This is a genomic window from Posidoniimonas corsicana (assembly GCF_007859765.1).
GTDB lineage: Bacteria > Planctomycetota > Planctomycetia > Pirellulales > Lacipirellulaceae > Posidoniimonas > Posidoniimonas corsicana.
This window is the reverse complement of the sequence record NZ_SIHJ01000001.1, coordinates 3,828,329-3,885,999: the sequence shown is the minus strand read 5'-3', so window position 1 is coordinate 3,885,999 and position 57,671 is coordinate 3,828,329. Positions and strand designations below refer to the sequence as shown.

Genomic DNA, 57,671 nt, shown 5'->3' with positions numbered 1-57,671 from the left:
GGCGGCGTGCATCAGGCTGGCGTCCTTCATCATCACCTGGTTCGCCTGGCCGCGGCGGCCGATCCACAGCTCGTTCGGGCGTTCCTGGTCCCACGCCAATGCGCACTTGGCGCCGTCGATCTCGTAGAACAACCGGTTCTTCCGACCGGCGGCGCACTGGTTGACGGTCATCACCCCGTGCGCGCCGGAGTCGAACTCCACCAGGATCGAGCCGTAGTCCTCCGTGTCGATCGCCACGTCCTCCAGATCCTCGGGACGCAGCTCTTGGCCGCTGTAGGTAGCGACCTCCTTCTTCGGCTTCTTGCGCGTGGGGTGGATGGTCTGCAGGTCGGCCATGACGCGGACGATCTTCAGCCCCGTGACAAACTGCACGATGTCGCACAGGTGCGACCCGATGTCCGCCACCGCCCGCGACTTGCCCGACATCTCGGGCACCAGCCGCCAGTTCCAGTCGGTCTCTTCCAGGAGCCAGTCCTGCAGGTAGCTGCCCTGCACGGCGAGCACCCGCCCGACGTCGTCGCCCGCACACATCGCCCGGGCCTGCTGCACCAGCGGGTTGTAGCGGTAGTTGAAGTTGATCGCGTTGACCACGCCCGCCTCCTTGGCGAGCTTGACCAGCTCGCGGGACTCGGCCGAGTCCATCGCCAGGGGCTTCTCGCTGACGACGTGCTTGCCCGCCGCCATGATCTCCTTGTTCACCTGGAAGTGGAGGTGGTTGGGCGTGCAGTTGTGCACAACCTGCACATCGGGGTCGGCCAGCAGGTCGTGGTAGTCGCCGTACCCCTTCGGGATGCTGAGCTCCTTGGCCTTGGCGTTGGCGAGGTCGTCGCCCCGCTCGGCGACCGCGATCACCTCAACAAACCCGAGCCTCCGCAGCGCCTCGATGTGCGCGGGGCCGATGAATCCAGTGCCAATGACGCCTGCCTTGATCGTTTCCATAGCTCAGCCGCTGTCCTCCGGGGATGGTGCAATCCCCGCATTGTAGCGGCCGATCGGTTGCAAACGCCAGCAGGTTCTTCGACAGCGGCGGTGACGCGTACTACAGCCCGCTGGCGCGAGAGAGCGCCCACGTCTGGTTACCGGTGGGCAGCGTGACCGTCACCGCGCCGCTCGGCTGCGTGAGGTCGGCAAGGGTCGTCACGAACCGGACCGAGGGGTTGCCCTCCATCGACCACGAAGCCCGCTGGGTCTTATTGTCGATCCGCCCAACGAGGTTCTGAGTGGTGCCTGTGAGGTGGTCGAAGTAGACCCCGCGCAGCTCGCCGTCTCGCGCGGCCGACAGCTGCACCATCTGTGTCGGCGCGGCGGCCGCAGACGGGCTCAGGTGGTACACCCCCAGGCTCAACCACTCGGGGGCGGGCGAGGCCGCATCGCTGTCGGCGGGGGCAGGCTGGTTAGGGGCCGGCGCTGACTCGTAAACCACCGTCGTATTGGTGGTCGACGTTGCTGGGTACGCCCCGTAGGCGAGCCAACCGGTCACCGCCGCGGCCGACGCAATCACCGCCGCGTCGGCGTGGGGGTGGGTATGATGCCACGCGTGAGGGTGATCGGCGTACCACGCGGGCGTGAACGGTTGCGGGCCCGTGTGGTGGTGGTGCGCCGCCGATTGGACGCCATTCGCGACCGGGCGGTTGCGGTCCGTCGGCTGGCGGGACGAGAGAAACTGTTGCAGCTCGGCAGGCGAGCGCCCGCTCGGCTGCGCGGCATGGCCGCCCGCCGCCGCTGGTCGGGCGCTGCGGGGGGTGGGCGCCGCGGCGTTGGACCTGACGCCGGGTGGGGCCGGGCCGCCGCCACGCGAGAAGCCGGCGGCGGGGCGGGCGCCGGCGCCCCCTCTGGGGCCGCGGGCTTCGGCGATCTCCGAGACCGGCAGCAACCAAACGATAGCGAGCAACACACAGGCGCGGACTGGCGTCAGCATAGGGGCGTAGACCTTCTGTAGAGCCGAGAAGAGGCGGGCGGACGAGCGGCGGCCTGATCGGCGCCGCCACAAGGCGCCCGCACAAGCCTAGCTCACAAAACGCGTGTCCGCCGCGTCGGTCTACACCGGCCCCCGGCTGGGGGCCTACTGCACCATCATTTCTTCTTCTTCGCTGGAGTTGATCTCGATCTCGCCCGAGTCCTCCATGGTGCGGACCAGGTCGACGATCTCCTGCTGCTGGGCCTCGACCGCCGAGAGCTTCACGGCGCCCAGGTACTCCATCTCCTCCCGCAGCATGTCGGCCGCCCGCTGCGACATGTTTCCCAGCACCTTGTCCTTGAGCTCCGCGCTGGCGCCCTTGAGCGCCAGGGCCCACTGCGAGGCCTCGACCGACTTGAGGACCTTCTGAATGTCGCGATCGCTGAATTTGGCAATATCGTCAAAGACAAACATCAGCCGGCGGATTTCTTCGACCAGCTGCGGGTCGTCAGTCGCCAGGTTCTCGAGCAGCGTCCGTTCGGTCGAACGGTCGGACACGTTCAGCATCGCCGCCACCGACTCGACCCCGCCCGCCCGCTCAAAGCTCTGGCTCATCACGCTGCTCATCCGACGCTCCAGACCGCGCTCGACCTCCCGGATGATCTCCGGGTTGGTCTGGCCCATGCCGGCCACGCGACGCACCACCGCCAGCTGCTTCTCCTGAGGCAGCCCCGCCAGGATCTCGGCGCCGAAGGTTGCCGGCAAGTGCGACAAGATCAGCGCGATGGTCTGCGGGTGCTCGTCGACCACGTACGTCAGGATGTTCTGGCTGTCGACGTTCCGAAGGAAGCCGAAGGGCAGGGCCTCGATCGACTGGCGGATGTTGTCTAGCGTTTCGCTCGCGTCGGAGCCGAGCGCCTTGCGGACCAGGTTGCGCGCCAGGTCGAGCCCGCCGGCGCCGCTGCCCGTGTTGGGGTTCGCGTCGGCGAACGACCGGATCACCGCCAGCTGCTCGTCGGCGGGGATCCGCTTGGTGCGGGCGATTTCGATCGAGACCTGCTCCACCATCTGCGGCTCCAGACGGCTCAGCAGGTCGGCGGCCTCGTCTTCGGGGAGGCTCATCAGCAGCACCGCGGCGTTGTGGATGTCAGACACGGCGAAGCCCTTCGCGTACGGCAATGACAAGCATCACGCGGCGCGCAGAGCCCGCGCCGCGCTTCTAGGTATCGGCGCGAGAGGGGACCCGCTTTGAGAGGAAGTAGCGATTGGGCCGACTTTGAGGGGCGGCGGTGCTAGCGACGCTTGCTGGCGCCGCACCGCCTTCAATCGCACAAAGCGGACAAGCCGCGGGGCGATCGTCGATCGCCCCGCGGCTTGTTAGTAGCTGGTCCGATTCGGCAGACGCCGTTTAGGCGATCGCCTTGGAAGGCTCGAAGCCCACCTCGAGCAGCAGCGGCCCAAAGTCGGTCTCGAAGCTGACGCTTACCGGCGGGGACGACGACGGGAAACGCACCTCGTGGCCGACGCCGGTGACCACGTTCGGCAGGCTCACCGAGAGCTCGTACTGCTCGAGCTCGACCTTGGCCTGGCCCGCGATCATGTTGGCCAGTTCGCCAACGGCGTCGATCACGTCGTCGTTGACTTCCTTGATATCGTCCATCAGCAGCACCGAGGCGGCCTTCATCGCCACCTCCTCGGAGAGGTTGATCACCACGGTCCCAACGGCGTTGCCCGACAGGCCGATGATGCCGCTAATCGGGTACTTCCGCGTCTTCGGATCGCCCAGTCCCAGGTCGCCGCGGTGGGCGTCGGCGTTCAGCATGGTGCTGAACGTGTTCGAGACGGCTTTCAGGAACGGGTTGATGTGTTCGGCTTGCATGGTGCGTCTGCTGACTCAGGTAGGGGCCCGGAGGCCGGCTGGTCGCCAAGGCCCCATGTTGACGGTTTCGTGTACCGCAACCCTAGGTTGGCCGCCCGACGCGGCAATCCTCACCCGCCGGATTACGGGCGTCCGAGGATCAACCGGGTGGGGTTGTAGCAGATGCACTCGATGAGCAGGTTGGCCGGCGATGAATGCGGCTAATCCTTTGTCCACCGCCACACGCCCTGCTGCCCGTTGCATTCGTCGACCGCGATCACGCAGGACTCAATCGCGCCGGCGCCGCGTCGCTGCAACTCCTCGAGCAGGCGTTGGCCTAGGCCCCGCGCCAGCAGCTCGGCGGTCGTGTTCTCCACATCCAGCAGCACGCAATCGCCCGCGGGGAACACCCAGCGGCGTTCCTCGAACGTGGCGGTCACCTCCCGACCGTCTGATTCGACCTGGATTGTCGGGTGCCGTGTGGGGAGCAGCACGTGGTGGTCCAGCTCCTGCGTCAGGGCCGCCAGCGTGTCGCGCACCAGGATGAAGTCGACCACATACTGGTGATCGCCGAGCGGGCCACGCAGTTCGGCAGACACCGCGTAGTTGTGGCCGTGCAGCCGCTCGCAGATGTTGTCGCCGAACGTGATGAAGTGCGCCGCGGAGAACACAAAGTGCTCCTTGGCGACCTGAACCTGGAATTGTTCGGGCATATCGATGGGGGGCGGGGCTAAGTAGGGTCGCCGTAGAACCGGATGGGCCAGCATAACCGATCCTGGGTCAGCAGGCAGAACAACGCCGCGCCAATCAGGTCGGCCGTGGTCCCCGGGTTGCGCCGGTGGCCGTCCGCGCGGAGCCAGAAGTCCAGGTCCGCCAATGCCTGGCCGTAGGATTCGGACCCTGCGTCGCGCGCCGCGAGCACCCGCGCCGCACGGGCGGCAGACTCCTGCGCAACTTTGGAGCCGCACTTCCGTTCGATCAGGCTGTCCGGGCAAGCGGCCATCTGGTGGACGTGCGCGTCGACAATGGCGTTGGCCATTGGGCGGCCGGAAGCCGCCAGCCGTTCGATGTGAGCGGCGATGGCTCGCACCTCTTGGAACCCGTTGTCGTACTGCCGGGCTACCAGGTCCCGCTCGGCGGCCAGGGACATTGCGTGATGAAGCGTCACCTTTGGCTGCTGGCTGACGTCGGCCTCGGACGTTTCGCCCAGACCGGAGGGCGCCGCGAGCCGGATCGATTCAAACGCAAGCTGCGCGTCCTCGACGCTGGTGGCCGCGACGACGACGCTGGCGTTCTCGAACAGCTCGCCCGGACACGACGCCGCTTTGGCCAGCGGCGCCAGCAGCAGGATGGTCCCCAGGTGCGTGTTGATACCGGCCGCCGACCGCATCGCCTGCACGGCCTCAAGGGCCAACCGTCCTACGCTTTGGTCTGTTGCGCACTCAAATACCGGTCCGATCGCTGCCGCGCTGGTGACAAAGTCGGCATAGGTCATGTCGCCGAAATCGGCGCCGCGGTAGACGTTGCCCGGCTTTGCGGCGGTCGCCTCCCACAGGCACGCCAGCGTGACGTAGCCTGCGGCGCCCAGCGGCCGGCGATGACCCGAGTCGCTCACGTGGTCTCCGCCCTGGCGGCCGGGTGCGCGGCCAGGAAGCGGGTGAGAATCTGCCCGGCTTCGTGCGGTGCGTCCTCCACCACCCAGTGGCCCACGTCCTCCAGCCGGTGCGCCTCGGCCTGCGGCCAGGACTTGAGGAAGCGATCGAGGCACCACGGCACGAAGCACCAGTCCTGCATGCCCCAGATCAGACAGATCGGCATCTGAGCGAGCGCTGGCAGCCCCTGCTCAATGCTGGTTAGGGTCGACCAAGTGGGGTGAGAGGCGTCCTTCGGGATGTCTTTGACGAAGTCGTACACCGCGCGGCGGCGGGCCCAGGTGTCGTGCGGCGCGAGGTACGCGGCGCCGACGCCGGGCGGCAGGTTCCGGCTGCGGGAGAGCGTCATCCGCAACGCCGCCCGCGAGAACGCGTTGAGGCCCTGCAGCCCCAGCCGACCCAACAGCGGCGTGCGGCAGACATCGATCCGCAGCGGGATGCGGTCCGGCGGGAAGGCGCCGGTGTTGTACAGCACAATCCGGTCGAACCGCTCCCGTCGCTCCTGCAGTGCGCCCAGCCCGATCGACCCGCCCCAGTCCTGCGCTACGAGCGTGACGTCTCGCAGGTCGAGCTCGTCGATCAGCCGTACCACGTTGTCGATATGGTCAGCCAGCCGCAGCTGCGACTCGGGCAGATCGCTGCCGCCCATGCCGAGGTGGTCCATCGCGACGCACCTTCGCTGGCGCCGCTGGTCCTTGATCAGCCGCCGCCAGTGGTAGCTCCAGGTCGGGTTGCCGTGGACGAACAACAGGGTCTCGTCGGCGTCGCGCGGGCCCTCGTCAACGAAGTGCATCCGCCCGGCCGGCGTCTTCAGCCAGTGGCTGCCGAACTCGACATGCCTGGCGACCTCCGGCCGCAGGCAGGAGTCGCCCGCCGGCGCGTCGGGCGGTTGATTGGCGTCACCGAGGGGCATGGCTTACGCTTGAGGGATCCGAGGTCGTCACAGGCCGTGAGGGCGACCCGTGATTATCATCCAGGAGCACGCCGCGTGGCTAGCCTCACTGTCGAGAACTACCTGAAGACGATCCTCCAGCTCACGCTCGACGGGCCGGCCGCAGGTCCGATCGCGACCGGCCAGATCGCCGCGGCGCTGAACGTCGCGCCCGGCACGGTGACCAGCATGCTGAAGACCCTGGCCGACAGCGGGCTGGCGACCTACACGCCGTACGAGGGGGTACGGCTCACGGCGGCCGGCGAGACGCTCGCCATGCGGGTGATCCGCCGGCACCGGCTCATCGAGCTGTTCCTGGTGCAGACGCTCGGGCTCAGCTGGGACGAGGTGCACGACGAAGCCGAGAACATGGAGCACGCGGTCAGCGATTGGCTGGTCGACCGCATCGACGCGAAGCTCGGGTTCCCGTCGGTCGACCCGCACGGCGACCCGATCCCCACCTCCGACGGCGCGATCGCCTCGCCGGTCGACGGCCCGCTTACCGAGCACCCGCTGGGGCTGCCGTTCCGGGTGACCCGAGTGGTCGATCAGTCGCCCGAGTTCCTCCGCCGCCTCAGTGAGGCGGGCCTGGAGATCGGCGCCCGTGGCAGCCTGGCCGGCGCAACCACGGATGGCGGGTTCGCCATCCGCGTGGACTTGGAGCAGCACCGCCTGAGCGCCGAAGAGGCGTCCAAGGTTATGGTGCAGTAGGTGTTCCCGATCAGCGCAGCAAAAAGGCCGCGTGGGTCAGGCCCACGCGGCCTTTCGCTGTAACAAACTCCCGGTCGCTTGCGACGGAGTGGAGTCGCTCGAAGAAAGACGCAGGTCGGACAGCGCTGCGCGCTGCCATGGGATCGACCCGGGCCAATCGAATAAAGTGGTCCTCCCGACGGAATGGCGACCGGAAAGTTTGAGTTGTCTCCGCCGGGCGGGCCGGCGGCTGGCTATTCAACGGCTGCAAGTTGTAAGTATCGTCTGCCGGTAGGGGGCTGCATGAGCCCCGTTGGGCGTCCAAACCTACACAATAATCCTACTCCGCGAAACCTTGCTGGCGAGCAATTAATCCGCATTTCGGACCCCTGACTGTCGTTGCAAATAGCGCGCCCTCGGCGAGGCGGATCCGCCATTGCCGCCGCCTCGCGGACCTGCTAATTACTCGCGATCCAGACTTATCCGCGGGGGGAAATCCGCAACCCGAGTCGACGCGTTATGACCAGCCACCCGATCCGCCGCTGCATCCCACTGCTGATCGTTGCGCTCGCACTCTCGCTGGCCGCGGGCGTTCAAGCCGCTCGCCAGGGCGGCAAGGAGCCCACCTACCGCGAGCGATTAGTGCTGGGACTGCAGGCCCGCCGCCCGTCCGAGGTGGACTTTGTCGACGCCGTGGTGGACACGGTGGAGCGTGGCAAGCTGCCCCGCCGGCTCGTCGACCGCACGTTCTTTTGGGCCCGCGAGCGTTCACCAGAGCGGAACGGCAGGAAGCTCCACCGGCCGATCATCTACTTTCAGCCCGCACTGACGAAGCAGGCCGAAAAACTTGGGATCAAGATCGAGCGTGACAGCTGACCCGGCTGCCAATCAATCACCGCCGCGGCCGGACCTCTGCCAGATTGGCGGGGCCGCTCGCCGCCGAGTGCTCGTGTCGGGCGCCGATAGTCAGCCGGCGCAAATTCCGCTATATTCAGGACTTGGAATTGATGGTCGGTTTTCTTCCCCCTCTCCCACAGGCATCGGTTAGATGGCTCGTAAAGTAGTTAGTCGCAAGGAATTACGCGCCGAGGCCGAGGCCGCCGAGAAACTTGAGGCCCCGAAGAAGAAAAAGGCCGCCAAGAAGAAGACCACCCGCAAGACGAAGAAGGCCGCCGCCGAGGTCCGCCTCAAGGCTTTCTGGGGGGTGTTCAACCAGTCGCTCAAGCGGGTCGCGCTGTACGACTACAGCCAGAAGAAAGAGGCCGAAAAGAAGGCCGAAGAGCTAACCGCCAAGGGCAAATCGCCCCACTTCGTGCAGCCGGTTAAAGAGGTCATCGAGGAGGCGTAGCCGACTCGCAGAGGTCTTGAGGAGGCGTAGCCGACTCGAAGCAAGTTTCGAGCAGGCGTAGTCGATCCGAACGGCGTCCCGGATGATGCCTTGCCGCGGCCAACCGGTCTTGGGAGAGCTGACATGAGGTCCCTGCCCCGCGTGGCGGCGCTGCTGACGCTTGTCTGCCCGGTTGTCGCGACGGCCGAGTCCGCCCAGACCCTGACGAAGCGGGACCAGCAGGTCCTGACCAAGACGCTGTTGCACCTGGTCGAGAGCGGCGAGTCCAACCTGACGGACTTCGACCCCGCTGGCACGCAGGTCCTCCTCGCGCCGCGAAATCCACGGAAGACCGACTTCCTGCAGCCGCTGCAGCTCAAGACCGACCTCCGTGACCAGAAGGTCGACCCCGCGCTGATGGAGGACGTGCTGGCGCGCAACTCTTCGCGCCAGCTCAACCCCCGCTCTCTCGACGCGGTCGATGCGTCGTTCAAGCGATTCAAGCCGCCCGCAGGCGTGGTGGTCACCGAGGTCCCCAACGGCGCTCGCGGGATGCGGGGCATCGGCGAGTTGCAGGCCTTGTACCCCGCCGCGCGGTGCTGGGTGCAGTGTTACCTGCCAGGCTACTCTGGCGACGGCAACCAGGCGCTGGTGCGGGGGCTGATCGGCCCGACCCACCGGCGGGGCAGCGTGACCTGCCTGCTGAAACGCGAGCACGGCAAATGGTCGGTCGTGTGGCAGATGATCACGCGGTACCACTAGCGGGCGTCACTCTGACGCTGACCGCGAAGTGTGTCGCAGCCCACGCTCCCCAGCGGCTACGGGGCGTCAGCGGTTGCCGCGGTGACGCGGGCGTCTAGGATTACTCGCGCCGACGGCTCTACCCCGGCGCTCCCCGCCTACCCCCTCCCCACCGCGAGCGTCCCCGCCATGACCGATCTTGCACGCCCCGCTGCGCTGCTCTCCCCGCTAGACCTGCACGGACTGCCACTCGCCAACCGTGTCGTGATGGCGCCGCTGACACGGGGCCGCGCCGGCGCCGACCGCGTTCCGACCGAGGTCAACGCAACCTACTACGCCCAGCGGGCGGCGGCCGGGCTGGTCATCAGCGAGGCGACCACCATCTCGCCACAGGCCAACGGGTGGCTCGAGTCCGCCGGCATGTACACCGACGCCCAGCAGCAGGGCTGGGCGAAGGTGGCCGACGCGGTGCACCAGGCGGGCGGCAAGATCTTCATGCAGCTGTGGCACACGGGCCGCGCGTCGCACAGCTCGTTCCACGACGGCGAGCCGGCCGTGGCGCCGTCGGCCATCGCTATCTCCGGCGACCACGCGCACACGCCCGAGGGGAAGCAGCCCTACGAAACGCCCCGCGCGCTGGAGACCGACGAGCTGCCCGGCGTCGTGGCCGACTACAAGCAGGCGGCCCAGCGGGCCAAGGACGCGGGGCTGGACGGCGTGGAGGTGCACTCGGCCAACGGCTACCTGCTGGACGAGTTCCTGCAGTCCAAGACCAACCACCGGACTGACCGGTACGGCGGCAGCGTCGAGAACCGCTACCGGCTGCTGGGCGAGGTGCTGTCGGCCGTGACCGAGGTGTGGGAGTCGAACCGAGTCGGCGTGCGGCTGTCGCCCAACGGCGCGTTCAACGACATGGGCTCGCCAGACTACCGGGAGCAGTTCACCTACGCGTTCGAGCAGCTCGACAAGCTGAACCTGGCCTACCTGCACGTGATGGACGGCCTCGGCTTCGGGTTCCACGACCTGGGTGCCCCCGTCACGCTGGCCGAGGTCCGCCAGCACTACCACGGCGTCGTGATGGGAAACTGCGGCTACGACCGCGACTCGGCCGACCAGGCGATCGTCGGCGGCGACGCCGACCTGATCTCCTTCGGCCGCCCCTACATCAGCAACCCCGACCTGGTCGAGCGGTTCGCGAACGGCTGGCCACTCGCCCCCGAGGCGGAGATGTCGGCCTGGTACTCGCCGACCGGGGCGAAGGGCTACACGGACTTTCCGGCGTACCAAGAGCAAGTCTGAGCGGCGGCCATGTGGCCTGAGCGACCCGCGTTGTGGCCTTTTCACAACGCCTGGGCGCCTGTAGTGGCCTGAAACTCGGGCATCGCCTACTGGCGCCCAGGTTGCATATCTGCGGGCGGAACCCTCTGCCCCGCTCCCTGGCCGCCTGCATGACAACGCCTAACGCCCCTGCCGCTGGTCGCATCTTAGAACTCGACGCCCTCCGCGGCCTGGCCGCGGTGGCGGTGGTGCTGTTCCACTTCACCACGCGGTTTGACGAGCTGTTCGGGCGTTCGACCACGCTCGGCTGGTCGGCGCCGCTGGGCGAATATGGCGTGGACCTGTTCTTCATGCTGAGTGGGTTCGTGATCCTGCTGACCCTCGAGCGGACCAGCGGCTGGTTCTCGTTCGCGTGGGGACGTTTCAGCCGGTTGTACCCGGCGTACTGGGCCGCGCTAGCCTTGACCTTCGCCGTGGTTACGTGGTTTGGCCTGCCGGGGCAAGAAGTCTCGCTGCGCGACGCGGCGCTCAACCTGTCGATGGTGCAGTCGATCCTGGGCGCCGAGCACGTCGACGGCGCGTACTGGTCGCTGCAGGCGGAGGTGATCTTCTACGCCAACATGCTGCTGCTGTTCTCGCTCGGCGTGTTCCGCCGGCCGCTGGCCGCGGTGCTCGGTTGGGTAGCGGCGTCGGCTGTGGCGTTGCTGGTGCTTCACGGCGCCGACCACGGCTGGCTGCCAAGCGCCGCGGCGCACGTCACCAAGCTGATGACCCTCGGCAGCCTGCACTACATCCCGCTGTTCGGCGTCGGGATCCTGCTGTACGCGTGGCGGGAACGACGCCTTGACGATCTTGAGACCCTGCTCGGCGTGACGGTCTGCCTGATCGCCGACGTGGCGCACCACGGCGCCGTGGCCGGCGCGATCGGCGTGGTCCTGGCCGCGGTGCTAGCCGCCGCGGTGACCGGCCGGCTGCCGTGGCTCAACCGGCGGGGGCTGGTCTACCTCGGCGCGCTCTCCTACCCGCTCTACCTCACGCATCAGAACATCGGCTACGTGGTGATGCGGGCGGCGGAGTCCGCCGGGCTGCCGCCGGCGGCGGGGCTCGCTCTCGCGTTGGCCGTGGCCGTGCTGCTGGCGGTCGTGCTGCACCACGCGGTCGAAAGGCCTTCGCTGGCGTGGCTCCGGGACCATCGGCCGAACTTCCGCCGGCTGACGTTGGGGAACCGCCAAGGCAGTAAACCGCCAAGCCTGGCGGCTAGCTGACGATCCACCGACATCGTGTTGGCGGTCAACGTCCGGCCGGCTGCCCCGCTACGCCGCCCGGGTTTTCTGTGCTAATTTATGGATCGCTCAGGCAGTCCAAACCAAGCCAGAAAACCGCAGTACACGCATGACGATCGACGAATCCCTGGCCGCCGCCAAGCAGGCGGTCGCTGACGGCAAGCTAACCGAGTCCGCGCTGGGGAACCTCACCGCCTGGCTCACCGAGGACCGCTACGCGGAGTACGCCGACCAGATTGTGGAGCACGTCGAGCGGGGCGATTGGCAGACGCTGGACGACGTCTTCTGGACGATCATCCCCTTCGGCACCGGCGGCCGCCGCGGCAAGATGTACCCGTTCGGGTCCAACGCGATCAACGACCGTACCATCGGCGAGAGCGCCCAAGGCCTGGCCAACTACGTGAAGGACACGCTGGGCGAAGGGGCCGAGCTCTCCTGCGCCCTCTGCCGCGACACCCGCCACAACGGCGAGCGGTTCGCCAAGCTGTGCGCCGAGATCATGGTCGCGGCCGGCTTCAAGGTCTACCTGCTGCAGGGGTATCGCAGCACGCCGGAGCTGTCGTTCGCGGTCCGCTACAAGAACTGCTCGACCGGCATTATGGTCACCGCCAGCCACAACCCTCCCAGCGACAACGCCGTGAAGGTGTACTGGAGCACCGGCGGCCAGGTGCTGCCGCCGCACGACAAGGGGATCATCGAGCGGGTGATGAACTGCCAGGAGATCGTCCGCGTCGATTTTGACAAGGCGGTGGCCGACGGCGACATCGTGTTCTGCGAGGAGGAAGTCGACAAGGCCTTTATCGACAACGTGGTGGCCCAGGGCCGGTCCGGCCCGCGGGACCTGAACGTGCTGTACTCGCCGCTGCACGGCGTGGGCGCCACGGCGGTCGTGCCGGCGCTCGAGCGGGACGGCTTCCAGAGCGTCGAGGTGTTCGGCCCGCACGCCGAGCCCTCCGGCGACTTCCCCAACGTGCCGGGCCACGTGTCGAACCCGGAGCGGCCGGAGGTGTTCGACGCGATGATCGAGCACGCCAAGTCCAGCGGCGCCGACCTCTGCGTCGCCACCGACCCGGACTGCGACCGCATCGGCCTGGCGGCGCCGGTGATCTCCGGTGGGAACGACTGGAAGACGCTCACCGGAAACCAGATCTGCGCGCTGCTGTGCGACTACGTGGTCGAGACCTACCCCGGCACGCTCACGCAGGAGCACTTCGTGGTGCAGACGCTGGTCACCACGCAGATGGTCCGCCGCATCGCCGACAGCTACGGCGCCAAGGTCATAGGCGACCTGCTGGTCGGCTTCAAGTGGATCGCCGGCGCGATCGACGAGAACGGCCCCGACAAGTTCCTGTACGGCTGCGAGGAGTCGCACGGCTACATGACCGGCACGTACGCCCGGGACAAGGACGGCGCGGTCGCGTCGATGCTGGCGTGCGAGCTGGCCGCCAAGCTCAAGTCCCAGGGCAAGAGCCTCCACGAGAAGCTCGACTCGCTGTTCTGGCAGCACGGCTGCCACGCCGAGCGGCTGATCAACGTGCAGATGCCCGGCAGCGAGGGCATGGCCGAGATGAAGAAGGTGATGGCCGCCTTCCGCAACGACCCGCCGGCCGTGGTGGGGGGGATGCCGGTGAAGCACGTCCGCGACTACCTGAACAACGTCAAGATCGCGGTCGGCGGGCCCTCACCTTCGGCGCCGTTGGCCGGGCCCACGGGCGACTTGGTGATCCTCGACCTCGACCAGGAGGGCACGTACGTCGCCTGCCGCCCGAGCGGCACCGAGCCGAAGATCAAGTTCTACATGTTCGCCTACACGCCGGCCGAGATGCTGCACGACCTCGACGAGACCAAGGCCGAATTGGAGGCCCGCCTCGACGCGATGGCGACCGACCTGCGGAAGTTCGCCGGCGTGTGACGCCTCTTGGCGTACCGGCCGACATTCCTATGATGCCGTGTGAGCCAACTCAAGCAGGAAACGCCCGTCCGACACCTGGTGATCGTCCTCGGCGATCAGCTCAACGCAGACTCCGCGTCGTTCGACGGGTTCGACAATGATCGGGATCTGGTCCTGATGATCGAGGCGGACGAGGAGTCGACGCACGTCTGGTCGACCAAGCCCCGGATCGCCGTCTTCCTAGCCGCGATGCGGCACTTCCGTGACGCCCTAAGAGACAACGGGCGCCGGGTGTCGTACCGGGCTCTCGAGGAATCGCCCGAGGGCGGCTCGCTCAGCCAGGGGCTCGCGGAGGCGATTGCCGAGCACTCCCCTGAGCGGCTGATCGTGGTTCACCCGGGCGAGTACCGGGTGCTGCACGCGCTGCGGACCCAGGCCGGCAAGCTCGGCGTGCCGCTCGACGTGCGTGCCGACCGGCATTTCCTGTCCACGCCCGAGGAGTTCGCCGAGCACGCCAGCGGGCGTAAGCAGCTGCGGATGGAGTACTTCTACCGCGAGATGCGGAAGCGGCACGGCGTGCTGATGGAGGACGGCGAGCCCGCCGGTGGCGACTGGAACTACGATAAGGAGAATCGCGGGTCGTTCAGCAAACGCGGACCGCGCGACCTGCCCGCCCCGCACCGCTTCCGCGCCGACAAGGTGACCAAGCAGGTGCTCGAGCTCGTCAACGACCGCTTCGGTCAGCACCCGGGCGAGCTGGACACGTTCGACTGGCCGGTGACCGCCAAGGAGGCCAAGGTCGCCCTGCGGGATTTCATCAAGCACCGGCTGTCGGACTTCGGCGAGTACCAGGACGCGATGTGGACCGACGAGCCGTGGCTCTACCACTCGCGGATATCGGCGGCCATGAACCTCAAGCTGCTGGACCCGCGCGACGCGATCGGCGCCGCGGTCCAGGCTTATGAGTCGGGCGACGCGCCGCTGAACAGCGTGGAGGGGTTCGTGCGACAGATCCTCGGCTGGCGTGAGTACGTGCGGGGCGTGTATTGGATGCACATGCCGGAGTACCTCAACCGCAACGCGTTGCACGCCAGGGCGCCCTTGCCGGATTTCTACTGGACCGGCGAGACCGACATGCAGTGCCTGCGGCAGGCCATCGGCCAGACGCTCCGCCACGGCTACGCCCACCACATTCAGCGGCTGATGGTCACCGGCCTGTACGCGTTGCTGCTGGGCGTGGACCCGAAGCAGGTGCACGAGTGGTACCTGGCGGTCTACGTCGACGCGGTCGAGTGGGTAGAGCTGCCAAACTCGCTCGGCATGTCCCAGTACGCCGACGGCGGCGTCATGGCCAGCAAGCCGTACATCGCCAGCGGCAAGTACATCAAGCGGATGAGCAACTACTGCCAGGGCTGCCGCTTCAACCCGGATGTGGCGGTTGGCGAGGACGCCTGCCCCTTCACCACGCTCTACTGGGACTTCTTAGACCGCCACCAAGAGAAGCTGTCGGGCAACAACCGGATGCGGATGCAGCTGAAGAACCTGGAGCGGAAGTCGAGCGATGAGCTGAAAGAAATTCGCCGACAAGCCGAGCAGTTGAAAGGCGCCGTGGAGTCCTAGCTGCATCAGCCACAACACCGACGGATTGCCTTTCGCGTCTTACCTTCCACCCTGCTCGATGAACTCAGCGTAGTCCTCCCCCCGCAGTGGTGGCGGGCGACTCTTCCCCGATCGCACGCTCGGTTTCCAGCTCCTCGATCCGCTCCTGCAGCCCAGCCGCGATCTGTTTGAGCTGCTCGATCTCCTCGCCGCGGCGCTGCAGATCGGGGTTCTCCTCCGCCCGGGTGAGCACCCGCTCGGTGAGCTCGGCGATCTCGGTCCGGAGCTCGTCCATGTACTCGCCGATCGGCGCGCCGTGCTGGGTGGTGGCGTCCTTGCGGCGCATCTCGAGCAGCTCGCCCCGCAGGCGGGTCAGCAGCTCGATGTCGAGCTGGTTCTCGGCCGCGTTGCGGGCGTCGAGGATCGACCCGGAGTCCTTAGCCAACGCGTTGTAGGCCTCCTGCTTGCGCTGGATCTGCTCAAGGAGGTCGCTGTAGCGGGACTTGAGGGCTCGCAGAGTTTGCACAGCAGCCGCCGGCGCCGCGGCGGAGGTCGGGGCGTCCGGCCCCACCGTGGTATTGATTACCTCGGCGACCCTTTCGACCTCGTCCTTCGCGCCCCGCAGCGTTAGCACCGGCCCCGACTCGGCGGTGGAGATCCGTTCCACCTGGACTCCGGCCCGCGGCGCCGCGTCAGCTTGTCGGTCGCCGCTGGCAGGCGACCCTGCCTGACTGGCGGCCAGCTGCTTGAGCACCTGGCTCAGCTCTTTGTGGCCGGCGTAGGTCTGCCTGACGAGCACGTCGCCGGACGGCAGCGGCTCAAATTCGGCTTCGCCGCCGTTGCCGTCTGACCACGTCTCCGGAGCCACGGTCTTCAGAATCGTTTCGCGTAGCGATTCCGCGTCAATTCCTAACCCCCTTGTGTGGTAAAGCTTCGTGTCGAGCAATGTGTGAGCATGTTCCTGGGTGGTGATGAGCAGCACCTCGTTGGCGACCACATGGGTTAGCTCGAGCTTATCAAGTATCAGGTTCAATGCCGCATCAAGGCTGACCCGGCGAAGGTTACAGGTGATCGGCTCGTCGCGCCCGATCGCGATATCGTCGAGCGATCTTTCATCGAGTTGGATCTCGATGTCGTACTCTGTCCTCAAGAAGTCGATGACCTCCTCAAGCGGAGCGTCGACAAAGTCGAGACCTGTTGTCGTCAACTGGGAGGCGAGGCTGTTCTCAATCCGGGCGACGCCGGGCGGGACAGCGGCCACGAAGGAGTTCGCCGCCGCGGGCGTCTGGGGAGGGGACGCCACAAACGCGTCCCGCGGACTGGCGTTGAACGGGTTGGCGTCTGCTGCAGTGGCGGCGATGGCGCCGAACGGATTGTCTTCGGCCGCAGGCGCCGTGGCGATCGCCCCCGCGGCGAACAAAGCTTCCGAGTCTCCGGGGGCGTCCGCGGCTTCGCTCTGCAACTGCAGCGGCGATGTGCCCGTGTCGGCACCGGCGCCTTGGGAGTAGGCCAGGTGGACGCCCATCGCCAGCAGGGCGACGCCGGCCGCGCCGAACGGCAGTAGCAGCTTCGGGAGGGCGAGCGCGTGCATGATCTTTAGCTCCTCGAGGGCGATGTTGGTGATCGTTGGGTTGCTGAGGGGGGACGACGTGGCAAGCGGGCCCGCCGCGCCCTGGCATCCGAGGGCGGCTGTCGCTTCCACCAGCGGCGCCGGCAGGGCGCCGGCGTGGACCTGCGTCGATTTGAGCGTCGCGACCACGGCGGCCAGCGTGACACCCCGCCGCAGCAGCCGGGCCCGCAGCCGGCTCTTGCCGCGCTTCAGGCGGCCCTCGAGTGCGGCGACCGTGATGCCCAGTTCGGCGGCGGTCTGCTGGTTGCTCTTGCCCGCCAGGTACCGCAGCACCAGTGGCTGACGCAGGTTCTCCGGCAGCGCGGAGAGCTCCTCGTCGGCGATCATGCCGTCGTGCCGGGCGAGCAGTTCGTCGAGCGGGTCGCGGGTTTCGGGCACGTCCTCCTCCAAGGATTGCGGGCGGTCGGCGGGGCGGCCCCGCCGCACCCGCGCGCTCACCCGGAGCGCCACTCCGTACAGCCACGCCGACAGCGACGAGCCGCGGCGTATCGAGCCGGCCGACTGCGACAGCACCAAAAAGGTCGCCTGGAAGGCGTCCTCGGCGTCTTCGTTGGCGAACGTGTTCCGCCGGCACACGCCGAGCACCAGCGGGCCGTGCCGCTCGACCAGCAGCCGGAACACCTCCTCGTCCCGCTGGGCGCTGAAGCGACGCAGCAGGTCGGAATCGCAGGCGTCCGTGGTCGGCGGTTCGGGCTTGGTCGGCATGGGGCCGTTGGGGCTGGTTCGCAAGTGGGGCGTCATGAGGTAGTGCCTCCAAGTGGCGATGCCGGGCGCAAAAAACGAGAAGATGCCCGCGCCGCTAAGCCGGTTGTGCGCAACCCCGATGATAGCAGGAGTTTACGCCGAGGGGGCCACTTCTCGCCCGGCCCCCCGCCTCCTAAGCTTAGGTATCCGCCATGAGTGACGAAGCCGCCCAGGAAGATCCGCCCGTCATCGAGTCGACCCCCGACGGGGACACCGGCGCCGCTGCGCCCGAACTGCCCAAGACGCAGTCCGAGTTCTTCGCCCGCGCGGCGGAGAAGGTGAAGAGCAAATTCCCCACTACGCCCGGCGTGTACCTGTTCCACGACTCGGCCGGGCGGGTGATCTACATCGGCAAGGCGAAGAACCTCCGCGCCCGCGCCGGCAGCTACTTCCTGGCCGCGGCCGCCGCCGACGCCCGCACCCGAGACCTCGTCCGCGAGGCGCACGACATCGAGTGCGTCGAGTGCGATAGCGAGGTGGACGCGATGCTGATGGAGGCCCGGCTGATCAAGGACATCCAGCCGCGGTTCAACAAGGAGCTCCGCGACGACAAGTCGTTCCCCTACCTGCAGATCACCACCCACGAGGACTTCCCCCGCGTCGAGATCACCCGCACGCCCAAGGGCTCGGCGGCCAAGCTGTACGGGCCGTTCACCAGCGTGTACGCGCTGCGCGGCGCTCTGCAGGTGCTGCAGCGGATCTTCAAGTTCCGCACGTGCAGCCTCGACATCGACGAGGGCGATGAACGCTGGCGGTGGTTCCGCCCCTGCCTGCTGGCGTCAATCGACCAGTGCACCGCGCCGTGCAACCTGCGGGTCAGCAAGGAGGACTACCGCCGCGATATCGCCCGGCTGCGCACGTTCCTCGACGGCGGCAAGGTGAAGCTGCTCCGCGAGCTTAAGGGCGAGATGCAGCAGGCGTCCGCCGAGCTTCGGTTCGAGAAGGCCGCCCGGCTGCGCGACGAGATCAACCTGCTGGAGCGGCTCGATGAGCGGGGCGACCTCGAGAAGGACGCCCAGCCCGAGGTGTTCTACGTCGACCCGAAGAAGGGCCTGGCCGGGCTGCAGAAGGTGCTCAAGCTGCCCGACCCGATCCGCGTGATCGAGGGCGTGGACATCGCGCACCTGGCCGGGCAGGAGACGGTCGCCAGCCTGGTGCAGTTTATCGACGGTCTGCCGTTCAAGCCGGGCTACCGCCGGTACCGCATCCGCGAGGTGCAGGGCATCGACGACTTCGCCAGCATCCGCGAGGTGGTCGCCCGCCGGTTCAAGCGGCTGGAGGAGACCGACCAGACCTTTCCCGACCTGCTGCTGGTCGACGGTGGCAAGGGGCAGTTGTCGCGGGCCATGCAGGCGTTCGAGTCGCTCGGCATCGAGCCCCCCACGGTTATCTCGCTGGCCAAGAAGGAGGAGCTGGTCTACCGCCCCGGCGAGAGCGAGCCGCTGAGGCTCAGCCGCAACGCTTTCGCCCTGCGACTGCTGCAGTACGTCCGGGACGAGTCCCACCGCTTCGCCCAGCACTACCACCACCTGCTGCGGCGGAAGCGGACGCTGGGGGAATAGCGCAATTCCCTCGCTATCGAGGGGAGGGGGACAATGGCCACGACGTGGCCCCGCCGTTCCTTTCTCGGGCGCCAGGGGCGCTCCCGTCAGGGAAGCCCCTGCGACGTACCTGCCCTTGCATGTTACCCGTCGGGGGCTCCCGCTAGGGAAGCCCCTGCAACGTACCTGTCCAGGCATGCAGCCTGTCGGCGGCACTCCGCTCGCGAGCCGGCCCTTGCCATTTCGCCCCGTTCCGCCGAAGGTAGATGGCTTCCCCACAGCGGCGAGGCGTAGCTCGCCGGCTGCTTTCCCTGCGTGAAACGCTCGATGCTCGCCCTCGTCACCGGCCCCGGCGGATTCCTCGGCCGGTACATCGTCGAACAGCTCCTCGCCCGCGGCGACAGCGTGCGCGGGCTGGCGCGGGGCGACTACCCTGAGCTGGCCGCCGCCGGCGTCGAGATGATCTCCGGCGACCTGGCCGACCGCGACGCCGTGGACCGTGCGGTGACCGGCGTCGACTGTGTGTTCCACGTGGCCGGCAAGGTGGGCGTGTGGGGCCGGTGGTTCGACTACTTCCGCTCCAACGTGCACGGCACGCTCAACCTGCTGGGCGCCTGCCAGGACCGGGGCGTGGACCGGCTGGTGTTCACCAGCAGCCCCAGCGTCACGTTCGACGGCCGGCACCAGAAGAACGTCGACGAGTCCGCCCCCTACCCCACCAAGTGGCTGGCCCACTACCCGCACTCCAAGGCGATCGCGGAGAACTTCGTCCTCTCGGTGAACGGCCAGCCGCTGGCCGATGGTCGCGAGCTGCGGACCTGCGCGCTCCGGCCGCACCTGGTGTGGGGGCCGCGGGACCACCACCTGACCGCCCGGCTGATCGAGCGGGCCCGGTCGGGGCAGCTCCGTCGCGTGGGCGACGGCCACAACCTGGTTGACACCATCTACGTCGAGAACGCCGCCGAGGCCCACCTGCTGGCCGCCGACGCCCTGGCCGAGCCTGACAGCCCCGTGGCCGGAAACGCGTACTTCCTCAGCCAGGGCGACCCGGTCAACTGCTGGCAGTGGATCGACGACATCCTCGCGCTGGTCGACCTGCCGCCGGTCGACCGGGCGATTTCCGCCCGCAAGGCGGTCGCCGCCGGGCTGACGCTCGAACGCTGGCACTGGCTGACCCGCAACTGGAACGAGCCCCGCATGACCCGGTTCGTCGCCCGCAGCCTGTCGACGCACCACTACTTCAACATCGAGGCCGCCAAGCGGGACTTCGGCTATTTGCCCCGGGTTTCGACCGAAGCCGGCATGCAGCGGCTGGGGGAGTGGCTGGATTCGGATCGCGGATTGCGGGTTGCGGATTGATCTCGCCGACGTCGGCTTTCCGCGCAGTACGGCCGCAAGTACAATCGCGGGTTCGCCTTGCGTCGACGATCGCCGCCGGGCCAATCCCCAATCCGCAATCTGCAATCCGAAATGCTACGCACGCACACCTGTGGCCAGCTCCGTGAATCCGACGCCGGTTCTGTCGCAACCCTCTGCGGCTGGGTCGACAGCTACCGCGACCACGGCGGCGGCCTATTCGTCGACCTCCGCGACCGGTACGGCCTGACGCAGATCGCGTTCAACCCGCCCGACACGCCCGAGGAGTTCATTGAGGCCTCCAAGGACCTCCGTGCGGAGTACGTGATCGAGGTCACCGGCAACGTAGCGGCCCGGCCCGAGGGGCAGCACAACCCGAAGCTGGCCACCGGCGACATCGAGCTCCGCGCCACCGGCTTCCGGCTGCTCAACAAGGCCAAGACCCCGCCCGTGTCGCCGTCGGCCAAGGCGACCGACCTGCCGGGCGAGGAGCTGCGGCTGGAGAACCGTTTCCTGGACCTCCGCCGCCCGTCGATGCAGCGGGCCATGATGCTCCGCGACAAGATCACCAAGCGGATGCGGGACTACTTCGAGGAGCACGACTTCGTCGACATCGAGACCCCCATCCTCGGCCGCAGCACCCCCGAGGGCGCCCGCGACTACCTGGTGCCCTCGCGTGTGCACCACGGGCACTTCTACGCGCTGCCGCAGTCGCCGCAGCTGTACAAACAAGTCCTCATGATGGCCGGCTACGACCGCTATGTGCAGGTCGCCCGCTGCTTCCGCGACGAGGACCTCCGCGCCGACCGGCAGCCGGAGTTCACGCAGCTCGACCTGGAGATGGCGTTCGTCGAGCAGGACGACATCATGGGCATCATCGACGGCCTGGTCGAGAAGCTCGCCAAAGAGATCCTCGACATCGACGTCAAGCTGCCGCTCCCCCGCATGACGTACGACGAGGCCATGACCCGCTTCGGGCACGACGCGCCCGACCTGCGGTTCGGACTGGAGATTGTCGACCTGACCGACCTGGCGCCGCAGAGCGACTTCGGCGTGTTCAAGTCGGTGGTCGACGCCGGCGGCCACGTGCGTGCGATCTGCGTGAAGAAGGGCGCCGAGCACTACAGCCGCCGCGGCATCGACGCGCTGACCGAATTCGTGAAGGGCTACGGCGCGAAGGGCCTGGCCTGGTTCCGCGTCGAGGCCGAAGGAAAACTCAACAGCAACATCGCCAAGTTCTTCTCCGACGACCTGCTGGCCCAGATGGGCGAGCGGCTCGGCGCCGAGGAGGGCGACCTCATCCTCTTCTCCGCCGACAAGTGGCTGGGCACCTGCAAGGTGCTGCACGCGCTGCGCACCAAGATCGGCGAGGAGATGAAGCTGTACGACGAAAAGGACATGCACTTCAGCTGGGTGGTCGAGTTTCCGATGTTTGAACGCACCGAGGACGCCGACAACCCGCAGGCCGAGGGCAAGTGGTCCGCCATGCACCACCCCTTCACCGCGCCGCTGCCGGAGCACCTGGAGTACCTGGAGTCCGACCCCGAGAAGTGCCGCGCCCAGGCGTACGACCTGGTGATCAACGGCTCGGAGGCGGGCGGCGGCACCATCCGGATCCACGACGCGGGGACCCAGAGCAAGGTGTTCTCACTCTTGGGCATTGACAAGGAGACCGCCCAGGACCGCTTCGGCTTCCTGCTGGAGGCGCTGCAGTACGGCGCCCCCCCGCACGGCGGCATCGCGCTGGGGCTAGACCGCTTCGTGATGCTGTTCGGCGGCATCGACAACATCCGCGACGTCATCGCGTTCCCGAAGACCCAAAAGGCCTCGGACCTGATGACCGGCGCCCCCGGCAAGGTCGACGCCCGCCAGCTGAAGGAGCTGGCGGTGAAGGTGGATATGTAGCTGTAGCCAAACGGTTGGCTCAACGGTGAACCCCAACTGGCGTGACTACCGACTCCGTCGGCGCCGCTCGCGGATCTCGATATACGTGCCCCCAACGGTCGCTGTTGTTGGCTCGGCGGTGGCGATGCTCGCCGGTGACTGTTTCCTCGTGGCGGTGGTCATGCCACTATTTGCCGCCACGGTGGGGTGGTACATGTGGTGCTACTTGCGCCTAGTCGAATTCCGTTGCCCTAAGTGCAATGGGCGTTTTGCGGTCAACTATAGGAAGTTCGCCGCCGGGGGAAGCGACGTCGAAAGCTGCAAGCACTGCGGTTGCCCAGTCGGATGGCGTCTGGGCGACTGACCGCCTACCACCGCCGGGCGCCACTAGCGCCGCCAATCTCTTTCGCTGGCAATAATTGTTGCAGGGCGGCACTAGCAGCGCCAGTGGCACACCCTTAGGCTTCATGTCCACTCGTCCCTCGGGTCTTTTCAGACGCCGCCTTTGTTCGCGGCTCGCACGCCTGTGGGCGTGAAACGGTGTGACGCATGAAGCAGCATTAAAGGCGACGGCGCCGAATGACCTCGAACACCCAGGCCTGGCCCCGCCCGTTCAGCCTCGACGGCTCTGTCGATCGCAGAACCTACTTGGTCACCGGCGTTGCGCTCACGCTGCTGAAGTACCTAGTCGAGCTGCTTGCCATCAGCGCGGCGGGCGGGCCGTTCTACACGCCGCTCGACTTCCTCTCGCCGCTGCTCTCCACGAGGCAGGAGTTCAGCGACGCGGTAGGGCCTTGGTTTGGCGTCGCGTGGGTGGTGTGGACCATCCCCTTCGTATGGATCGCGGTGGCGATGACCCTCCGCCGCGCACGGGACGCCGGTTGGACTCCCTGGCTCTGCCTGCTGATCCTTGTGCCGGTCGTCAACCTAGTCGTTATGCTGGCGCTGGCCGCCGCGCCAGCCAGCGACGCACCGCAAGCTGCGCAGCCCCCAGCGGACGAGGCCGCCTTAGAAGCCGCGCGGCTGGCCCGCGAGGCCTGGTCGTCGCCCCAGGTGGATTGCGCTCCTGACGGCCGTGGTCAGACGTCACCGCTTGTCGCCACCCTGTTCGGGCTGCTGGTCGGCGTTGCCTACACCATCGGCGTCGCGGCGCTCAGCATACTGGTGCTGGGCAGCTACGGCGCCGCCCTCTTCTTCGGCGCGCCGGTCGTCACCGGCGCGGCGGGCGGCTACCTCTTCAACCGGCCTAGTCGCCGGACGATGTACGATACAATGCAACACGCCATTACGCTCGCGTTCTGCTGCTGCTCGGCGTTCTTGTTGCTTGGTCTGGAGGGGCTGCTCTGCGTCGTGATGGCGGTCCCAATCTTTGGCCCGATGACCCTGGTTGGTGCGGCGATCGGCCGCGCCATCGCGAGCGGCGCCGAGTCGCGGCAGGCCCGCGAGGACCGCGGGCTGATGGGGTGCCTGCTGCTGCTGCCAGTCGTGGCGGGCATCGAGCCCGTGTTCAGCCAGCCAGCCGACCTGATGGTGGAGTCGAGCGTCGTGATCGCCGCGCCCGCGGACGACGTGTGGCGGTGCGTGGTTGCGTTCCCCGAGATCGACGCCGAGCCGCAATGGTTCTTCCGCTGGGGGATCGCGGCCCCGCTGCGGGCCCGAATCGATGGCGAGGGCGTCGGCGCGGTGCGGCACTGCGAGTTCACCACCGGCGCCTTCGTGGAGCCGATTACCGTGTGGGACCGGCCCCACAGACTGGCGTTCGATGTAACGGACCAGCCGGAGCCACTATTCGAGCTGACGCCCTACAGGGACCTTCATCCGCCGCACCTAAAGGGGTCGTTCAGCAGCACGCGGGGCGAGTTCGAGCTTATCCCGCTCGCCGACGGTGGCACGCGGCTCGTCGGGCGGACCTGGTACACGCTCGACATCGCCCCGCACGTCTACTGGCGGGTGTGGACCGACCAGATCGTGCACCAGATCCACCTGCGGGTGCTCGACCACATCAAGGCGACTGTTGAGCGCGGTGAGGTTGAAGTAACAGAAATCGCGATGCCGCAAAGTGTCGGCTGATTGTTAGGGTCGCCAAGAGTACGAGCTAGAGTGAGCTTGTCGGTTTAAGGGTGCACATCCCAGGGCCACGGACGCGGCCTCTCGCGCGGGCGGTGAACAGCCAGAGAGCCCCGGCGGCGATCAGCCAACCGGCCGGCTCCGGCGCGGCGGTCAGTAGCGTCACCTCGCCGGTTGTGTACAGGCGGTCGAGGTCCCACACGGCGCCGTGGTCGGACACGACCCGGTCGAACCCGCCGGTCGGCGCGACGCCGCTCCAATCGAACAGCCGGTACGTGCTCCCAACCAGAGACCGTGGGGCAGAGGCGGCGGTCAGGCTCAGGTTGAGCGTTCCCGCCAAGGTGACCGGTATGCCCGGCTCGAACGTGATCGTCGACTCCCAGACCGGGTCGGCGAACTCGAGCCGCAACTCGCCCTGTGGCGCGGCCGCCAGCTCCTCGCCGACAAGGATGGCGGTGGGACCGGGGCGCCAGACCTCATGTTCCCCGCGCAAGAAGAGGTGGTCATCGCGGTAGGGGTTGAAATCGCTCACCCGCATCGAACCGCCATTCTGTACGTGCAAACCATCCACTCGCCCATCAGGTGAGATGGCGTTATCGGTAATGGTCGCCGCACGGACTTCGTCGTAAGTAACCCTGTCGAGGAAACGAGCCGATCGCAGGTCGGCGCCGGTTAAGTCCAGCCCGTTCAAGTTATCGCCATAGATTGTCGACCAGGTGAGGTTCTGGGAAGACAGATCCCAGCCGCTAAGGTCTCCTTGCAAATACACGGCTTTAAGGTTTCCTTGCTTGTAGCTGGCCGTCGACGCGAGCTGCTGCTCGGTGAGCCTGAGCCCGCTCCAGTAGCCAAAGCGCGCCCCTTCGATAATGGCGTTGGTCAGATCGGCGCCCTGAATCTAGTCCCGGCAATGATCGAGAAGCTGAGATCCTGCCCTGAGAAGTCCCAGCCACGCATGTCTTGGCCAATCAACTCGACCAGCGAGAGGTCCCGGTCCTGATAGCTTCGGGTTGAGTAGAGCTGCTCAACCCTTAAGTCGGTTGAGCGAAAGGACGTTAGCCGAAAGACTCCTGTGGGGGCCCTGTCCGAAAAGTACAGGCTTCCCGAGATAATGGCGCCGCTGAAGTCGGCGCCGATGAGAGGCGTCTCGTCAAAGGACGAGCCCGACAAGACGGCATCCCGTAGACTCACTTTGGTCAGGTCTGCGCGGTAGAAGACGGAGAAATCTAGGTTGGCCCCTGCCAGGTCGGCGCCGGTCAGATCGACGTCAACGAAACTTGACTCGCCCAGCCGGGCGCCGCGCAGATAGGCGTCGACCAGCGTTGTGCCGCGGAAGTTAGAGCCCGGCGCGTCGGCGGCCGCCAGGTACGCCTGGGTAAGATCGGCGGACCCCGGCCGCATCCCTAATCCGGCGCGCGGCCACCAGATTGGATAGACCCCTGTGTCCGACGCCTGCTTGCCCTGTGATGGGTCCGTCGGGTCGACGTACTCCCATAGGTAGATCGTGGTGTACGGTGTCTGGGCGACGGCGGCGTCCGCCAATATCCACAGCGCCGCGGCGACGAAGCATGCGTGCCGCTGTACTCGAAGACGCCATCGGGCCACCCCCGACGAAGCAATGAATGCGGAATCCGTCCGTCGAGTCATGGACAAACCACTCGTTGCGGATACAAGACCGTGCGCGTTCAGAACGCAGGCCACCGGCTCGGTTGAACAGCCGCCGGATTTTGACATTGTGCCCAATGGATGGAATGGCGGAAAGCACTGACAGCGGAGAATCCGCAAACTAACGGGCCACCCTGGGGGCGTTCGTTCTGCCGTAGCACTGTGTGCTGAATTACCTCAAACCACTTGGGCGCCGGTCCTTGGGTTGGCGGACGGGGGTACACGGCTTTACAGTCGGTCTCTGTGTTCAGCCCCCTAGGAAGCTCCAGGCCGTGCCCGCCATCACTCGCGTCCTCCCCCGTAATCCCATTCCGCGAAGCACGCCTCCGTGCTGGATCGTTGTAGCCGCGTTGGTAACGGCCATCCCTCCTGGGGCCGTGGGCGAAGAGGCGACGCTCGCCGGCCGGCCGCTCCCGCCCGGGCCACTCGGCGAAACGGTCAAGCTCGGCGCAATGCTGGTGGAGCAGACCGCCACGCACCTGCTCACCAAGGCGTACGTCGGCAACCGGCTCAACTGCACCTCGTGCCACCTCGACAATGGGATGCACGGCGCCGCCGCGACGTTCCTCGGCGTGGCAACGGCGTACCCCGCCTGGGCGCCACGGGAGGGGAGGGTGATCACGCTGGAGGACCGCATCCTCAATTGCTTCATGCGGAGCGAGAACGGCGTGCGGCCTCCGCTCGGCAGCCGGCCCAGCGTCGCGATCGCCGCCTACATCACCTGGCTCTCCGAGGGGCAGCCGCTGAGAATGAACGCGGAACGCTCGCTGGGGCCCAACGCGGTGGCGCCGCTCAAGGCGGGCGCGGCGCAGGCCGACGCGCGGTCCGGCGCCGTGCTGTACGCCGATCGCTGCGCCTACTGCCACGGCGAGGACGGCCAGGGCGACGACGACAGCCCTCCCGTGTGGGGCGCCGAGTCCTACAACGATGGCGCCGGGCTGGCGCGGGTCCCGAAGCTCGCCGCGTGGCTCAAGGTCGCGATGCCGCCGGACGAGGCCGACCTCACCGAACAGGAGTCGCTCGACTTGGCGGCGTTTGTCAACTCACACCAGCGGCCGAGGTTCCGGCTGGAGGATCACCTCCCCAAGCCGGACCGGATGGGCGAGTACAACTCTCGGCGCGACCCGTGACCGACGCCCTCACTCGCCGGCGGTCAAAACGATCCGGTACCGCGGCTGCCCCGACGCCAGGTGGTCCATGGCGTCGTTGAGTCTGCTCATCGGGAACTGCTCGACCATCGGTTTGATCTCGTGGCGGGCGCAGAATTCCAGCATCTCGGTCGCGCGGACGATGCTGCCGGTCGGCGAGGCGCTGATCGACTTCTGGCCCATGATCATCGGGAACACGGTCGCCTCGATCTTCTCGGCGGCGCCGACCAGGTGCAGCGTGCCGCCGGGGCGGAGCGTGTTGACGTAGGCGTCCCAGTCGAGCGCCGCGTTGACGGTCACCAGCACCATGTCGAAGCGGCCCGCGGCCGACTGCAGGGCCGACGCGTCGCGCGAGTTCAGGAAGCGGTGGGCGCCCATCTGCCGGGCCTCGTCCTCTTTCTCTGGCGAGGTGCTGAAGGCGGTCACCTCGCATCCCCACGCGCGGGCGAACTGCAGGGCCATGTGGCCCAGCCCGCCGATGCCGACCACGCCCACCCGCCCGGTCGGCGGGACCGCGTTCTCGGCCAGCGGGTTGAACACGGTCAGCCCGCCGCAGAACAACGGGCCGCAGTCGACCGAGGCGACGCCATCGGGGATCGGCAGGCACCACTCGGCCTGCGCGCGGACGCGATCGGCGAAGCCGCCGTGCCGCCCCACGATAGTGCCCTGCGCATCGGGGCAGCGGTTCTGGTAGCCGGACAGGCACTCATTGCACCGCAGGCAGGACTGCGACGTCCAGCCGACGCCCACCCGCTGCCCCACCTCCAGGCCAGCGACACGCTCGCCGATGGCCGCAACGCGGCCGGCAACCTCGTGGCCGCCAACGAACGGGAAGCTCGTGATGCCCCAGTCGTTCTGCTTCATGCTGAGGTCGCTGTGGCAGATGCCGCAGTACTCGACCTGCACGTCCACCTCGTCGGGGCCCAGCTCTCCCGGGTCGTACTCGAAGGGCTCGAATAGCGAATCGGCGGAACTCGCGGCGTAGGCGTGGAACACGATCAGCTCCTCGTGACTTAGGGCCCGGGCGCCGGCATTTCCGTGCCGACGCGCCGGCCAGCGGCGGCGCCCGCCGAATGGCGGAGGAGTGCGGGCGTAGCCTGGATTCTGGGGGCGTGGCCGACCGGTCGTCAAGCACGCGGGCCGGCGCGGCCGGCCTCGGATATCCGGTCGGCGGCACACCCTTCACCGGACGCGGACGCCGCCGGACAATACAGGGTATCCTCCCGCCCACCAGGAGCCCCGCAATGCAAACCGCCTTCCTCTTCGACCTCGACGGCACGCTGATCGACAGCGTGTACCAGCACGTGCTCGCCTGGCAGCGAGCGCTCAAGGAGGCCGGCATCCCGCTGTCGGTCTGGCGGATCCACCGCAAGATCGGCATGAGCGGCGGGCTGTTCACGCAGATGCTGCTCCGCGAGACCGGCGCCGACATCACGCCCGAGCTGATCGAGCGGCTCAGCCGCCTGCACGCCGCGGCCTTCAATGAGATCTCCGGCGGCATCGGCCCGCTGCCCGGCGCCCGCGAGTTGCTGGCGTACCTTGACGAGGTGCAGATGCCGTGGACCATCGCGACTAGCGGCCGCATGGAGACCGCCGGCCCCACGCTCAAGGGGCTGGGCGTCGACCCCGACGCCAAGCCGGTTGTGACCCGCGACCAGGTGCGTTACGCCAAGCCCGATCCCGATCTATTCGTGACCGCCGCCGAGCGGCTGGAGATCCCGATCGAGAACTGCATTGTCGTGGGCGACAGCGTGTGGGACCTGCTGGCCGCCCGCCGCGCACGGGCGTTATCGATCGGCCTGCTGTCCGGCGGCTACGGGCGTGAGGAGCTGGAGCGGGCCGGCGCGTTCCGCGTGTTCGAAGATCCCGCCGACCTGCTGCACCACATCGACGAAGTGGGCGTGCGCCGGCCAAGCGAGGATTAGTTCGTTGCGCAACCGCTCGGCCGGCGCTCGAGGTGCAGCCGGTCATCGAGCACTAGCGGAAGCCTCGGACCCGCCTGACTGCGACACGCGCCTAATGCCCGGCCACACCGATCCGGATCGATCGCTCATCGAAGCCAATCTCCGCCTGCACGTCGACCGACTGGCGGGGCTGATCGGCCCACGGACCCTTGCGCGGCCCAAGACCATTCAAGCCACCATCGGCTACCTGCAAGGGCAGTGGGGGGAGATGGGCTACCACGTCGAACAAGAGCACTACGACGCCTACGGCGATGAGGCCACAAACCTCATCGTCGAGCAACCCGGCCGGCGTCGCGTGGACGAGGTTGTCCTGCTCGGCGCCCACTACGACACCTTCTACGCGACCCCGGGCGCCGACGACAACGCGTCGGCCGTGGCCGTGATGCTCGAGGTGAGCCGGATGCTGCGCGGGCATGTCGGCAAACGGACCGCACGGTACGTGGCGTTCGCCTGCGAGGAGCCCCCCTACTTCAACCTCGACCCGACCGGCCCCATGGGCAGCCAGCAGCACGCCGCCAACGCCCGGCGAAGGGGCGACAAGATCCGCGCGATGCTCTGCTTGGAGATGGTCGGCTACTTCACCGACGAACCTGGCTCGCAGCAGGTCCCCGAGGTGATCCCGCCCTTGGTGCGGAGGCTCGTGCCATCGCGGGGCGACTTCCTGGCGGCGGTCGGCAACCTGCCGTCCTGGCGGCTGCTGTGGCCGTTCCGCCGGGGCTTCAAGCGGGCGAGCGGGCTGCCGCTGTTTACGATTGCCCTGCCGGAGAAGGTCGACGCCATCCGCCTGAGCGACAACCACGCGTTCTGGGACCACGGCTACCCAGCGCTGATGCTGACCGACACCAGCTTCCTGCGGAACCCCAACTACCACCTGGAGAGCGACACGCCCGACACCCTCAACTACCCGCGCATGACCGAGGTCGCGCTCGGCGTGGCCGGGGCGATGCGGCGGCTGCTGGGGTAGCGACGCCGCTGGGGGGACGCGTCGCCACAGGGGAGTAAACGTTGCGATTCTGGCGCCTAGCCGAACAGCCCCGCCCGGGGCGAGCGGTCTGGGATCGCCACCGGTGGAAGTCCCGCCGCCCGGCGCCAGATGCTCAGCTGGCCGATGTGCAGGCTCTCGTGGTGCAGCAGCAGGTCGGGCAGCATGACGGCGACCGTTGGGTAGGCGTCGGCCCATCGTTTCAGCGACGGGAGTTGCTGCAGCTGGTCGGCGGTAGCGGAGAGCAGGGCCTCGGCCACCCGTTCATGGCCCGCGACGAACCGGTCGACCTGCTCCGCCTTCGAGCCGTACTCGCTGGCATCCGGCAGCGGTCCCCGCCCGCGGAAGCCAAACAGGTCGTGGTCGGCGGGGTCGTCGCACGGCTCGCCCGAGAGCAGCGAGCAGACCACGGGGTGGTAGATCGAAATATGCCCCACGATCCACGCCGGATGGTTCATGTTGCCGCCGGGGCGGAGGACCATCTGCTCGTCGGTCAGGTCGTCCAGCAGCGCCACCGCGTAGCGGCGGCCGTTGTCCCAGGGGTACACAATCGATTCGACAGGGAACATGCGGCGGCTCCTTAGGAATGAGGCGTCTGGTTGGGATTCGACGAGTCCTGCCCGCATGACGCCGTCGTTGGGTTGCGGGTTCACTGCTGACTTATGAACGCGGTTAAGGGAGCATGCGGCCCCCGCCCTGGTCGCATCGGCGATCGTGGTAGGATAGAATCGCCGGCGGTGGCGGTTTTCCACGTTTCGTTTCTTCTCATCAGGCGAGCGATCGGCGGATCGCAGTGGGGGCTGATCATGGAGTCGGTCGGGTTGCGCGGTGCTGGAGTGGTAGTGTTGGGCGCCGCGGCCTTGGTGGCGAGCTGCTGCACACTGTGCAGCGGCGACACGTTGATCCCGGTGGTCACCGGGGGGCTGAAGGACACTTCGCCAAGGGACGGCCTGGCCGATGCGATCGAGTCGGGCGCCTTCATCGCCTCAGTGACGGGCGGCGAGTACCGGGCGATCGCGGAATTCGACGTGACCGACGTGCCGTCCGGGCTGGTGCTGTCGGCGAACGTGACCGGCACGATCGGCCCCAACAACTCGGTGGACGTTGGCCTCCGGGAGCACCTGATCGAGTTCTACACGGCCGACGGCGTGCTCGGCCTGGACGACTTCAGCGTGCCGGGCATCTACGTCGGCGATGTGGCCCACGCGTCGGGCGACCGAACCGACTTCGACTTCGACATCACCGGCATCCTGCACAACCTGCTCGCTGCGGGCGCCACTCATGTGGGGATGCGGGTCTCGCCGCAGACGGAACTGTTGCCGTTCGACGTGCTCTACACGAACGAGCTCTTCTCCGACGCGCCGCGGATCAACTTCGAGCTGCTGCCGGAGGGCGCGGGAACGCTGCAGGTCTTGCCCAGCCTCGACGCGGAGTTCGAACTGGTCGAAGGAGTATGGGAGGTCGACGAGACGAGCAACACAATCAACCCCCGCTGGATCGACTTCGCCGACATCGACAGGAGGGGCGCACTCGAGTTTTCGCTGGCCGACCTGCCGGACAACGTCACCATCACCGACGCCAAGATTGAGTTTGACATCTGGTCGCTAGGGGGCGGCGCCGGCGACACCACGGACGCCCCCATCTACGGCTACGCCGGCGACGGGGCGATGACGGTCGCGGACGTGCTCGACACCTCCACCCAGATTGGCGTGCTGGGCCCGGTCGAGGAACTGGACCCGATCCGCGTGGAGCTGGACCACGAGTTCATCAATACTCTGCTGCAGAACGGTGAGGAGTTTCTCGGGCTCGCGATCCTCGGCGACCCGGACTACAACTCGGTCGGGTTTGCCACGACCGACTTCGCGGCGAGCAGCAGCTCGGCGGTCGCGCCGCAGTTGTTCCTCACGTACGTCCCCAACGAAGCGCCCGCCGGCCTGCCGGGCGACTTCAACGACGACGGCGTCGTCGACGCGGCCGACTACACCGTGTGGCGCGACCACCAAGGAGCAGCCGACGAGGCCGCGCTCAGCGGCAACGGCGACGGGCTCTCGGGGGTAGGGCAGGGCGACTACGCGGTGTGGCGAGATAACTACGGGGCAACCAGCGACGCCGGTCCCGCCACGACCGCGCCGGCGCCGGCTGCTGCTACCCTGCTTGTAGCGGCGATGGTCGCTGCCGGCGCCCGACAGCTCTCGCGGTCCAGCAGTTCTTTGTAGAAACCGGCCACCCGGCGCGGTCTAATGTGGGGTGCGAGCGGGCTGGGACGCGATGAGGCCCAAGTGTGACGGTCGGCGGCCCGTGTTTCTGACCACTTTTGTCCCTATCAGCGCGCAGGTGGGGACAAAAGTCGGCCCGCAGGATCGATGGCGAAACCGTCTAGCACTGCTATACAAGTGTGAAACGATCCTCAGGGCTCCAAGTGGGGTCCGACTTTTGTCCCTAAGAATCGATGCGCCAAAACGGGACAAAAGTCTGGCGGGGCGGAGCCGCGGCGGCCGTTACGACTCGCCGACATTTACGAATGGAAGCGGATATGAGATATCGAACTCTTGCTGTCGTACTGATGTCGCTGGTGGCCGGCGGTTGCGGCGCGCCGGTTGATACGACGGGCCGCGGGGCGGCTTCTGCACCGTCGTCAGCAAAGCCGATGCTGGTCGACGTGCGGCGTGGGTTCGAGACCAGGCTGGTGTCGCGGGGCGAGGAGTACGGGCCGCCGGACCGCCCCGACGGCGATGAGTTCCTGCTGGTCAGCTACCCGTCTGCGGTCGGCGATCTGGCCGCGTACGTCACGCCCGACCCGGGGGACGGCGGCAGGCATCCGGCGATCGTTTGGATCACCGGCGGTGACAACAACACCATCGGCGATGTCTGGACGCCGCGTCCGCGCGGCAACGACCAGTCGGCCAGCGCGTTCCGCAAGGCGGGCGTGGTGATGATGTTCCCCTCGCAGCGGGGCGGCAACGACAACCCGGGCCGGCGGGAGGGGTTCCTGGGGGAGGTGGACGACATCCTCGCCGCAACCGACTACCTGGTCGGGCTGCCGTACGTCGACCCGGAGCAGGTGTACCTGGGCGGCCACAGCACGGGCGGCACGATGGCGATGCTGGTCGGCGAGTCGACCGACCGCTACCGCGCCGTGTTCTCGCTGGGCCCGGTCGCCACACCGTACCACTACGGCGGCGACTACTTGTACTGCGACCCCGAGGACGACGAGGAGCTGACCGTGCGGGCGCCGATCGTTTGGCTGCACTGCGTGAAGCGGCCGATGTACGTATTTGAGGGTGGCGAGCGCGGCAACTGGGAGTCGATTCAACTGATGGCGGCCGACAACACCAACCCCAACGTCAGATTCCTGCGGGTGCCCGGGCACGACCACTTCAGTGTGATTGCACCGCTGGCGGAGGTGCTGGCCGAGCAGATCGTGCAGGGGCAGATTGAGGTCGACGAGCAGCTGGTCAGCGACCTGCAGTAGTTGAGAGCCGCCGGAGCGAGTGCCGCAGACCGACTACGCCGCACTTCTTGCCAGCGCCAAACCGGGTAGAATCAATCGCATGAACGTCACCGAATTCCGTCAAGCACTCGCCGATCACCCCGGCCGCGGCCTCCGTTTCCTAATCGACGATCAGGCCGCTATTGCCGACCACTTCCACGTGACCGAGGTGGGCCGCGTGGAGAAGCGGTTCGTCGACTGTGGCGGCAAGCCCAGGCAGACCGTCGCGTGTGTGCTGCAGACGCTGGTTGCGTACGACACGGACCACCGCCTGACCACCGACAAGTTGGCGGGCATCATGTCGCTTGTCGCGAAGCTCGACCTGCCCGCTGACGCGCCGGTCGAGGTGGAGCACCAGGAGCGGTCGGTGAGCATCGACGCGGTCGACCGGTTTGCAGAACGCGACGGGGTGCTGGAGTTCCGCCTCGCAGCGAAGCAGACCGCCTGCCTGGCGGAGGACGCGTGCGGGCTGGGGCCGGCCGACTCGACCCCGGCTAGCGACGGGCTGCCGGTGCTGGGCGAGGGCTGCTGCGGCGGCACGACCGGCTGCTGCTAGGCCGCCCTGCGAACGAAGCGAGCACCGCATGTCAGACGATCAAGAGCCGACGATCCACCTGGACCAGTTCCTCAAGGCGCACGGGCTGGTCGCGACCGGCGGACAAGCCAAGGTGGTCATCCAGGGGGGCGAGGTGCTGCTGAACGGCCAGGTCGAGACCCGCCGGCGCAAGCAGCTCCGCCAGGGCGACGTGGTCGGCTTCGACGGCGAGGAGTACACCGTCGAGTTCGCGTGAGAAACCGCCGCCGCTTGGAGGTTTTCCGCGGCAATCTCTCCCCAACGCGCACCCTTATCACCAGGGAGCGCACCAGTTCGCTCGGGCGGCCAAAGATTCGTTGACACCCGCTGGTTGGCCCGGCAATATCGGCACTGTGGCCCTCTTTTCGGGCTTGGACCAACCGCGGGCGGAGCGAACAACAGGGAGTGACCTCATGATGCGGAAGACTTTTGTGTTTCTTAGCGCCGCGGCTCTCGCGGCAACGGCCGCGCTCGACGCGCGGGCCGGAGTTCTCTTCAGCGAAGACTTTAACGACGGCGCCGCTGGGACGCGCTGGTCGGAAGTCAGCCAGCAGGAGGGCGTTGTCGGGCCGGATGGCAGCGTCGACTATGCGTTTGACTATTCCACGCTGGGGATCGCCAACCCCAGCGGCGGCGGCGACACCATCGGCGCGTTCCTGCAGTTCAACAAGAACGACGACGGCCCGGTCGACGAGGGCGAGTCTTACAGCATCTACCCGAACGGCCAATCGTTCTCCGGCGACTTCCACCTGTCGCTCGACATGTTCGTCTACAACGACGGCGGCGGCGGATCGACCGAGCACGGCATGGCCGGCCTGTTCCTGGACAACAGCGCGCCCGTTTCTCCGTACGAGTTCGGCGCCGTCGGCGGCCCGCTCGCCTGGGCCTACTCCGGCGAAGGCGGCGACGGTACGGGCGACCTTGGCGTCTACGCCGAGGGTGATGGATCGAGCACTGGCTACACGGGATTGGGTGACTACAACAGCGGCAATTACCCGTTGCCGCCAGGCTTTGAGACTGGGCTAGGCCCGGCCGGTCCGCCCAACGATCGCGGCGCTTGGGTCGAGGTTGAGATCTTCGCCGTGGGCGACACCATCTCGTTCGCCCTGAACGGCGTCGTGGTCGACACCTACGACAACAGCGGCGGCTTCTACACCGCCGGCAACATCCTGGTCGGCGGCATGGACGTGTTCAACTCGTCCAACGGCGCCAATGGGGTGATCGTCGACAACGTCAGCGTCGGCACGATCCCCGAGCCGGCCAGCCTTGCCCTGGCGGCGCTCGGCTGTGTGGCGGCGCTCGGCCGCTCGCGTCGCTCCTAACGCGCACGCCAACCGACTTTCTTGCAGGCCCGTCTGGGTCGCCCGTGCGGCGGCCCGGGCGGGTTTTATCATTGCAGGCGGTGGGTAGTTCACCGGCGTCGCCGGCTGGGTGACAATGGGGAGGTCCTCCCCATGCTCTCCAGCCGCCATGCCCGAACTCCCAGACGTGATTGTCTACCGCGAGGCGCTCGAGCGGCTCTGCGTCGGCCAACGGCTGGCGCGGGTCGACCTGAAGAGCCCGTTCTTGGTCCGCACGTTTGAGCCGGACCTGCAAGGGCTCGCAGGCCAGCAGTTGACAGGCGTGGAGCGACTCGGCAAGCGGCTGGTGTTGCGGATGGAGCAGGGGCAGCTGATCGTGCTGCACCTGATGATCGCGGGCCGCTTGCACGTCAGGAAGCCGGGCGCCCGGCCCAAGTCGAAAACCGACCTGGCGGCGTTTCACTTTGGTGGAGCCGGCGACCAGATCGAGCAGACCCTCTTCTTCACCGAGGCCAGCCCCAAGAAGCGGGCTTCGATTCACGTGCTGGCGGACGACAGCGGCTTGCGTGCGTTCGATCGGGGGGGCCTGGATGTGCTCTCCGCCACGCCCGCCGAGTTCCGCGAACGCCTGCTGTGCGAGAACCACACGCTGAAGCGGTCGCTGACCGACCCGCGGCTGTTCGATGGCATCGGCAACGCGTACAGCGATGAGATCCTGCACCGCGCCCGCTTGTCGCCACTGAAGTGGACCACCCGCCTATCAGCAGACGAGGCCGACACGCTCGGCGCAGCCTGCCGAGAGGTGATGCTCGAATGGATCGAGCGGCTCCGCGCTGAGGCAGCGGAGGGCTTCCCGGAGAAGGTGACCGCCTTCCGGAAGGAGATGGCCGTTCACGGCCGGTTTGGCGAGCCGTGCCCTGTCTGCGGCGCACCGGTGCAACGGATCCGCTACGCCGACAACGAGACTAACTACTGCGCCGGCTGCCAGACCGGCGGCCGCCTGCTGGCCGACCGGTCGCTCTCTCGCCTGCTGAAGGACGACTGGCCAAAGTCGCTGGACGAGCTCGAGGGCCCGTGACCGGCTCGGCTGGCGACTGCTGTTTGGCATGCGAGATGCCTGTTTCTCCCTTGGTGCTTGCAGCCGCCGTCAGTGGTCAATCTGGCCGGGCGCCCCTATGAACTCCTGGGCGGCGTCACGCGTGCGGCTGCCGACGCCGATTGGATAAGGTCACCCCACAGTGAGGCTCTGCCATGCAACCTGAACTAGAAGAAGCCACTCGTCGCGACGGCATGATCGCCGTTTTCGAAGAGCCGCATAACGCTGAGGAGGCGTACCGCCGCGTGCACGATGACCCGGCGGGGATTGATGTGCGGCTCATCAGCAACGAGGACGAAGTGCGGCCAATCCTGCTGACGCCCCGCGAACCCCAGGTGACGCGAGCTCACGCCATTGCCATCGGCGTGGCAATAGGCGCCACCGTCGGCTTAGCCGCGGGTCTGTTGGTGGGGATGGCCGGCGTGCTGAGCCAACTCCCTTCGTTCGCTGCGCCGGCAATCGGCGCGATCCTCGGCGTGCTGGTCGGCTCGACCACCGCTGGGCTCGGCTTCCCACCCTACCGCGACGACAGCGAGGCGGAACTCTCCCACTACATAGAGAACGGGAACACGCTGCTGCTTGCGTTGGGAAATCGCTCGCAGCTCAAACGCGTAAAGCGACTGATCCGCCGGGCTCGCCCGGCGACGCTTATCGAGCCTTCGGCCTAGTTGGGATGCGTGCGTCAGCCCAATTGGAATGAAATGAATAAGGTAGCCGCCGGCGATGATCGCCGGCGGCTTTCGCGTTCAGTTTCACAGAATCTACCGATCAAGCTCCCAGTACGGGCGTGTCTGGTAGAAGTCGTGAACGGATTTGCCGTAGGTTGGGTCTGCCATGTCGGGCCAGTCGTCCTGATCGAAGCCGGGCGCGTTTTCCAGCTTCTCTTTCGACACGTCCAGCACCAGTGCGTGGTGCTCGGTGTCAATCTCCATGGCGTTCCAAGGCACCGCGAACAGCTTGTCGCCAATGCCAAGGAACCCGCCGACCGACACGACCACGTAGGCGATGCGTCCGCTATCGACGTCCAGCATTATCTCCTTGACGGAGCCGACGTTCTCGCCCGCTCGGTTGTTGACGTTGTCGCCGATCAGCGTCCCGGCGGAGAGTGTTCGGCGATTGGTAAGCGTAGCCATCGTGCTCCTCCTGATAGTATTCGCGTGCTGGCGTCGCACGCGGGTTGTAAACCTCGCCAACTCCTCTAAGGCAAATACCGGACCGGATCGTCCAGATGGCGGCTGCAAGCGCGGAGTGGAACGCGAACGGACTGGTTAACGACGTGCAACGGCCTCGGATGAGCTGCGAGGCGTCAGGCTGGCACTCGGCCAAGCTGAATGTCCAGTTCTCACAGACCGGCGCCCGCGCTATGATGGTCGGGTAGCAACCATTGAATCGCATACGGAGTAACAGATGGGCGTCTCTCCTTCTCTGGCCGAGATGCGTCGGCACTACCAGCAGGACGGCCTGCACAAGCGGGACTGCGCCGCCTGCCCCACCGAGCAGCTCAAACGTTGGCTGCACGAGGCCCAGGAGTGCTCGCCCGGAGATTGGTTTGAGGTGAACGCGATGTCGCTGGCGACCAGCACTCCCGATGGCGACGTCACCTCGCGGGTCGTGCTGCTCAAGGGGCTCGACACGGACGGCCTTCGCTTCTTCACCAACTACTCTTCAGAGAAGGGTCGGCAACTAGCCGAGAACCCGCGGGCGGCGCTGAACTTCTTCTGGCCGCACCTTGAGCGCCAGGTCCGCGTGGCTGGATCGGTCACCAAGGTAGCGCGCGAGGTCTCGTTGGAGTACTTCCGGTCGCGGCCGCGCGGCAGCCAGCTGGGCGCCGTCGCGTCGGCGCAGTCGCAAGTGGTGGCCAGCCGCGAGGTGCTCGAGGCCCGGCTCCACGAGTTGGAAGCCGAGTGCTCTGCGCAGGACGTGCCGTTGCCGGACGACTGGGGGGGCTACTGCCTGGCGCCCGCGGTGTTCGAGTTCTGGCAGGGCCGCCCGGACCGGTTGCACGACAGGTTGCGGTATACCCTGGCAGACGACGTCTGGCGTCTGGAACGCGTATCGCCCTAGATTCTCCGGAAGAGTGGCCGAATCGTGCACGTGCGGCGTGCAAAGATTCGTGCTTCTCGGTGATTTTTACGTTAAGATCCAGGCTCCAGACCGCCATATAACGCAAGACCAGCGTTTGTCCTGCCCTGTTTCGTAGCGATCCCCTCGCTCCTCCCCAGCGTGCGATTTACCCCGCTACGCCCGCGGCTTAGGGGGCGCTCGCAGCCTTACCCGCGGAGAGATTGCCGATGACCGGTTGTCGGAGAGCCGCCGCGACGCTTCCCTCGATGATCCTGGCCCTGTTGTTGGCCCTCGCTCCGGCGTCGGCGGTGCGGGCGCAGGTTGATTCTGAGGTGAGCTTCGCGAACGACATCCAGCCGATCCTGGCGCGGCGTTGCTACGCCTGCCACGGCCCCGACGACCAGTCCAGCGGCCTCGCCCTGCACGAACGCGAGCTGGCCATCGCCGAGGCCGACTCGGGCGAGCACGCCATTGTGCCCGGCGATGCTGACGCGAGCACGCTAATCGCGCGGGTCGCCTCGCACGACGAATTCGAACGGATGCCCCCCGAGGGCGAGCCGCTCGACGACTCCGAGATCGACCTGCTGCGGCGGTGGATCAATGGCGGCGCCGAGTGGTCCAAGCACTGGGCGTTCGAGCCGATGAAGAGCCCCGCGGTCCCCGAGGTCGGTCAGAAAGCGTGGTCCCAGAACCCGATCGACGCGTTCATCGCTGCGCGGCTCGACAAGAACGGCCTCTCGCCCTCGCCGCCAGCCGACAAACACACGCTGGCCCGCCGCGTCTACTACGGCGTAACCGGCATGCCGCCCACCGCCGAGCAGCTCGCCGCGTTCACGGCTGACGATTCGCCGGGAGCTTGGGGCAACCTAGTCGGCAAGCTGCTCGCCTCCCAGCATTACGGCGAACACTGGGCCCGGCACTGGCTCGACCTGGTCCGATACGCAGAAACCAACAGCTTCGAGCGTGACGCGCAGAAACCCAACGCCTGGAAGTACCGTGACTATGTCATCCGCTCCCTCAACGACGACAAGCCCTACGACCAGTTCCTCCGTGAGCAGCTAGCCGGGGACGAGCTGGACGAGGTCACCGAGGAGACGATTACCGCCACCGGCTATTACCGCCTGGGCATCTGGGACGACGAGCCCGCCGACCCGCTGCAGGCCCGGTTCGACGGCTGGGACGACATCATCTCCACCACCGGCCAGGTGATGCTGGGCCTCACGGTTGGCTGCGCCCGCTGCCACGACCACAAGATCGACCCGATCCCGCAGGCGGACTACTACGGCATGCTCGCCTTCTTCGCGGATGTCACTCCGTACGGCGACCGCGGCGATCAGCAGACCAACAGCCAATGGGTGATGGAGTCGCCCGACCTGTCGGCCAAGCGGAAGAAGCTGCAGCGCGCGATGGGCCGCACCCAGCGCGAGCGGGTGTCGATGGAGGAAGTTGGCATCAAGCGGATGGACGCGCCCGACCAACGCCGCAGCGAGGGGCCCGAGCGCAAAGCCCTGCTGGACGAGAAGCTGGAGCAGTTCCTCAACGAGTCCGAGTGGGAGCAGTACCAGGCGACCCGCCGCAAGCAGCGCGACCTCCGCCGCCAGCTCCGCGAGCTGCCCGCCTCCGAGGCGATCATGGCGCTGGCCACCTGCATCCCCCAGCCGGAGCCGACCCACATCATGCTGCGGGGCAACCCGCACTCGCCGGGCGACGAGGTGCAGCCGCACTTCCCCGAGCTGTTCGGTCAGCCCGCACCGCAGATCCCCGCCGCCACAGCCGACGCCCGATCCGCCGGACGCCGGCGGGTGCTGGCCGACTGGATCGCCTCGCCGGACAACATGCTCACCGCCCGCGTGATGGTGAACCGCATCTGGCAGCACCACTTCGGGCGTGGCATTGTGCGGTCTACCAACAACTTCGGCCAGCTCGGCACGCCGCCCACCCACCCGGACCTGCTGGACTGGCTCGCGCAGTATCTGATCGACAACGACTGGCGGCTCAAGCCGCTGCACGAGCTGATCCTCACGTCGCGGGCGTACCAGATGTCCTCGGCTGCCCAGCCCGAGGCGCTCGCCGCCGACCCCACCAACGACCTGCTGTGGCGGTTCGACATGCGGCGGCTGCACTCCGAGGAGATCCGCGACTCGCTGTTGGTGGTGACCGACAAGTTCAACCCGCAGATGTACGGCCCCAGCTTCTACCCGCGGCTGTCGGCGGAGGTGTTCGCCACGCAGTCGCGGCCCGGGGAAGGGTGGGGCGAGTCGTCGGACGAGGACGTCGCCCGCCGCAGCGTGTACATGTATATCAAGCGTTCGCTGCTGCCGCCGTTCCACACCGCGTTCGACTTCCCGGACGTCGACATCAGCTGCGAGGCCCGCTTTGTCACCATTCAGCCCGGGCAGGCGCTGACGATGCTCAACGGCGACTACGCCAACTTGGCGGCCGGCCGGCTGGCCGACCGGGTCGAAGAGCGGGCCGGCGGCGACCCGCGCCGGCAGGTGGAGTCCGCCATCCAGATCACCCTCAACCGCCCTGCGGAAGAAGACGAGGTGATCGAGGGGCTGGCCCTGCTGGACCGCCTCCGTGGCGAGCACGGGCTGAACGACCGCCAGGCCCTGCACCAGTGGTGCCTGACGGTGATAAACCTGTCGGAGTTCATCTTCCTCGACTGACCGAGGCTCAGCACGAGAGCACGCATGACAGCGCACAAGAAACAACGCGACTTCTGCGGCCGCACCCGCCGCGAGTTTGTCTGGGAGACCGGCTGCGGCTTCGGCGCCGCGGCCCTGACCGGCATGCTCGCCAAGGACGGGCTGGCCCGCACCGCCGGCGAGAACCCGCTGGCGCCCGAGCCGCCGAAGGTCGCCGGCACGGCCAAGAGCGTGATCTTCCTGTTCATGTACGGCGGGCCGAGCCACATCGACACGTTCGACTACAAGCCGTCGATGGTCGGCATGGACGGCAAGACCATCGCCGTGAAGACCTTCGGCCGTGGCGGGCACAAAAACGAGGGCCGCATTGTCGAGCCGCGGTGGAAGTTCCAGCAGCGCGGCGAGTGTGGCAAGTGGGTCAGCGACCTCTACCCCCACCTGGGCGGCTGCGTCGACGACATCGCGTTCCTGCACTCCATGACCGCCGAGTCGCCGATCCACGGCTCGGCCATGCTGATGATGAACTCGGGCAAGCTGCAGAGCGGCAGCCCGGCGATGGGGTCGTGGGTCAACTATGGGCTGGGCAGCGTCAACGAGAACCTGCCCGGGTTCGTTGTGATGCTGGACGAGACCGGCGGCCCGATCAGCGGCGCCAAGAATTGGGCCAGCGGCTACATGCCGGCCAGCTACGCCGGCACGGTGTTCCGCGCCGAGGGCTCGCCGATCAACGACCTGCACCTGCCGGGCGGCGTGACCCGCCCCATGCAGCGGGACGTGCTCGACTCGCTCCGCCGGCTTAACGAACGGCACCTGGCGATGCGGCCCGACAACACGGACCTATCGTCGCGGATCTCGTCCTACGAGCTGGCCTTCAAGATGCAGCAGGAGGCGCCCGAAACGGTTGACCTCAGCCAAGAGACCGAGGCCACCCGCGAGATGTACGGCCTCAACGACAAGGAGACCAACCCGTTCGGCACGCGGTGCCTGCTCGCCCGGCGGATGGTGGAGCGGGGCGTGCGTTTCATCCAGGTCTACTCCGGCGGCGCCCACAACGACGACAACTGGGACGCGCACGGCGACCTGATCAAGAACCACGGCCGGCTGGCCAAGGCGACCGACCAGCCGATCGCCGCGCTGCTCAAGGACCTCAAGCAGCGCGGCCTGCTGGACGAGACCCTCGTCGTGTGGGGCGGGGAGTTCGGCCGCCAGCCCACCGCCGAGTACGCGGTGGGCACCGGCCGCGACCACAACTCCTACGGCTTCACCATGTGGATGGCCGGCGGCGGGATCAAGGGCGGCATCAGCGTCGGCTCGACCGACGAGATCGGCGCCCGCGCCGTGGAGGACCCGTACCACGTCAAGCGGCTGCACGCCACGGTGCTGCAGCAGCTGGGCCTGGACCCCAACGGGCTGACCTACTTCTTCCGTGGCCTGGATCAGAAGCTGGTGGGTGTTGAACACACCGAGCCGATCCACGAGATTATCGCGTAGCCGCCGCCGGTCGGCCCTCCGCCCCTCCCACGCACGCGCGGATGATCCGCGGCGTCCTTCCACACGACTCTACCCAGGCGACTTCATGGCATCTGACGATACATTCCGACTCGATGGCCGCGTGGCCCTGGTCACCGGCAGCACCCGTGGCCTGGGCAAGCAGATCGCGGTCGACCTGGCCAAGGGCGGCGCGGGGGTGGCGATGAACTACGCCAACAGCCGCGAGACCGCCGAGGCCGCCTTCGCCGACCTGCAGGCCGTGACCGACCAGTGCTGCCTGGTGCAGGGCGACGTCACCGACGCGGCCGAGGTCGAGCGGATGTGCCGCGAGGTCGCCGACCAGCTCGGGCCGATCGACGTGCTGGTCATCAACGCCACGTGCGCCCAGCCGGAGCTGCCCATCGAGGAGTACGACTGGGACTTCTACCAGCGGATGCTCGACTTCTTCGTGAAGAGCCCCGTGCTGTTCACCAAGGCGTGCCTGCCGCACATGAAGGAGCAGGGCTGGGGCCGCATCATCCACATCACCAGCGAGGTGCTCGCGATGGCCAACGCGCCGTTCAGCGCGTACGTCGCGGCCAAGGGGGGCCAGACCGGTTTGGCGCTGAGCTGCGCCCGCGAGCTGGCCGACACCGGCGTGACGGTCAACATGATCGCCCCCGGCTGGATCCCGGTCGAACGGCACGCCGACGCCCCCAACGAGGCCAAGGAAGGCTACAAGGCGAATGTCCCGGCGGGGCGGATGGGCGTGCCGTCGGATGTCTCGCCGGCGGTGCGGTACCTGGCGAGCAACGGGTCGCAGTTTGTCACCGGTCAGACGATCTCCGTGAACGGCGGCAACAGCGTGCTGCGGAGCGTCGTCGGCGAGACCGCCCACGCGTTCAGCGTGGACGGCCCCGCTTGATACATCAAGCAGGCCACCCCCGCGGCCCTACTTGGCGACCGTCCCGCCCTCTCCGATCCGCAGCGCCTTGGCGGCCACCTGCAGCTGCTGCGCGTCGAGGTAGCGGAGGGTCGCGAGCTCCCGGATCGGCGTCAGCGTCGCCACGGCCCGGTCAACGGCGGGACGCATCAGCGCGACCTCCAGCAGCACCTTCCTCAGGTTCTCGAATTCGCCCTCGGCGTTGATCACCTCGCCCCGCAGGTCGGTCAGCACGTCGAGCGCCTCGACCGCGCGGCTGGACCGGTCCGGCGCGTCGAGCAGCCGCGACTGCAGCGACTCGTACCGGGCGAGGCCCTGCTCGGCCTCGTCGACCCGCTGGGCGACCAGCCGGCTGGCGATGGCGTCGAACCGCGCGACCGCGTCGGCGGCGTTGGGCGTCTCGCGGGACGCGACCAGCAGCCGCTGCTGCAGCGCGGTCAGGTCCTCGCTGGCGGCGTGGGCGTCCTCGATCATGCCCCGCGACTCCACCATGTTGGCGCACAGCGCCCGCATCCGCTCGGCGGCGCTGGCGGCGGCGGTGATCTGCCGCTCGGCCGCGACGAGGCGGGTCTCGAGCTTGGCGGCGTCGTCCAGGGCCGCCTCGGCGGCGCCCAGCAGCTCGCGGTGCTCGGCGATCCGCTGCAGGGTCCGCTGGGCCAGGTCCTCGGACGTGGCCAGCAGCGAGATCTGGCGGGTCTGGCCGGCGAGCCGGCGGTTGAGGGCCTCGATCTCTTCCAGCGCGGCGGCCGCCTGAGCCGCGGCGTCGCGCTGCTGGGCAAGGTTGGCGAGCAGCCCCGCGCCCTGTCCGGCGGCGTCGGCTTCTTTGACAAGCCGCGCCACGCGGTTCTGCATGCAGGACATCGACCGGCGCATCGACTGCACTTGGTCGGCCATCGGCTTCACACACGCGAAGTAGCCGACCGCCATCGCGACCAGCAGGATGGCGAGCACCCCGTTGTTCGTGAGGCCCGGTTCGGGCAGCGGGGCGGGCTCGTGTGCGTCGAGGTGGGCTTGCACGGTCAGATCTCCTATCTGCTCTGCGACTGGCGCCGCCTGGCTGGCGACTCAACTCCATTTGCCTAGACAACGCTATCGACAGACTCTTTGTACCCGCCCAGGATTCGCTAGCAGGCTGGCGCTGCCGGACCAACCGGACGAACCCCGACGTCCGGATGTAGCGGCCGCGCCGGCCGCCGCGCAACCACCGCCGCCAGCCGGGTGGGCGCCGGGGGGCCAACTTCTTCCCAAACCGATATTGACCCCCCCTTCCGCTTCGGGGCATCATTCGGCATCGACGCTGAATTCCCCGTGCCGGGCGGACGCCCGGTCTGACCCGAAGTAGTGCGTACGGAGACGCCACCCATGAAACGCGACCTCGACCTGGCCCGCCAGCTGCTGTTCGATATCGAAGCCCACGGCCCCAACTGCGCGCTCAGCACGCTCCGCGCCGGCGCCACCGAGGCGGCCGACGAGAGCGTCCGCTACCAGCTCCGCCTGCTGATCGACGCGCAGCTAGTCAAGGAGATTGATCGCAACGGCGCCGGCGTGCCGTGCGTCCGCCTGACCAACGCCGGTCACGAGCTCCTGGAACTCGCCCGCAGCGACGCCCGCTGGCACGACGCGCGGCGGTGCGTGGCCGAGGCGTCTGGCGGCGAGTCGTTGACCGTGATCCGCGCGATCCTGACTAAGTGGGCGGTGGACGCCGCCGCGCGTGGCGACCGCTACGCCCACCGCTGGCGTCGGCCGGTCTACCACCGCATCGACCGCCCGCGCCGCTACGCCGGCTACCTGGCCGACCGCGCGGTAGTGGACGAGGACCGCGTCGAGGTGGTCCGCCCGCGCCCCGAACGCCGCGGCTACCGCACCCGCGTGGAGTACGGCGACTGGCGCGAACGCTTCGACTGGCGTGACGCCTACGACTACGACGTCTACGGGCCCCGTGGTTTCGAGCCCGCCGAGTACGACTCCGCGCTCGACGAGACGTCGCTTGGCGTCTCGCTGCCGGTGTACATGGTCTAACGAACTGAGGACGGACGTTAGCGATTGTGGGAACCCAATGGCGCCCCGGTGGCAATCTGGCCACCGGGGCCATTGTGTTCCTGGGCCGGGCGGCCGGCCAATCGGACGCAGAATCAATTAAGGGCAGGGGAGCACGGATGGCGTACTACAAGCATGTCGTGGTGGGGCTGATTGTGGCGACCGGTTTGGCGGCGGGCCTCCGAGCGGGGGATCCGCAGCCGCCCGCGTCGAACCAGCTCGGCCCCTCGGACGAGGCGTTCCTGCTCCAGGCTCGGGAGTCGATCGGAGGGCTGACGCCGGAATGGAGGGACGATCACGCGACGAACCCAGGCGCCTTTCAAAAGGCGCTCCGGAACGCTGCCAACGAGCGTCCAAAGCCCCAGCCCCAGACCTTCCCTCAGAGGGCCGCGAGCTGGCCAAACGCCCAACCTGGGCCGTCAGCCTGGCCCCAGCCCGCCTGGCACGACCAACCCCACCACCCGGCGGCCCCGGTTCAGGCCCGCTGGAGGACGCTGCTGGACGTTTCGTGCGAGCTCGACCGCCTGGCCAGCGATCTCGAGCGGCAGGAGTTCTGGGACCAGGCCGATCCGGTGCGTCAGGCCGCGGTTACGCTCCGCAAGCAGGCCCGCCAGCTCGCCGAACGGGGCGACGCCACTCATCGCGACCCGGGCCCGCAGCCCGCGGAATAATCGGGACAGCCCGACCGACCCAACTCCCGCTCGGCCCTCCCCACGCCCCGGTTCGTTGACGCCTGGCCCTGCTGCCATTACTCTAGGCAGGGTAGGGGGTTAGGTCGCGCGCCCCAGGTGCGCCCCGCCCCCTGCCGGGAATCGGTAGTGGGGCGCGCCGCGATCCTTCTCTCCCGGGCGGAACTCCTCGGCGGAACAGGCAAAACCACGGCGCGTGCTGCGCGCCTTTCAATCAGCATCGCTGCAAAGAGCCAAGCGTATGAACCTCGGTGACTTCCTTATTGACAAGGGCTTGATCAGCCAGGAGCAGCTGTCCGAGGCCAAGGGCATCGCCAAGGGCAAGGGCGACAAGGTCCAGGACGTGCTGGTGGAGCTGGGTTACGTCTCGGCCGAGCAGGTGATGCAGGCGCTGGCGGACCTGAACCACTACGAGTTCTTCGACCTGCGGGACGTGCCGATCCCCCCGTCCGTGGTGGAACTGGTGCCCGAGTCGGTCGCCCGTGAGAACTTCATCATCCCGCTCGCCGAGGAGGATGACGCCCTCAAGGTGCTGGTCAGCGACCCCAACGACATCGAGACCATCGACAAGCTGCAGTTCATCCTGAACCGCAAGATCAACATCGCGCTCGCCACGAAAGAAAGCATCGTCGAGGCGATTAACCGCAACTACGGCCAGATGGGCGACGAGTCGGCCGACTCGATGCTGCAGGAGTTCACCGACACCGCGATCGACTTCACCGAAACCGAGACCGAGTCGGACGAGGAAGACGACGACGTCGACGAGGCCAGCGCCCCGATCGTCCGCCTGGTCCAGCTAATGATCTCCGAGGCGGTGCAGCTGCGGGCCTCCGATATTCACGTGGAGCCATTCGAGGACCGCGTGCGGATCCGCTACCGGATCGACGGCGTGCTGGTGGAGCGTGACAGCCCGCCCCGCCGCCTGCTGGGCGCCCTGCTGTCCCGCATCAAGATCTTGGCCAAGATGGACATCGCCGAGCGGCGGCGCACCCAGGACGGCCGCATCAAGATCACCGCTGGCGGTAAGGAGCTCGACCTGCGGGTCAGCATGCTGCCGACCAACCACGGCCAGAGCTGCGTGATGCGGCTGCTGGACAAGGACAACATCAAGGTTGGCGTGCGGCAGCTCGGCCTCTCGGAGAAAGACTTTGCGACGTTCCGCAACCTAATCCGGCGCCCCAACGGCATCCTGCTGGTGACCGGGCCCACTGGTTCCGGAAAGACCACCACCCTGTACGCGGCGATGAACGAGCTCAACCGGCCCGACCGGAAGATCATCACCGCCGAGGACCCGGTCGAGTACTACCTGCCAGGCATCAATCAGGTCGAGGTGAAGCACAGCATCGGGCTCGACTTCGCGATGATCATCCGGGCGATGCTGCGGCAGGCACCGAACGTCATCCTGGTGGGTGAGATGCGAGATTACGAGACCGCATCGATGGGTATCCAGGCCTCACTTACTGGACACTTGGTTTTCAGTACGCTGCACACGAACGATGCGCCCGGCGCCGTGACGCGAATGGTCGACATGGGCGTCCCCGCCTACCTGGTGGCAGGAAGTGTCGTGGCGGTTATGGCCCAACGTTTGGTCCGCGTCGTTTGCTCAAAGTGTAAACAACCGTACACCCCAACCGACAACGAACTTGCGGCTGCTGGCATCACGCCAGAGATGGCCGCGTCGGCCACCTTCATGAAGGGGCGGGGGTGCAATCACTGCGGCGGCGGCGGCTACCGCGGTCGTATCGGCGTGTACGAGTTGATGCTCATGACCTCCGCGATCCGGGAGCTGGCGTTCAAGGGCGCGTCCACCCAGGAGATCAAGAAGGTTGCCATAAAGAACGGCATGACAACCCTTTACGACGACGCGGTCAGCAAGGTGCTGAGCGGCATCACGACCCTCGAAGAGGTGTTCCGCGTCACCAAAAAGGACTAACCGGCGGGCGTGGCCGCCTCTGGGTTGCAAAGCGACCAGCGCTGCGGCGAGCCGGGGGCGGACCGACCTTGCGGCGGCGGATTTGGACTCTGGCGGCGTCGAATGACCCACGGGCGAAGCGGTGCGGAGAGGCGAAACAGTGTGTTGAAAGTGGTCGGGAGGACGGCCGGCCGCGGCGGGCGGAAAGATTGAGTTTGCGAGACTGCTAGCGAATAATGGCTGTGCCGACCAACGGTCCGGCCTCGCTTGCTTCTCATACGAATCACGGTCCAGATCGCTAAGACGAGGACCTAAGCGTAGGCTCTGGTTAACGTTACGGCGGCATTGTCGCGCTAGGCAGTCTTTTCAGGGGCCGCTGCCATCGCCGACACCGGAACAGAACAGACTACCGGGCGACCGTCTTACCGTGGTGCTGCGCCAGCGGGCTCTGATGAGCCGCGCCGCGACACCGCTTTTCAGTGGTTGCTTTAGGAAGTCACGGGTTATGGGCACAATCCTCATCGATAAGCTGCTCTCTGCTGTGGTTAAGCAGGGGGCGAGCGACCTGCACATCACCGTCGGCCAGCCGCCGGTGCTGCGCATCAGCGGTCGCATGCAGAAGCTCAAGACGAAGGTCTTGGAGCCGAGCGACACCATGGCGCTGATGAAGAGCATCACGCCGGATCGGTGCCAGCAGGAATTCCAAGAGACCGGCTCCACCGACTTCGGCTTCGCCTTCGGCGACGAGGCCCGCTTCCGTGTGTCGGTGTTCCGCCAACGCGGCCTGTGCGCGATGGTGCTGCGGCAGATCCCGGTCGACCTGTGGACGATGGACCAGCTGGGCATCCCGGAGATCTTCAAGAAGCTGGTGATGCGGCCCCGCGGCCTGATCCTGGTGACCGGCCCGACCGGCTCGGGTAAGTCGACCTCGCTGGCGGCGATGGTCGACTTCATCAACGAGAACGTCGACCACCACATCATCACGATCGAAGACCCGATCGAGTTCCAGCACAACCACAAGAAATCGACCATCAACCAGCGCGAGGTCGGGACGGACGTCACCTCGTTCGCCGAGGCGATCCGCCGTGCGCTGCGACAGGACCCGGACGTGATCCTGGTCGGCGAGATGCGAGACCTCGAGACCATCGAGGCCGCCATCACCGCGGCCGAGACGGGCCACATCGTGTTCGGCACGCTGCACACCTCCAGCGCGGCGGGCACCATCAACCGCATCATCGACATCTTCCCGACCAACCAGCAGGAGCAGATCCGCACCCAGCTGGCCTCGTCGATCATTGGGATTATGTGTCAGCAGCTGCTCAAGAAGCAGGGCGGCGGGCGGGTCGCGGCCCACGAGGTGCTGGTCGTGACGCCGGGCATCGGCAACCTGATCCGCGAGAACAAGATCTTCCGCATCACCTCCAGCATCCAGACCGGCGCCAAGCACGGCATGAAGCTGCTGGACGACCACATCTTCCAGCACTGGCAGAACGGGCTGGTGAGCCAGGAGGACGCGATCGCCAAGTGCAACACCCCCGACGAGCTGCTCAAGCGGATGGCGGCCGCCGAGCGGGGCATGTTCGACGACCCCAACGCCGAGCCCGACGAAGACTAACGCCCGCGGGCGGAATGCGGCAGGCGGAACACAGCGATTCAAGCACACGACGATTCAACACTAGCGACGACCCAAGCGAGTTAACCCACCATGGCAATGCGGCGTCTTGGCCAGATCCTGGTCGACATGGGATTTATCACCGACGAGCAGCTCGAGCTGATCGTCGATGAGCAGAAGCAGCACCACGGTCAGCTGATCGGCCGGGTCGCCATGGACATGGGCCTGATCAACGAGGATCAGCTCGTCCAGGCGCTCGCCGAGCAGATGTCGCTGCAGACGGTCTCAGCTCACGAGGTGACCATCGAGAAGGACGTGCTCGGCATGGTGACCGAGCCGATGGCGCAGATGTACCGCATCATCCCCATCGCCTTTGAGAACGACACCCTCACGGTCGCGATGTGCGACCCGCAGAACCTGAGCGTGCAGGACGAGCTCCGCACGTTCTTGGGCTGCCAGATCCGGGTGGTGGTCTCGAGCGAGCCGTCGATCAACGCCGCGCTCGAGCGCTACTACGGAGAGAACACCGAGAGCGTCGAGAGCCTGGTGGAGAGCCTCGAGGACGACACCGAGCTGGCCGCCGCCGCCGCCGCGCTCGAGGCCGAGGGCCCGATCGACCTGACCAGCGTCGAGGCGTTGGCCGACAGCGCCCCGGTCCGCAAGCTGCTGAACATGGTGCTGCTGCTGGCCATCAAGGACCACGCCAGCGACCTCCACTTCGAGCCGTTCGAGGACGAGTTCCGCATCCGCATCAAGGCGGACGGCGTGCTGTACGAGATGGTCCCGCCGCCCCGCCACCTGGCGTTCGCCATCACCACCCGCATCAAGGTGATGGCCAACCTCGACATCGCCGAGCGGCGCCTGCCGCAGGACGGCCGCATCGAGCTCACCGTCGGCGGCCACCCGGTCGACCTCCGCGTCAGCGTGCTGCCCACCATGTTCGGCGAGAGCGTGGTCATGCGGGTGCTCGACCGCTCGGTCGTCTCGCTCGACCTCGCCAACGTCGGGCTGGACGATGACACCATGGCCAAGTTCCGCCAGGTGATCCGCAAGCCCAACGGCATCTGCCTGGTGACCGGCCCCACCGGCTCCGGCAAGACCACCACGCTCTACTCGGCGCTGAGCGAGCTCAACACGGTCGAGGACAAGCTGATCACCACCGAGGACCCGGTCGAGTACGACATCGACGGCATCGTGCAGGTGCCGATCGACTCGTCGATCGGCAACACGTTCGCGTCGTGCCTGCGGGCCATCCTGCGTCAGGACCCGGACAAGATCCTGGTGGGCGAGATCCGCGACCTCGAGACCGCCGAGATCGCGGTCCAGGCCTCGCTGACCGGCCACCTGGTGTTCAGCACGCTGCACACCAACGACGCGCCCAGCACCATCACCCGCCTGAAGGACATGGGCGTGCCGACGTTCCTGATCACCGCCACGGTCGAGGCGATCCTCGCCCAGCGGCTGGTCCGCCGCGTCTGCAAGCAGTGCCGCGAGGTGCACGAGCCGTCGCAGGAGGTGCTGGACGACCTGGAGCTGACCGCCGCCGACGTGGCCGACAAGAAGTTCTACCGCGGCGCCGGCTGCGAGCTCTGCAACAACACCGGCTACAAGGGCCGCGCCGGCCTGTTCGAGCTGATGATCATGACCCCCGAGCTGGGCGACCTGATCATGGAGAACGCCCAGACCGAGGAGATCCGCAACCTGGCCGAGAAGCAGGGCATGGTCACGCTCCGCAAGGCCGGCCTGGCGGCCGCCTTCTCCGGCGTCACGAGCTGCGAGGAAGTCATCCGCGAGACCATCCTGGAAGCCTAACAACGAGCTCCTCGCCCCGCTGGGTGAGGGCGTCAACGAGAGCTAACGGCCAACCGCCAACCGCCAAGAGCCTAGATCGATGCCAACTTTTCAGTTCGAAGCGATGGACGCCACGGGCGCCGAGATCAAAGACGTGATCGACGCGCCGACCGAGGAAGAAGCGCAGGCGACAATCCGGCAGATGGGCTACTTCGTGACCAAGATCTCGGTCAAGAAGAGCCGCAAGAAGGCCGAGGCGGCCGGCCCGGCCAAGAAGAAGCGGGGCTTTGTCTTCGGAGGCGTGAAGAGCAAGGACCTCACCGCGTTCACCCGGCAGCTCTCCATCCTGCAGGACGCCGGTCTGCCGATCCTCCGCAGCCTGCGGATCCTCTCCAACCAGGCCAAGCCGGGCCGGCTGAAGTACTCGCTCGAGGACACCTGCGACGAGATCGAGGCCGGCGCCACCCTCTCCGAGGCGATGGCCAAGAGCCCCAAGTGCTTCGACCGGTTGTACGTCAACATGATCAAGGCCGGCGAGGCCGGCGGCGCCCTGGAGCTCATCCTCCAGCGTCTGGCCGACTTCAAGGAGCGGGCCGAGTCGCTCAAGCGCAAGATCAAGGGCGCGATGATCTACCCGGTCATCGTGGTGACCGTGGCGGTGCTGATCCTGACCGGCATCATGATCTGGATCGTGCCCGCGTTTAAGCAGATCTTCACCGACTTCGGCCTCGACCTGCCGGCCGCCACGGTCGCGCTGATCGCGATCGCCGACTGGGTGAAGGAGTACTGGTACCTGATCCCGACCATCCCCACCAGCATCTGGCTGGGCGTCAAGCTGATCCGCAAGTTCAAGCAGGGCCGCATCGGCTGGGACCAGTTCGCCAACAAGGTGCCCATCTTCGGGCAGCTGGTTGAGAAGAACACGCTGGCCCGCACCACGCGGACGCTGGGCACGCTGGTGGCCAGCGGCGTCCCGATCCTCGAGGCGCTCAACATCACCCGCGACACGGCCGGCAACGCGTCGTTCGAGCGGATGTACCAGAAGATCTCCGACGCGATCCGCGAGGGCGAGTCGATCGCCAAGCCAATGAAAGAGAACGCCACGATGGGCCTGCACCCGGTCACGGCGTTCTTCTGGTTCGCGTTCGTCGGCGGGCCGATCGGCCTGCTGATCTACATGCTCAAGCTGCGGCAGCCCATCGTGAACGACCTGGTCGTGAACATGGTGGACGTCGGCGAGGAGACCGGCGAGCTCGACACCATGCTCTACAAGGTGGCCGACGTGTACGACGAGGAGGTCGCGGTGCTGACCGACAGCCTCACCAAGCTGATGGAGCCGCTGCTCATTATCTTCCTGGGCGGCGCGGTCGGCTTTATCGTCGTCGCGTTGTTCATCCCGCTGGTCAGCCTGATCCAGAACCTGTCCGGCTAGGGTAGACCGACCGCCAACAGCCATAGGCCAACAGCCACAACCCCGACCGAAGGAAGGTCGCTATGAACTCAAAACGACCCGCAACCCGCACCCCGCAGTCCGCATTCACGCTGGTCGAGCTGCTGGTGGTGATCACCATCATCGGTATCTTGATCGCGCTGCTGCTGCCGGCGATCAACATGGCGCGGATCGCCGCCCTGCGGGCGCGCATCTCGGGCGACGTCAACGGCGTGGCCGAGTCGATGGAGATCTTCGCCGGTGAGGTCGCCGGCAACGCCTACCCGCCGGACGCGATCACCGGGGCCGCAGGCGACTCGCGCGTCGACGCCACGCTCAAGACCGCCGTGCTAAACGACTTCAAGCGGTACTTCAAGAAGTGCTTCCCACGCCACCGCGAGAGCGACGCGCTGCTCGCCGCGATCGTCGGCATGGGCAGCGGCAACGCCAACCTCGAGGGGGGCATGTCGCCGGCCGAGGCGGTCATCTTCTGGCGTCAGCGGTTCAGCAGCGACGAACGGTACCCAATCTCGGGCGAGGGGGGGCCGGCCTTTATCGCCGACGGCGACCACCCCGAGGACCTCTCCAACCGCAACTGGATCGCCCGGCCCAACGACGCACGGCTCGGTCCGAAGGACGCCTCCTCATTCACTGGACGATTTATCACCTACCAAGAGCCGTTCGACCGCGACGGCGATGGCAACGCCGATAATCTGCAGATCAACTTCTGGCAGTACTTCCCCTCCGGATCAACCGAGCCGCTCGTCTACTTCGACGCGTCGCGCGGCATCCGGGACATCGCCCACCCCGGCCTGGCGAACCCGCTGTTCACGATCAAGAAGTTCCAGGCCGGCGCCGCCAACGTGCTGGAACTGAGGTCGCTACGCCCGGCCAACGAGGGCAAGTTCCAGGTGATGCACGCCGGCGTCGACGGCGAGTGGGGAGACAACTTCGAGCAGCTCTGCTTCGTCCCGCCGATCCAGCTACGCACCAATCCAGAGACGCCGATCGCGTCGGCGGCGCCAAGCCTGGTGGTCTACCCCGACGGCCCCTTCAACGGCGATATCGGCGACACCATCGTCAACTTCTCTGAGAACACCACGCTGGAAAACTCGCAGTGAACCACTCGGGCGGGACAATTCGGCGTACAGGCTTCACGCTGGTGGAGCTGCTCGTGACGATGGCCATCATCGCGATCCTGGCCAGCATGCTGCTGGGCGCGTCGACGCTGGCGATGAACACGGCCCGCGTGTCGCGCACCGAGTCGCTCGTCACGCGGCTGCACACGCTGCTGTCGCAGCACTACGACTCGTTCCGGCACCGCCGGGTGGAGCTGAACGACGCCACGCTGGCGGCGGTCGCTAGCTCCACCAACCGCAACGAGCTCGCCAAGGCGCGCCTGTTCGCAACGCGGGAGCAGCTCAAGATGGACCTGCCCGACCGCTGGAGCGACATCACGCTGCTGCCGGTCACCGCGTTGACGCAGTACCCCCAGAACGCGGCGGCCAACCCCACGTACCTGCGGCAGCGGTCGGCCATGTCGTCGATGTTCCTGCGGCGTTACAACCGGTCGATCCAGTCGCTGCAGGACAGCGGCGGCTCGGTCGAGGACCTGCTGGCCAACCAGGGCGCCGAGTGCCTGTACCTGATCGTCATGCTCGCCTGCGGCGACGGCGAGGCGGCCGGCCTGTTCAAGGAAACCGACATCGGCGACACCGACGGCGACGGCGCCCCCGAGTTCATCGACTCCTGGGGCAACCCGATCGAGTTCATCCGCTGGGCGCCCGGGTTCGACTCCGACGTGCAGCTCAGCTACGCGGGCCTGGACCGTATTGCCAGCAACCCGGCCATGATGGCGACCGAGGAAACGCCCAGCCCCACGCCAGAGCAGGCCGTGCAGCTCGCGGTGTCACGCGACCACGACCCGTTCGACCTGTTCCGTGTCGACACGTTCGCTGCGGGGGACGTCCCGAGCGGCTTCCGGCTGCTGCCGCTGATCTACTCGGCCGGGCCCGACCAGGAGTACGGCCTGATCCACCCCCAGGTGTTTGTCAACGTCAACAGCGACCCGTACGTCGACACCGACGGCGGCGCCGGCGCTCCCTACGAGTACTTCGGCGCCATCGCCGAACGCTCCGAGTCGACCGACAACATCCACAACCACCTGATCACCGGAAGGTAGCATGATTTCGGACTGCGGATTGCAGATTGCGGATTGTTGCGAGGGCGGCCGCTGTGCGCGGTTCAGTCCGCAGTCCGCAATCCGCAATCCCCGATCCGCCATGACCCTGGTCGAGCTCCTGGTGGTCATCACCATCATGGCGATCCTGCTGGGCGCGGCGATCCCGGTGATCGCGCCGGCCGACGACTCCCGCCGGCTCCGCGAGGCGGCCCGCGCGGTCAACACGTTCATCGCCGGCGCCAAGACCCGCGCCCGCGAGACCGGCCGCCCGTTCGGCGTGGCGTTCAAGAAGCTCTCCCGCGACACCGGCAGCGCCGAGGACAACGGCGTCTGCCTCGAGCTGTACTACGTCGAGCAGCAGCCCCCCTACGCGGGTTTCGATTCGAACTCGCGGGTAATGCTCTCGTACGACACAAACACCGCCGGCGTGTTGGTGCCCGGGCAAGTGAATGTCCGTTTCGTCACGCGCGGCGACATGAACGATCCGGTGCCGCTGCCACCTGGTTACGACATTGATCCGCTGCCGGCAGTCATCAGGGTTGGTGATCGCGTTCAGGTCGGCGATTTGCTTCTTGAATTCAACGACGAGACCAGCCCGCGGAACGATCAGGGTTTCTACACCGACACCGACTCAACAATGGGCGCGAAGGTCGTGTCCGGCAACCTGAACACGTTCCAGGTATCCGGAGGCCCCGCTCCAAACAGCGGCTATAGCCAGCTGCTGAACCTCGTCTATGACGGAAACGGGAATCGTGTCACCGATACTGCAACCTGGGCTGCGCCGTTCTGGACCGAGCCGCTCCGCTACAAGATCCTCCGCCAACCGACCAAGGCGTCGGGCGAACCGCTGCTGATGAACGAGAAGACCGCCATCGACCTCGAGGCCTCCGGCTTCGGCAGCGGGCTGCGGCTGCACGACCCGTACCGCACCGACTCGAGCGGCACGCCCACCCCCAACAACAACCCGGACGACGTGATCGTGATGTTCACGCCCGAGGGCGCGATGAACGAGGCCTACCTGAACGTGGCGCTGCAGGGCGCGGGCGCCGAGCGGACGCTGGTCAGCAGCAACCTGTTCCTGCTGGTGGGGCTGCGGGAGAACATTCCGGCGCCGGAAGACACGTTCGCCGGTTTCACCGGCAGCGACCGCGACAAGCAGGACCTGAAGGACACGTTCAACTGGCTCAACGGCGACGCCCGCTGGGTGGTGGTCGGCGCCCAGACCGGCGCGGTCGCCACGGTCGAGAACGCGTTCGTCGAGCCGACACAGTTCGCGGCGAACGCCAACGTGTCGCAGCGCCGCGACCTAGAGATCACCGCCGCCCGCGAGTTCGCCCGCCAGGCCGTCTCGCAGGGCGGCAAGTAGCGGATAGCGGGGAGCCGACAGGGGCGCAAAGAGACTCAGAGAAGCAATGGCTATTTTGATGAACAGACCCGGCGGACCGACAGCGGCGTGCAACACACGCGCGCCGCGGGACCGCTCCGCGCGGCGGCCCCTGCCCCGGCTCCGCTCGGCGTTCCCGCCCCGCAGCGCGATCACGCTGATCGAGGTGCTGATCTCGATGGGCGTGCTGACAATCGGCATCCTGGGCGTGGCGGCGCTGTTCCCGGTAGGCGCGTTCTACGCGCAGCGTGCCGAGGTGTCCGACCGCGCCGACGCCGCGGCCGCCGTCGCGCTGAACGACGCCGTCACCCGCGGCCTGGTCGACCCAGAGAACTGGGTCAGCTACGAGCTCGTCGATGGGGGCAGCCGGCCCAACCCGTGGGGCGGGGCGATCCGTCCGGGCAGCCGGGTCAACGGCACGTTTACCCGCCCCTTCGCAAAAGACCTCCGCGACCGGCTGGCCCACGCGACCTACCGCACGTGGAACACCGGTGGGACCAACCAGGTCGCGGCCTACCAGGCGCTCAACCACCACGCCGGGTCGCTGTTCTTTGTCGACCCGTTCGGCGTCGCGTCGGGCGTGAGCGGCCCGAACCAGTACACGAGCGCCGAGTCGCTCCGCACCGTTCCCGCGTCGACCCAGAGCTTCGCGCCGATCACCATGCTCAACCGGGTATGGTGGAGCCCGTGGCTGAGCACCGCGGCGATCAACCGCGTCAGCGTAGGCCGCCCGTCCGGCAACACGGTGTCGGGCGTGGCGCCCGTGCCGCTCGCGATGGCGGACGAGCTGGTCGCTATGAGCGACGACTTGGCCGTCGAACTCGGCGACCGCGCGGACCGGCCCGCCCAGCAGCGGGTGCTGACCTACAGCGGCGGGCCGCTCAGCCGACAGGCCGACCTGCACTACAGCTACCTCGTCAGCGT

Annotated in this window: 51 protein-coding genes (2 of these 51 running past the window's edge); 37 read left to right on the top strand and 14 right to left on the bottom strand. The window is 67.2% G+C overall.

Going from position 1 to position 57,671, the window contains the following annotated elements:
• The 7 genes from KOR34_RS14955 to KOR34_RS14925 all read right to left on the bottom strand — a co-directional run.
• Positions 1–939: the 5' portion of a Gfo/Idh/MocA family protein gene (locus KOR34_RS14955; protein WP_146565358.1), read on the bottom strand. It extends 210 nt beyond the left edge of the window; the window shows 939 of its 1,149 coding nt (coding positions 1–939); it begins with the start codon at positions 937–939; its stop codon lies off the left edge, out of view.
• A gap of 100 nt (positions 940–1,039) precedes the next feature.
• Positions 1,040–1,918, bottom strand: coding sequence for a hypothetical protein (locus tag KOR34_RS14950; protein WP_146565357.1), 879 nt, complete (start codon positions 1,916–1,918; stop codon positions 1,040–1,042).
• Positions 1,919–2,062: 144 nt separating this feature from the next.
• Positions 2,063–3,052, bottom strand: a complete 990-nt coding sequence (gene fliG / locus KOR34_RS14945) for a flagellar motor switch protein FliG (RefSeq protein ID WP_228714619.1) — start codon at positions 3,050–3,052, stop codon at positions 2,063–2,065.
• A 253-nt stretch (positions 3,053–3,305) separates the two neighbouring features.
• Entirely contained in the window at positions 3,306–3,776 is a 471-nt protein-coding gene (locus KOR34_RS14940; protein ID WP_146565356.1) for a chemotaxis protein CheX, read from the bottom strand.
• A 200-nt stretch (positions 3,777–3,976) separates the two neighbouring features.
• Complete coding sequence (locus tag KOR34_RS14935) at positions 3,977–4,468, bottom strand: 6-pyruvoyl trahydropterin synthase family protein (protein ID WP_146565355.1); 492 nt, start codon at positions 4,466–4,468, stop codon at positions 3,977–3,979.
• A 17-nt stretch (positions 4,469–4,485) separates the two neighbouring features.
• Positions 4,486–5,370: a triphosphoribosyl-dephospho-CoA synthase gene (locus KOR34_RS14930; protein WP_197531429.1), complete on the bottom strand. Its 885-nt coding sequence runs from the start codon at positions 5,368–5,370 to the stop codon at positions 4,486–4,488.
• A complete protein-coding gene (locus tag KOR34_RS14925; protein WP_146565353.1) occupies positions 5,367–6,320 on the bottom strand; it encodes an alpha/beta fold hydrolase in 954 nt (317 codons plus the stop codon). Before KOR34_RS14925 ends, KOR34_RS14930 begins: the two co-directional genes overlap by 4 nt.
• 75 nt (positions 6,321–6,395) lie before the next feature.
• Here KOR34_RS14925 and KOR34_RS14920 point away from each other — a divergent pair, with 75 nt between their 5' ends.
• The 8 genes from KOR34_RS14920 to KOR34_RS14885 all read left to right on the top strand — a co-directional run bounded on the left by KOR34_RS14920 (position 6,396) and on the right by KOR34_RS14885 (position 15,168).
• Entirely contained in the window at positions 6,396–7,049 is a 654-nt protein-coding gene (locus tag KOR34_RS14920) for a metal-dependent transcriptional regulator (protein WP_146565352.1), read from the top strand.
• A gap of 498 nt (positions 7,050–7,547) precedes the next feature.
• Complete coding sequence (locus tag KOR34_RS14915) at positions 7,548–7,904, top strand: hypothetical protein (protein ID WP_146565351.1); 357 nt, start codon at positions 7,548–7,550, stop codon at positions 7,902–7,904.
• Positions 7,905–8,076: 172 nt separating this feature from the next.
• Positions 8,077–8,376, top strand: a complete 300-nt coding sequence (locus KOR34_RS14910; protein WP_146565350.1) for a hypothetical protein — start codon at positions 8,077–8,079, stop codon at positions 8,374–8,376.
• Positions 8,377–8,499: 123 nt separating this feature from the next.
• Positions 8,500–9,117: a hypothetical protein gene (locus KOR34_RS14905; protein ID WP_146565349.1), complete on the top strand. Its 618-nt coding sequence runs from the start codon at positions 8,500–8,502 to the stop codon at positions 9,115–9,117.
• 168 nt (positions 9,118–9,285) lie between these two features.
• Positions 9,286–10,395: an alkene reductase gene (locus KOR34_RS14900; protein ID WP_146565348.1), complete on the top strand. Its 1,110-nt coding sequence runs from the start codon at positions 9,286–9,288 to the stop codon at positions 10,393–10,395.
• Positions 10,396–10,544: 149 nt separating this feature from the next.
• Entirely contained in the window at positions 10,545–11,639 is a 1,095-nt protein-coding gene (locus KOR34_RS14895) for an acyltransferase family protein (RefSeq protein WP_146565347.1), read from the top strand.
• A 127-nt stretch (positions 11,640–11,766) separates the two neighbouring features.
• The gene (locus tag KOR34_RS14890; RefSeq protein ID WP_146565346.1) at positions 11,767–13,569 is read left to right on the top strand and encodes a phospho-sugar mutase; all 1,803 of its coding nucleotides are present in this window, start codon (positions 11,767–11,769) and stop codon (positions 13,567–13,569) included.
• Positions 13,570–13,608: 39 nt separating this feature from the next.
• On the top strand, positions 13,609–15,168 hold the full coding sequence (locus tag KOR34_RS14885; protein ID WP_146565345.1) for a cryptochrome/photolyase family protein: 1,560 nt from the start codon (positions 13,609–13,611) through the stop codon (positions 15,166–15,168).
• 64 nt (positions 15,169–15,232) lie between these two features.
• Here the strand turns inward: KOR34_RS14885 and KOR34_RS14880 are convergent, their stop codons facing one another.
• The gene (locus tag KOR34_RS14880) at positions 15,233–17,482 is read right to left on the bottom strand and encodes a sigma-70 family RNA polymerase sigma factor (RefSeq protein ID WP_197531427.1); all 2,250 of its coding nucleotides are present in this window, start codon (positions 17,480–17,482) and stop codon (positions 15,233–15,235) included.
• A 191-nt stretch (positions 17,483–17,673) separates the two neighbouring features.
• On the opposite strand from KOR34_RS14880, the gene KOR34_RS14875 reads away from it, so the two are divergent.
• From KOR34_RS14875 to KOR34_RS14860, 4 genes are all read left to right on the top strand, one after another.
• The gene (locus KOR34_RS14875) at positions 17,674–19,083 is read left to right on the top strand and encodes an excinuclease ABC subunit UvrC (RefSeq protein WP_146565343.1); all 1,410 of its coding nucleotides are present in this window, start codon (positions 17,674–17,676) and stop codon (positions 19,081–19,083) included.
• Between the two features lie 306 nt (positions 19,084–19,389).
• Positions 19,390–20,421 (top strand): NAD-dependent epimerase/dehydratase family protein, encoded by a 1,032-nt coding sequence (locus KOR34_RS14870; RefSeq protein WP_146565342.1) that lies wholly within the window; start codon positions 19,390–19,392, stop codon positions 20,419–20,421.
• A gap of 111 nt (positions 20,422–20,532) precedes the next feature.
• Entirely contained in the window at positions 20,533–22,323 is a 1,791-nt protein-coding gene (gene aspS, locus KOR34_RS14865; RefSeq protein ID WP_146565341.1) for an aspartate--tRNA ligase, read from the top strand.
• A gap of 558 nt (positions 22,324–22,881) precedes the next feature.
• Positions 22,882–24,372: a DUF805 domain-containing protein gene (locus tag KOR34_RS14860; RefSeq protein ID WP_146565340.1), complete on the top strand. Its 1,491-nt coding sequence runs from the start codon at positions 22,882–22,884 to the stop codon at positions 24,370–24,372.
• A gap of 25 nt (positions 24,373–24,397) precedes the next feature.
• Here the strand turns inward: KOR34_RS14860 and KOR34_RS14855 are convergent, their stop codons facing one another.
• Positions 24,398–25,138: a hypothetical protein gene (locus KOR34_RS14855; RefSeq protein ID WP_146565339.1), complete on the bottom strand. Its 741-nt coding sequence runs from the start codon at positions 25,136–25,138 to the stop codon at positions 24,398–24,400.
• Between the two features lie 107 nt (positions 25,139–25,245).
• Positions 25,246–26,013, bottom strand: coding sequence for a pentapeptide repeat-containing protein (locus tag KOR34_RS14850; RefSeq protein ID WP_197531426.1), 768 nt, complete (start codon positions 26,011–26,013; stop codon positions 25,246–25,248).
• Positions 26,014–26,381: 368 nt separating this feature from the next.
• On the opposite strand from KOR34_RS14850, the gene KOR34_RS14845 reads away from it, so the two are divergent.
• Positions 26,382–27,161 carry a c-type cytochrome gene (locus KOR34_RS14845; protein WP_228714618.1) on the top strand — a complete coding sequence of 260 codons (780 nt, stop codon included), beginning with the start codon at positions 26,382–26,384 and terminating at the stop codon, positions 27,159–27,161.
• 9 nt (positions 27,162–27,170) lie between these two features.
• Here the strand turns inward: KOR34_RS14845 and ahr are convergent, their stop codons facing one another.
• On the bottom strand, positions 27,171–28,175 hold the full coding sequence (gene ahr, locus KOR34_RS14840) for an NADPH-dependent aldehyde reductase Ahr (RefSeq protein ID WP_146565337.1): 1,005 nt from the start codon (positions 28,173–28,175) through the stop codon (positions 27,171–27,173).
• A 248-nt stretch (positions 28,176–28,423) separates the two neighbouring features.
• Between ahr and KOR34_RS14835 the strand changes: the two genes are divergently transcribed.
• Together KOR34_RS14835 and KOR34_RS14830 are read left to right on the top strand one after the other, a co-directional pair.
• Complete coding sequence (locus tag KOR34_RS14835) at positions 28,424–29,104, top strand: HAD family hydrolase (protein ID WP_146565336.1); 681 nt, start codon at positions 28,424–28,426, stop codon at positions 29,102–29,104.
• Between the two features lie 94 nt (positions 29,105–29,198).
• A complete protein-coding gene (locus KOR34_RS14830; protein ID WP_146565335.1) occupies positions 29,199–30,107 on the top strand; it encodes a M28 family peptidase in 909 nt (302 codons plus the stop codon).
• 56 nt (positions 30,108–30,163) lie between these two features.
• Here the strand turns inward: KOR34_RS14830 and KOR34_RS14825 are convergent, their stop codons facing one another.
• Positions 30,164–30,694, bottom strand: a complete 531-nt coding sequence (locus tag KOR34_RS14825; protein ID WP_197531425.1) for a DinB family protein — start codon at positions 30,692–30,694, stop codon at positions 30,164–30,166.
• Positions 30,695–30,970: 276 nt separating this feature from the next.
• On the opposite strand from KOR34_RS14825, the gene KOR34_RS14820 reads away from it, so the two are divergent.
• The 7 genes from KOR34_RS14820 to KOR34_RS14790 all read left to right on the top strand — a co-directional run bounded on the left by KOR34_RS14820 (position 30,971) and on the right by KOR34_RS14790 (position 37,254).
• Positions 30,971–32,341 (top strand): hypothetical protein, encoded by a 1,371-nt coding sequence (locus tag KOR34_RS14820; protein WP_197531424.1) that lies wholly within the window; start codon positions 30,971–30,973, stop codon positions 32,339–32,341.
• A gap of 317 nt (positions 32,342–32,658) precedes the next feature.
• Positions 32,659–33,597, top strand: coding sequence for an alpha/beta hydrolase family protein (locus KOR34_RS14815; protein WP_146565332.1), 939 nt, complete (start codon positions 32,659–32,661; stop codon positions 33,595–33,597).
• Between the two features lie 79 nt (positions 33,598–33,676).
• On the top strand, positions 33,677–34,171 hold the full coding sequence (locus KOR34_RS14810; RefSeq protein ID WP_146565331.1) for a DUF6428 family protein: 495 nt from the start codon (positions 33,677–33,679) through the stop codon (positions 34,169–34,171).
• A 28-nt stretch (positions 34,172–34,199) separates the two neighbouring features.
• Positions 34,200–34,406: an RNA-binding S4 domain-containing protein gene (locus KOR34_RS14805; protein WP_146565330.1), complete on the top strand. Its 207-nt coding sequence runs from the start codon at positions 34,200–34,202 to the stop codon at positions 34,404–34,406.
• Between the two features lie 196 nt (positions 34,407–34,602).
• A complete protein-coding gene (locus KOR34_RS14800; protein WP_146565329.1) occupies positions 34,603–35,511 on the top strand; it encodes a PEP-CTERM sorting domain-containing protein in 909 nt (302 codons plus the stop codon).
• Between the two features lie 148 nt (positions 35,512–35,659).
• The gene (locus KOR34_RS14795) at positions 35,660–36,568 is read left to right on the top strand and encodes an Fpg/Nei family DNA glycosylase (RefSeq protein WP_146565328.1); all 909 of its coding nucleotides are present in this window, start codon (positions 35,660–35,662) and stop codon (positions 36,566–36,568) included.
• A gap of 173 nt (positions 36,569–36,741) precedes the next feature.
• Positions 36,742–37,254, top strand: a complete 513-nt coding sequence (locus KOR34_RS14790; RefSeq protein WP_146565327.1) for a hypothetical protein — start codon at positions 36,742–36,744, stop codon at positions 37,252–37,254.
• 93 nt (positions 37,255–37,347) lie between these two features.
• Here KOR34_RS14790 and KOR34_RS14785 read toward each other — a convergent pair whose 3' ends face one another.
• Entirely contained in the window at positions 37,348–37,719 is a 372-nt protein-coding gene (locus tag KOR34_RS14785; protein ID WP_146565326.1) for a PRC-barrel domain-containing protein, read from the bottom strand.
• Positions 37,720–37,814: 95 nt separating this feature from the next.
• Between KOR34_RS14785 and KOR34_RS26740 the strand changes: the two genes are divergently transcribed.
• The 5 genes from KOR34_RS26740 (at position 37,815) to KOR34_RS14765 (ending at position 43,693) form a co-directional block, all read left to right on the top strand.
• Positions 37,815–37,964 carry a hypothetical protein gene (locus KOR34_RS26740; protein ID WP_197531423.1) on the top strand — a complete coding sequence of 50 codons (150 nt, stop codon included), beginning with the start codon at positions 37,815–37,817 and terminating at the stop codon, positions 37,962–37,964.
• 29 nt (positions 37,965–37,993) lie between these two features.
• Positions 37,994–38,650: a pyridoxamine 5'-phosphate oxidase gene (gene pdxH / locus KOR34_RS14780; protein WP_146565325.1), complete on the top strand. Its 657-nt coding sequence runs from the start codon at positions 37,994–37,996 to the stop codon at positions 38,648–38,650.
• Between the two features lie 266 nt (positions 38,651–38,916).
• Positions 38,917–41,319 (top strand): PSD1 and planctomycete cytochrome C domain-containing protein, encoded by a 2,403-nt coding sequence (locus KOR34_RS14775; RefSeq protein ID WP_228714617.1) that lies wholly within the window; start codon positions 38,917–38,919, stop codon positions 41,317–41,319.
• A 24-nt stretch (positions 41,320–41,343) separates the two neighbouring features.
• Complete coding sequence (locus tag KOR34_RS14770; RefSeq protein WP_146565323.1) at positions 41,344–42,789, top strand: DUF1501 domain-containing protein; 1,446 nt, start codon at positions 41,344–41,346, stop codon at positions 42,787–42,789.
• Positions 42,790–42,874: 85 nt separating this feature from the next.
• A complete protein-coding gene (locus KOR34_RS14765) occupies positions 42,875–43,693 on the top strand; it encodes an SDR family NAD(P)-dependent oxidoreductase (RefSeq protein ID WP_146565322.1) in 819 nt (272 codons plus the stop codon).
• A 27-nt stretch (positions 43,694–43,720) separates the two neighbouring features.
• Here the strand turns inward: KOR34_RS14765 and KOR34_RS14760 are convergent, their stop codons facing one another.
• On the bottom strand, positions 43,721–44,728 hold the full coding sequence (locus KOR34_RS14760; protein WP_146565321.1) for a hypothetical protein: 1,008 nt from the start codon (positions 44,726–44,728) through the stop codon (positions 43,721–43,723).
• A gap of 345 nt (positions 44,729–45,073) precedes the next feature.
• Between KOR34_RS14760 and KOR34_RS14755 the strand changes: the two genes are divergently transcribed.
• The 10 genes from KOR34_RS14755 to KOR34_RS14710 all read left to right on the top strand — a co-directional run.
• Positions 45,074–45,730 (top strand): DUF2513 domain-containing protein, encoded by a 657-nt coding sequence (locus tag KOR34_RS14755; RefSeq protein WP_146565320.1) that lies wholly within the window; start codon positions 45,074–45,076, stop codon positions 45,728–45,730.
• Between the two features lie 137 nt (positions 45,731–45,867).
• Complete coding sequence (locus tag KOR34_RS14750) at positions 45,868–46,419, top strand: hypothetical protein (RefSeq protein ID WP_146565319.1); 552 nt, start codon at positions 45,868–45,870, stop codon at positions 46,417–46,419.
• Between the two features lie 259 nt (positions 46,420–46,678).
• Positions 46,679–48,370, top strand: coding sequence for a GspE/PulE family protein (locus KOR34_RS14745; protein WP_146565318.1), 1,692 nt, complete (start codon positions 46,679–46,681; stop codon positions 48,368–48,370).
• Between the two features lie 484 nt (positions 48,371–48,854).
• Positions 48,855–49,964: a type IV pilus twitching motility protein PilT gene (locus KOR34_RS14740; RefSeq protein WP_146565317.1), complete on the top strand. Its 1,110-nt coding sequence runs from the start codon at positions 48,855–48,857 to the stop codon at positions 49,962–49,964.
• 90 nt (positions 49,965–50,054) lie between these two features.
• Positions 50,055–51,773, top strand: a complete 1,719-nt coding sequence (locus KOR34_RS14735) for a GspE/PulE family protein (RefSeq protein ID WP_146565316.1) — start codon at positions 50,055–50,057, stop codon at positions 51,771–51,773.
• A 79-nt stretch (positions 51,774–51,852) separates the two neighbouring features.
• Positions 51,853–53,184, top strand: coding sequence for a type II secretion system F family protein (locus tag KOR34_RS14730; protein WP_146565315.1), 1,332 nt, complete (start codon positions 51,853–51,855; stop codon positions 53,182–53,184).
• Positions 53,185–53,246: 62 nt separating this feature from the next.
• A complete protein-coding gene (locus KOR34_RS14725) occupies positions 53,247–54,302 on the top strand; it encodes a prepilin-type N-terminal cleavage/methylation domain-containing protein (protein WP_146565314.1) in 1,056 nt (351 codons plus the stop codon).
• A complete protein-coding gene (locus tag KOR34_RS14720) occupies positions 54,299–55,363 on the top strand; it encodes a type II secretion system protein (protein ID WP_146565313.1) in 1,065 nt (354 codons plus the stop codon). The genes KOR34_RS14725 and KOR34_RS14720 overlap by 4 nt, the downstream gene beginning before the upstream one ends.
• Position 55,364: 1 nt before the next feature.
• The gene (locus tag KOR34_RS14715) at positions 55,365–56,729 is read left to right on the top strand and encodes a prepilin-type N-terminal cleavage/methylation domain-containing protein (RefSeq protein ID WP_146565312.1); all 1,365 of its coding nucleotides are present in this window, start codon (positions 55,365–55,367) and stop codon (positions 56,727–56,729) included.
• Positions 56,730–56,787: 58 nt separating this feature from the next.
• On the top strand, positions 56,788–57,671 hold the 5' portion of the coding sequence (locus KOR34_RS14710) for a hypothetical protein (RefSeq protein WP_146565311.1). Its footprint extends 622 nt past the window's final position; only the first 884 of its 1,506 coding nucleotides appear in the window; it begins with the start codon at positions 56,788–56,790; its stop codon lies beyond the right edge, outside the window.

Coding starts and splice junctions, on each gene's coding strand:
- KOR34_RS14950 (WP_146565357.1), bottom strand. CDS start 1,918: ATGCTGACGCCAGTCCGCGCCTGTGTGTTGCTCGCTATCGTTTGGTTG.
- KOR34_RS14940 (WP_146565356.1), bottom strand. CDS start 3,776: ATGCAAGCCGAACACATCAACCCGTTCCTGAAAGCCGTCTCGAACACG.
- KOR34_RS14935 (WP_146565355.1), bottom strand. CDS start 4,468: ATGCCCGAACAATTCCAGGTTCAGGTCGCCAAGGAGCACTTTGTGTTC.
- KOR34_RS14925 (WP_146565353.1), bottom strand. CDS start 6,320: ATGCCCCTCGGTGACGCCAATCAACCGCCCGACGCGCCGGCGGGCGAC.
- KOR34_RS14915 (WP_146565351.1), top strand. CDS start 7,548: ATGACCAGCCACCCGATCCGCCGCTGCATCCCACTGCTGATCGTTGCG.
- KOR34_RS14910 (WP_146565350.1), top strand. CDS start 8,077: ATGGCTCGTAAAGTAGTTAGTCGCAAGGAATTACGCGCCGAGGCCGAG.
- KOR34_RS14905 (WP_146565349.1), top strand. CDS start 8,500: ATGAGGTCCCTGCCCCGCGTGGCGGCGCTGCTGACGCTTGTCTGCCCG.
- KOR34_RS14900 (WP_146565348.1), top strand. CDS start 9,286: ATGACCGATCTTGCACGCCCCGCTGCGCTGCTCTCCCCGCTAGACCTG.
- KOR34_RS14895 (WP_146565347.1), top strand. CDS start 10,545: ATGACAACGCCTAACGCCCCTGCCGCTGGTCGCATCTTAGAACTCGAC.
- KOR34_RS14890 (WP_146565346.1), top strand. CDS start 11,767: ATGACGATCGACGAATCCCTGGCCGCCGCCAAGCAGGCGGTCGCTGAC.
- KOR34_RS14880 (WP_197531427.1), bottom strand. CDS start 17,482: ATGCCGACCAAGCCCGAACCGCCGACCACGGACGCCTGCGATTCCGAC.
- KOR34_RS14875 (WP_146565343.1), top strand. CDS start 17,674: ATGAGTGACGAAGCCGCCCAGGAAGATCCGCCCGTCATCGAGTCGACC.
- KOR34_RS14870 (WP_146565342.1), top strand. CDS start 19,390: ATGCTCGCCCTCGTCACCGGCCCCGGCGGATTCCTCGGCCGGTACATC.
- aspS (WP_146565341.1), top strand. CDS start 20,533: ATGCTACGCACGCACACCTGTGGCCAGCTCCGTGAATCCGACGCCGGT.
- KOR34_RS14860 (WP_146565340.1), top strand. CDS start 22,882: ATGACCTCGAACACCCAGGCCTGGCCCCGCCCGTTCAGCCTCGACGGC.
- KOR34_RS14850 (WP_197531426.1), bottom strand. CDS start 26,013: ATGACTCGACGGACGGATTCCGCATTCATTGCTTCGTCGGGGGTGGCC.
- KOR34_RS14835 (WP_146565336.1), top strand. CDS start 28,424: ATGCAAACCGCCTTCCTCTTCGACCTCGACGGCACGCTGATCGACAGC.
- KOR34_RS14830 (WP_146565335.1), top strand. CDS start 29,199: ATGCCCGGCCACACCGATCCGGATCGATCGCTCATCGAAGCCAATCTC.
- KOR34_RS14825 (WP_197531425.1), bottom strand. CDS start 30,694: ATGTTCCCTGTCGAATCGATTGTGTACCCCTGGGACAACGGCCGCCGC.
- KOR34_RS14815 (WP_146565332.1), top strand. CDS start 32,659: ATGAGATATCGAACTCTTGCTGTCGTACTGATGTCGCTGGTGGCCGGC.
- KOR34_RS14810 (WP_146565331.1), top strand. CDS start 33,677: ATGAACGTCACCGAATTCCGTCAAGCACTCGCCGATCACCCCGGCCGC.
- KOR34_RS14805 (WP_146565330.1), top strand. CDS start 34,200: ATGTCAGACGATCAAGAGCCGACGATCCACCTGGACCAGTTCCTCAAG.
- KOR34_RS14800 (WP_146565329.1), top strand. CDS start 34,603: ATGATGCGGAAGACTTTTGTGTTTCTTAGCGCCGCGGCTCTCGCGGCA.
- KOR34_RS14795 (WP_146565328.1), top strand. CDS start 35,660: ATGCCCGAACTCCCAGACGTGATTGTCTACCGCGAGGCGCTCGAGCGG.
- KOR34_RS14790 (WP_146565327.1), top strand. CDS start 36,742: ATGCAACCTGAACTAGAAGAAGCCACTCGTCGCGACGGCATGATCGCC.
- KOR34_RS14785 (WP_146565326.1), bottom strand. CDS start 37,719: ATGGCTACGCTTACCAATCGCCGAACACTCTCCGCCGGGACGCTGATC.
- KOR34_RS26740 (WP_197531423.1), top strand. CDS start 37,815: ATGGCGGCTGCAAGCGCGGAGTGGAACGCGAACGGACTGGTTAACGAC.
- pdxH (WP_146565325.1), top strand. CDS start 37,994: ATGGGCGTCTCTCCTTCTCTGGCCGAGATGCGTCGGCACTACCAGCAG.
- KOR34_RS14775 (WP_228714617.1), top strand. CDS start 38,917: ATGATCCTGGCCCTGTTGTTGGCCCTCGCTCCGGCGTCGGCGGTGCGG.
- KOR34_RS14770 (WP_146565323.1), top strand. CDS start 41,344: ATGACAGCGCACAAGAAACAACGCGACTTCTGCGGCCGCACCCGCCGC.
- KOR34_RS14765 (WP_146565322.1), top strand. CDS start 42,875: ATGGCATCTGACGATACATTCCGACTCGATGGCCGCGTGGCCCTGGTC.
- KOR34_RS14755 (WP_146565320.1), top strand. CDS start 45,074: ATGAAACGCGACCTCGACCTGGCCCGCCAGCTGCTGTTCGATATCGAA.
- KOR34_RS14750 (WP_146565319.1), top strand. CDS start 45,868: ATGGCGTACTACAAGCATGTCGTGGTGGGGCTGATTGTGGCGACCGGT.
- KOR34_RS14745 (WP_146565318.1), top strand. CDS start 46,679: ATGAACCTCGGTGACTTCCTTATTGACAAGGGCTTGATCAGCCAGGAG.
- KOR34_RS14740 (WP_146565317.1), top strand. CDS start 48,855: ATGGGCACAATCCTCATCGATAAGCTGCTCTCTGCTGTGGTTAAGCAG.
- KOR34_RS14735 (WP_146565316.1), top strand. CDS start 50,055: ATGGCAATGCGGCGTCTTGGCCAGATCCTGGTCGACATGGGATTTATC.
- KOR34_RS14730 (WP_146565315.1), top strand. CDS start 51,853: ATGCCAACTTTTCAGTTCGAAGCGATGGACGCCACGGGCGCCGAGATC.
- KOR34_RS14725 (WP_146565314.1), top strand. CDS start 53,247: ATGAACTCAAAACGACCCGCAACCCGCACCCCGCAGTCCGCATTCACG.
- KOR34_RS14715 (WP_146565312.1), top strand. CDS start 55,365: ATGATTTCGGACTGCGGATTGCAGATTGCGGATTGTTGCGAGGGCGGC.